The organism is Paraburkholderia sp. GW821-FHT02A12 (assembly GCF_059422005.1).
The window spans coordinates 1,028,041-1,084,620 of the sequence record NZ_JBWKWA010000002.1 but is presented as its reverse complement, the minus strand read 5'-3'; the positions used below and the strand labels follow the sequence as shown (position 1 = coordinate 1,084,620).

The 56,580-nt window shown below is 62.4% G+C and carries 53 protein-coding genes and 4 pseudogenes (1 of these 57 only partly in view); 35 read left to right on the top strand and 22 right to left on the bottom strand.

The window, feature by feature from the left end:
* Positions 1-2: 2 nt before the first annotated feature.
* On the top strand, positions 3-980 hold the full coding sequence (locus tag AC07WT_RS26250; RefSeq protein WP_494949179.1) for a DNA-binding protein: 978 nt from the start codon (positions 3-5) through the stop codon (positions 978-980).
* Positions 977-2,593, top strand: a complete 1,617-nt coding sequence (locus AC07WT_RS26245) for a tyrosine-type recombinase/integrase (RefSeq protein WP_494949178.1) — start codon at positions 977-979, stop codon at positions 2,591-2,593. The genes AC07WT_RS26250 and AC07WT_RS26245 overlap by 4 nt, the downstream gene beginning before the upstream one ends.
* Before the next feature lie 77 nt (positions 2,594-2,670).
* Here AC07WT_RS26245 and AC07WT_RS26240 read toward each other — a convergent pair whose 3' ends face one another.
* Positions 2,671-3,768 carry a hypothetical protein gene (locus tag AC07WT_RS26240; RefSeq protein ID WP_494949177.1) on the bottom strand — a complete coding sequence of 366 codons (1,098 nt, stop codon included), beginning with the start codon at positions 3,766-3,768 and terminating at the stop codon, positions 2,671-2,673.
* An 809-nt stretch (positions 3,769-4,577) separates the two neighbouring features.
* Here AC07WT_RS26240 and AC07WT_RS26235 point away from each other — a divergent pair.
* The 9 genes from AC07WT_RS26235 (at position 4,578) to AC07WT_RS26195 (ending at position 16,878) form a co-directional block, all read left to right on the top strand.
* The gene (locus AC07WT_RS26235; protein WP_494949176.1) at positions 4,578-5,201 is read left to right on the top strand and encodes a hypothetical protein; all 624 of its coding nucleotides are present in this window, start codon (positions 4,578-4,580) and stop codon (positions 5,199-5,201) included.
* A gap of 55 nt (positions 5,202-5,256) precedes the next feature.
* The gene (locus tag AC07WT_RS26230) at positions 5,257-6,141 is read left to right on the top strand and encodes a PDDEXK family nuclease (RefSeq protein ID WP_494949175.1); all 885 of its coding nucleotides are present in this window, start codon (positions 5,257-5,259) and stop codon (positions 6,139-6,141) included.
* A gap of 2 nt (positions 6,142-6,143) precedes the next feature.
* On the top strand, positions 6,144-8,483 hold the full coding sequence (locus AC07WT_RS26225) for a TnsB C-terminal domain-containing protein (protein ID WP_494949174.1): 2,340 nt from the start codon (positions 6,144-6,146) through the stop codon (positions 8,481-8,483).
* Complete coding sequence (locus tag AC07WT_RS26220; protein WP_494949173.1) at positions 8,480-10,003, top strand: AAA family ATPase; 1,524 nt, start codon at positions 8,480-8,482, stop codon at positions 10,001-10,003. Before AC07WT_RS26225 ends, AC07WT_RS26220 begins: the two co-directional genes overlap by 4 nt.
* Before the next feature lie 87 nt (positions 10,004-10,090).
* Positions 10,091-11,764, top strand: coding sequence for a TniQ family protein (locus tag AC07WT_RS26215; RefSeq protein ID WP_494949172.1), 1,674 nt, complete (start codon positions 10,091-10,093; stop codon positions 11,762-11,764).
* A 172-nt stretch (positions 11,765-11,936) separates the two neighbouring features.
* Complete coding sequence (locus AC07WT_RS26210; protein ID WP_494949171.1) at positions 11,937-12,797, top strand: LysR family transcriptional regulator; 861 nt, start codon at positions 11,937-11,939, stop codon at positions 12,795-12,797.
* 376 nt (positions 12,798-13,173) lie between these two features.
* Positions 13,174-15,423, top strand: a complete 2,250-nt coding sequence (locus tag AC07WT_RS26205) for a TonB-dependent receptor (RefSeq protein WP_494949170.1) — start codon at positions 13,174-13,176, stop codon at positions 15,421-15,423.
* Between the two features lie 10 nt (positions 15,424-15,433).
* Complete coding sequence (locus AC07WT_RS26200; protein WP_494949169.1) at positions 15,434-16,198, top strand: tetratricopeptide repeat protein; 765 nt, start codon at positions 15,434-15,436, stop codon at positions 16,196-16,198.
* Entirely contained in the window at positions 16,195-16,878 is a 684-nt protein-coding gene (locus AC07WT_RS26195; protein WP_494949168.1) for a Fe2+-dependent dioxygenase, read from the top strand. Before AC07WT_RS26200 ends, AC07WT_RS26195 begins: the two co-directional genes overlap by 4 nt.
* Positions 16,879-16,901: 23 nt before the next feature.
* Here AC07WT_RS26195 and AC07WT_RS26190 read toward each other — a convergent pair whose 3' ends face one another.
* Entirely contained in the window at positions 16,902-17,126 is a 225-nt protein-coding gene (locus tag AC07WT_RS26190; protein WP_494949167.1) for a hypothetical protein, read from the bottom strand.
* Between the two features lie 141 nt (positions 17,127-17,267).
* Here AC07WT_RS26190 and AC07WT_RS26185 point away from each other — a divergent pair, with 141 nt between their 5' ends.
* From AC07WT_RS26185 to AC07WT_RS26165, 5 genes and pseudogenes are all read left to right on the top strand, one after another.
* Positions 17,268-18,032, top strand: coding sequence for a (2Fe-2S)-binding protein (locus tag AC07WT_RS26185; protein ID WP_494951046.1), 765 nt, complete (start codon positions 17,268-17,270; stop codon positions 18,030-18,032).
* 13 nt (positions 18,033-18,045) lie between these two features.
* Positions 18,046-19,047 carry an FAD binding domain-containing protein gene (locus tag AC07WT_RS26180; protein WP_494949166.1) on the top strand — a complete coding sequence of 334 codons (1,002 nt, stop codon included), beginning with the start codon at positions 18,046-18,048 and terminating at the stop codon, positions 19,045-19,047.
* Positions 19,044-21,266, top strand: coding sequence for a xanthine dehydrogenase family protein molybdopterin-binding subunit (locus tag AC07WT_RS26175; protein ID WP_494949165.1), 2,223 nt, complete (start codon positions 19,044-19,046; stop codon positions 21,264-21,266). Before AC07WT_RS26180 ends, AC07WT_RS26175 begins: the two co-directional genes overlap by 4 nt.
* Positions 21,267-21,656: 390 nt before the next feature.
* Positions 21,657-22,706 (top strand): IS110 family RNA-guided transposase, encoded by a 1,050-nt coding sequence (locus AC07WT_RS26170; protein WP_494949164.1) that lies wholly within the window; start codon positions 21,657-21,659, stop codon positions 22,704-22,706.
* A gap of 12 nt (positions 22,707-22,718) precedes the next feature.
* Positions 22,719-22,937 (top strand): annotated as a pseudogene (locus tag AC07WT_RS26165) (IS3 family transposase); the annotation flags it as partial.
* A gap of 64 nt (positions 22,938-23,001) precedes the next feature.
* Here the strand turns inward: AC07WT_RS26165 and AC07WT_RS26160 are convergent.
* A complete protein-coding gene (locus AC07WT_RS26160) occupies positions 23,002-23,571 on the bottom strand; it encodes a cysteine hydrolase family protein (RefSeq protein ID WP_494949163.1) in 570 nt (189 codons plus the stop codon).
* Positions 23,572-23,721: 150 nt separating this feature from the next.
* Here AC07WT_RS26160 and AC07WT_RS26155 point away from each other — a divergent pair, with 150 nt between their 5' ends.
* The 4 genes from AC07WT_RS26155 (at position 23,722) to AC07WT_RS26140 (ending at position 27,408) form a co-directional block, all read left to right on the top strand.
* Positions 23,722-24,309, top strand: coding sequence for a nucleotidyltransferase family protein (locus tag AC07WT_RS26155; protein ID WP_494949162.1), 588 nt, complete (start codon positions 23,722-23,724; stop codon positions 24,307-24,309).
* A gap of 132 nt (positions 24,310-24,441) precedes the next feature.
* On the top strand, positions 24,442-25,980 hold the full coding sequence (locus AC07WT_RS26150) for a UdgX family uracil-DNA binding protein (RefSeq protein ID WP_494949161.1): 1,539 nt from the start codon (positions 24,442-24,444) through the stop codon (positions 25,978-25,980).
* A gap of 467 nt (positions 25,981-26,447) precedes the next feature.
* Entirely contained in the window at positions 26,448-27,152 is a 705-nt protein-coding gene (locus tag AC07WT_RS26145; protein WP_492591497.1) for a PIG-L deacetylase family protein, read from the top strand.
* A 115-nt stretch (positions 27,153-27,267) separates the two neighbouring features.
* A complete protein-coding gene (locus AC07WT_RS26140; protein ID WP_492591522.1) occupies positions 27,268-27,408 on the top strand; it encodes a hypothetical protein in 141 nt (46 codons plus the stop codon).
* A 55-nt stretch (positions 27,409-27,463) separates the two neighbouring features.
* Here the strand turns inward: AC07WT_RS26140 and AC07WT_RS26135 are convergent.
* Positions 27,464-27,697, bottom strand: a pseudogene (locus tag AC07WT_RS26135) (2-aminoethylphosphonate aminotransferase); the annotation flags it as partial.
* Between the two features lie 144 nt (positions 27,698-27,841).
* Between AC07WT_RS26135 and AC07WT_RS26130 the strand changes: the two are divergent.
* The 4 genes and pseudogenes from AC07WT_RS26130 to AC07WT_RS26115 all read left to right on the top strand — a co-directional run.
* Positions 27,842-29,383 carry a methyl-accepting chemotaxis protein gene (locus tag AC07WT_RS26130; protein WP_494949160.1) on the top strand — a complete coding sequence of 514 codons (1,542 nt, stop codon included), beginning with the start codon at positions 27,842-27,844 and terminating at the stop codon, positions 29,381-29,383.
* 275 nt (positions 29,384-29,658) lie between these two features.
* Positions 29,659-30,129 carry a trimeric intracellular cation channel family protein gene (locus AC07WT_RS26125; RefSeq protein WP_494949159.1) on the top strand — a complete coding sequence of 157 codons (471 nt, stop codon included), beginning with the start codon at positions 29,659-29,661 and terminating at the stop codon, positions 30,127-30,129.
* 23 nt (positions 30,130-30,152) lie between these two features.
* Entirely contained in the window at positions 30,153-31,949 is a 1,797-nt protein-coding gene (locus tag AC07WT_RS26120; protein WP_494949158.1) for a peptidoglycan D,D-transpeptidase FtsI family protein, read from the top strand.
* Positions 31,946-32,038 (top strand): annotated as a pseudogene (locus AC07WT_RS26115) (catalase); the annotation flags it as partial. The gene AC07WT_RS26120 and the pseudogene AC07WT_RS26115, both read left to right, overlap by 4 nt.
* Before the next feature lie 46 nt (positions 32,039-32,084).
* On the opposite strand, the gene AC07WT_RS26110 reads toward AC07WT_RS26115, so the two are convergent.
* Positions 32,085-33,203, bottom strand: coding sequence for a GGDEF domain-containing protein (locus AC07WT_RS26110; protein ID WP_494949157.1), 1,119 nt, complete (start codon positions 33,201-33,203; stop codon positions 32,085-32,087).
* Positions 33,204-33,471: 268 nt separating this feature from the next.
* On the opposite strand from AC07WT_RS26110, the gene AC07WT_RS26105 reads away from it, so the two are divergent.
* The gene (locus AC07WT_RS26105; protein WP_115105644.1) at positions 33,472-33,729 is read left to right on the top strand and encodes a DUF2866 domain-containing protein; all 258 of its coding nucleotides are present in this window, start codon (positions 33,472-33,474) and stop codon (positions 33,727-33,729) included.
* 9 nt (positions 33,730-33,738) lie between these two features.
* On the opposite strand, the gene AC07WT_RS26100 is transcribed toward AC07WT_RS26105, so the two are convergent.
* A complete protein-coding gene (locus tag AC07WT_RS26100; protein WP_494949156.1) occupies positions 33,739-34,377 on the bottom strand; it encodes a glutathione binding-like protein in 639 nt (212 codons plus the stop codon).
* A gap of 67 nt (positions 34,378-34,444) precedes the next feature.
* Here AC07WT_RS26100 and AC07WT_RS26095 point away from each other — a divergent pair, with 67 nt between their 5' ends.
* Complete coding sequence (locus AC07WT_RS26095) at positions 34,445-35,122, top strand: TetR/AcrR family transcriptional regulator (protein WP_494949155.1); 678 nt, start codon at positions 34,445-34,447, stop codon at positions 35,120-35,122.
* Positions 35,123-35,175: 53 nt separating this feature from the next.
* On the opposite strand, the gene AC07WT_RS26090 is transcribed toward AC07WT_RS26095, so the two are convergent.
* Entirely contained in the window at positions 35,176-35,814 is a 639-nt protein-coding gene (locus AC07WT_RS26090) for a 2-hydroxychromene-2-carboxylate isomerase (RefSeq protein WP_494949154.1), read from the bottom strand.
* Positions 35,815-35,899: 85 nt separating this feature from the next.
* Positions 35,900-36,061 (bottom strand): annotated as a pseudogene (locus AC07WT_RS26085) (LysE family translocator); the annotation flags it as partial.
* A gap of 134 nt (positions 36,062-36,195) precedes the next feature.
* On the opposite strand from AC07WT_RS26085, the gene AC07WT_RS26080 reads away from it, so the two are divergent.
* Entirely contained in the window at positions 36,196-36,324 is a 129-nt protein-coding gene (locus tag AC07WT_RS26080) for a hypothetical protein (RefSeq protein ID WP_494949153.1), read from the top strand.
* Positions 36,325-36,435: 111 nt separating this feature from the next.
* Here AC07WT_RS26080 and AC07WT_RS26075 read toward each other — a convergent pair whose 3' ends face one another.
* On the bottom strand, positions 36,436-36,816 hold the full coding sequence (locus AC07WT_RS26075) for a hypothetical protein (protein ID WP_494949152.1): 381 nt from the start codon (positions 36,814-36,816) through the stop codon (positions 36,436-36,438).
* A gap of 45 nt (positions 36,817-36,861) precedes the next feature.
* Positions 36,862-37,488 carry a LysE family translocator gene (locus tag AC07WT_RS26070; RefSeq protein WP_494949151.1) on the bottom strand — a complete coding sequence of 209 codons (627 nt, stop codon included), beginning with the start codon at positions 37,486-37,488 and terminating at the stop codon, positions 36,862-36,864.
* A gap of 467 nt (positions 37,489-37,955) precedes the next feature.
* Here AC07WT_RS26070 and AC07WT_RS26065 point away from each other — a divergent pair, with 467 nt between their 5' ends.
* The 3 genes from AC07WT_RS26065 (at position 37,956) to AC07WT_RS26055 (ending at position 40,334) form a co-directional block, all read left to right on the top strand.
* Positions 37,956-38,540 carry an IMPACT family protein gene (locus tag AC07WT_RS26065; protein ID WP_492591521.1) on the top strand — a complete coding sequence of 195 codons (585 nt, stop codon included), beginning with the start codon at positions 37,956-37,958 and terminating at the stop codon, positions 38,538-38,540.
* Between the two features lie 544 nt (positions 38,541-39,084).
* Positions 39,085-39,588, top strand: a complete 504-nt coding sequence (locus tag AC07WT_RS26060; protein ID WP_494949150.1) for a hypothetical protein — start codon at positions 39,085-39,087, stop codon at positions 39,586-39,588.
* A 125-nt stretch (positions 39,589-39,713) separates the two neighbouring features.
* Complete coding sequence (locus AC07WT_RS26055; protein ID WP_492593049.1) at positions 39,714-40,334, top strand: LysE family translocator; 621 nt, start codon at positions 39,714-39,716, stop codon at positions 40,332-40,334.
* On the opposite strand, the gene AC07WT_RS26050 is transcribed toward AC07WT_RS26055, so the two are convergent.
* Positions 40,321-41,055 carry a hypothetical protein gene (locus AC07WT_RS26050; protein ID WP_494949149.1) on the bottom strand — a complete coding sequence of 245 codons (735 nt, stop codon included), beginning with the start codon at positions 41,053-41,055 and terminating at the stop codon, positions 40,321-40,323. The genes AC07WT_RS26055 and AC07WT_RS26050 overlap by 14 nt on opposite strands.
* 418 nt (positions 41,056-41,473) lie before the next feature.
* Here AC07WT_RS26050 and AC07WT_RS26045 point away from each other — a divergent pair, with 418 nt between their 5' ends.
* Positions 41,474-42,451, top strand: coding sequence for a 2-dehydropantoate 2-reductase (locus tag AC07WT_RS26045; RefSeq protein WP_494949148.1), 978 nt, complete (start codon positions 41,474-41,476; stop codon positions 42,449-42,451).
* Positions 42,452-42,586: 135 nt separating this feature from the next.
* Here AC07WT_RS26045 and AC07WT_RS26040 read toward each other — a convergent pair whose 3' ends face one another.
* The 3 genes from AC07WT_RS26040 to oxlT form a co-directional block, all read right to left on the bottom strand.
* The gene (locus tag AC07WT_RS26040) at positions 42,587-44,038 is read right to left on the bottom strand and encodes an aldehyde dehydrogenase family protein (protein WP_494951045.1); all 1,452 of its coding nucleotides are present in this window, start codon (positions 44,036-44,038) and stop codon (positions 42,587-42,589) included.
* Positions 44,039-44,109: 71 nt separating this feature from the next.
* A complete protein-coding gene (locus AC07WT_RS26035) occupies positions 44,110-45,093 on the bottom strand; it encodes a LysR family transcriptional regulator (RefSeq protein WP_494949147.1) in 984 nt (327 codons plus the stop codon).
* A 30-nt stretch (positions 45,094-45,123) separates the two neighbouring features.
* Complete coding sequence (gene oxlT / locus AC07WT_RS26030) at positions 45,124-46,464, bottom strand: oxalate/formate MFS antiporter (RefSeq protein WP_494949146.1); 1,341 nt, start codon at positions 46,462-46,464, stop codon at positions 45,124-45,126.
* Positions 46,465-46,834: 370 nt separating this feature from the next.
* Here oxlT and AC07WT_RS26025 point away from each other — a divergent pair, with 370 nt between their 5' ends.
* The gene (locus tag AC07WT_RS26025; RefSeq protein ID WP_492593044.1) at positions 46,835-47,782 is read left to right on the top strand and encodes a LysR family transcriptional regulator; all 948 of its coding nucleotides are present in this window, start codon (positions 46,835-46,837) and stop codon (positions 47,780-47,782) included.
* A gap of 132 nt (positions 47,783-47,914) precedes the next feature.
* Positions 47,915-48,229, top strand: a complete 315-nt coding sequence (locus AC07WT_RS26020; protein WP_492593043.1) for an HAD family hydrolase — start codon at positions 47,915-47,917, stop codon at positions 48,227-48,229.
* 41 nt (positions 48,230-48,270) lie between these two features.
* On the opposite strand, the gene AC07WT_RS26015 is transcribed toward AC07WT_RS26020, so the two are convergent.
* The 6 genes from AC07WT_RS26015 to AC07WT_RS25990 all read right to left on the bottom strand — a co-directional run bounded on the left by AC07WT_RS26015 (position 48,271) and on the right by AC07WT_RS25990 (position 53,967).
* Complete coding sequence (locus AC07WT_RS26015; RefSeq protein WP_494949145.1) at positions 48,271-49,215, bottom strand: NAD(P)(+) transhydrogenase (Re/Si-specific) subunit beta; 945 nt, start codon at positions 49,213-49,215, stop codon at positions 48,271-48,273.
* Between the two features lie 57 nt (positions 49,216-49,272).
* Positions 49,273-50,091 carry a fumarylacetoacetate hydrolase family protein gene (locus AC07WT_RS26010; protein WP_494949144.1) on the bottom strand — a complete coding sequence of 273 codons (819 nt, stop codon included), beginning with the start codon at positions 50,089-50,091 and terminating at the stop codon, positions 49,273-49,275.
* 98 nt (positions 50,092-50,189) lie between these two features.
* Positions 50,190-51,437: a formyl-CoA transferase gene (gene frc / locus AC07WT_RS26005; protein WP_492593040.1), complete on the bottom strand. Its 1,248-nt coding sequence runs from the start codon at positions 51,435-51,437 to the stop codon at positions 50,190-50,192.
* A 24-nt stretch (positions 51,438-51,461) separates the two neighbouring features.
* On the bottom strand, positions 51,462-51,602 hold the full coding sequence (locus AC07WT_RS26000; protein WP_494951151.1) for a hypothetical protein: 141 nt from the start codon (positions 51,600-51,602) through the stop codon (positions 51,462-51,464).
* 443 nt (positions 51,603-52,045) lie between these two features.
* Positions 52,046-52,570, bottom strand: coding sequence for a DUF8737 domain-containing protein (locus AC07WT_RS25995; RefSeq protein ID WP_494949143.1), 525 nt, complete (start codon positions 52,568-52,570; stop codon positions 52,046-52,048).
* Between the two features lie 281 nt (positions 52,571-52,851).
* Entirely contained in the window at positions 52,852-53,967 is a 1,116-nt protein-coding gene (locus AC07WT_RS25990) for an alpha/beta fold hydrolase (protein ID WP_494949142.1), read from the bottom strand.
* Positions 53,968-54,107: 140 nt separating this feature from the next.
* Here AC07WT_RS25990 and AC07WT_RS25985 point away from each other — a divergent pair, with 140 nt between their 5' ends.
* On the top strand, positions 54,108-55,034 hold the full coding sequence (locus AC07WT_RS25985; RefSeq protein ID WP_492593037.1) for a LysR family transcriptional regulator: 927 nt from the start codon (positions 54,108-54,110) through the stop codon (positions 55,032-55,034).
* An 83-nt stretch (positions 55,035-55,117) separates the two neighbouring features.
* Here AC07WT_RS25985 and AC07WT_RS25980 read toward each other — a convergent pair whose 3' ends face one another.
* Both AC07WT_RS25980 and AC07WT_RS25975 read right to left on the bottom strand, forming a co-directional pair.
* Entirely contained in the window at positions 55,118-55,837 is a 720-nt protein-coding gene (locus AC07WT_RS25980; protein ID WP_492593036.1) for a GntR family transcriptional regulator, read from the bottom strand.
* Positions 55,815-56,039 (bottom strand): hypothetical protein, encoded by a 225-nt coding sequence (locus AC07WT_RS25975; protein WP_492593035.1) that lies wholly within the window; start codon positions 56,037-56,039, stop codon positions 55,815-55,817. The genes AC07WT_RS25980 and AC07WT_RS25975 overlap by 23 nt, the downstream gene beginning before the upstream one ends.
* Before the next feature lie 365 nt (positions 56,040-56,404).
* Between AC07WT_RS25975 and shiA the strand changes: the two genes are divergently transcribed.
* A protein-coding gene (gene shiA, locus AC07WT_RS25970) for a shikimate transporter (protein ID WP_492593034.1) crosses the window boundary here: on the top strand, positions 56,405-56,580 show its 5' portion. It continues 1,144 nt past the right edge of the window; 176 of the gene's 1,320 nt are visible here — the first part of the coding sequence; it begins with the start codon at positions 56,405-56,407; its stop codon lies off the right edge, out of view.

The following is a 56,580-nucleotide window of genomic DNA, read 5'->3' as shown; positions in this document are numbered from 1 at the left end:
CCATGTCCCGCCCCGCCGCCATCTCCCCCGACCAGATCCGCACCGCCGTCCTGGCGATGCTCGCCGAGGCGGAGATGGACCCCGCCCACCCGCCGCCCACCCCTGAGCGCTTCCGCAAGGTGGTCTCGGTCCGCAAACTGCGCGCGCGGCTCGGTGCGGGCGACCCGACGATGCTGTCGCGCGTGCTGAACACGATCGAAGCCGAAGTGGTGCGCGCCGGTCTCGCGCAGGTCGCGATGCCCGGGCTGCCCGACGCGATCGCCGAACAGATGCGCGCACTCTGGCAGGCAGCGGTGACCGTCCAGCTCGGCGAGGTGGTGCAGATGAAGGCAGAGGCTGCACAGGCCGCAGAAGCGGCCGACACGGCGCGGCGGGACGCCGACCTCCGCGTCGAACTGCTGCGGGTGGAACTGGCCGACCTGCGTGACCAGCTCTCGGCGCGCGACACGGCCCTCGCCACCGTGCGGGCGGAATTCCGTGCCGCCTCTGACAAGATGACCGAATCCGAAACGACGGCCGCGGACCTGCGCGCCGCGCTGGTATCCGCGAACGCTGAGCTCGCGACGGCGAATGCTGAACACGCAGTGGCGGTTGACGCGATTCACACCCGTTACGAAGGGCTGTCGCGGCAATTGCTGCAGGAAACCGAACACCAGCGGCATGCGCTGCAGGTGGAGCGCGAGCGGCTGTCCGGCCAGATCGCGCAGGCCCAGGAGCGGGTGGCCGCACTTGAGGGGTTACGCGACCGGCTGCTGGCCGAACTCACCAGCGAGCGCAACGCGCACCAGCATGCCGCCGCCGAAGCCGCGGCACTGGCCACGGTCGCCGCTGAGCACCGCGCCCTGCTGCAGGCCGTGCACGCCACTACCCGCCACCCGGCGAAGCCTGCACCCGTCCGGCACCGCAGGACCCCGGCCGCGTCGACACCGGCGGCGACGCCCTCCCCGGCCGCCCCCTCAGCGCGGAGCAAGACGCGATGAACCCGGCCCGGTGGATCGATACCGCGGCGTCGCCGCCGCAGCCGCTGCCGGATTCGATCGAGGCAGCGCTCGACTACCTCGCCGGCGCGACCGGCCACCCGGTCTACACCCGCTGGACGCTGTCGCGGCTCAAGCGCGGCTGTCCGTCGCTCGCCGACGCGAAACGCGAGCACCCCGCCGTGTTCGCGCTGCTGCTCGAGCACGAGGCCGCCGTCGAGTACTGGGACCGCGGGCGCCTGCGGATTGTCACGGCGGACAATGCGCCTGCGCCCGAAACCATTCTGGAACGCGTGCTGCACCAGCACCGGCGCCGTTTCCACGAGGTCGCTGACAGCACCGCGCTGGTGCCTGCGCGCGCCGCAGTGCCGCCCGCCGCCACGGCCGTCTGGCTCGCGGCGCTCGAACCGCCTCACACCGTCGCCGCGCGTGTCGACCATGTCTCCAGCGCCACCGCCAGTGGATGGCTCGCGCGGGCGGGCCGCTTCGTCAATCCGTCGGTGGTCACGAACACCCTCGGCGTCGCCGACGATGCCCAAGCGGTGATCCTCTTCCTGCGCGATCGCGCCAGCCGTTCGCCAAACACGCGGCGCGCATACCTCGCTGACCTGAAGCGCCTGATTGCCTGGTGCGAGCGCGAGCAGCTCGGGCCCCTGTCGGACCTCACGCGTCACGACCTGCTCGCCTACCGCCGCGAGGTCGAACTCCAGCCCGCGCACGGCCCCGCCACCGGTGAAGCAACGCTCCCCGGCAGCCGCCAGCCGGCCCGTCGCGGCCATCGGGTTGCCACGGGCATCACACGCCAGCACTCCGCGGCGGTACCGGCCCGTGCGCTCGCGGTGGTGTCGAGCCTGTTCCGCTACTGGCTCAAGACCGGCTACCTGATCGCGAATCCGGCCGCCGATCTGTCAGGGGGCGGTGCCGCCCGCGCGGCCTGGACGCCCACCCGCATCATCCCGGCCCGCGTGGTCGCGCTGTGCGACGCGGTCGTCGCCGGTGCGGCCCCCGCGGACCAGGCACCGCTCCTAAGGGCGCGCCGGTGCGCGATCTGGTCGCTGTACCGCTACGGCGGGGTCCGGCTCGCGGAACTGGTGTGGTCCGAATCCCGGGGGCTGCCGCGGCTGGATGTGGACGCCGACACAGACACTGACAGCCACTGGACCCTGCACGTCCTCGGTAAGGGCGGCAAGCTGCGGGCCATTCCCCTCCCGGCCGTCTGTGTGCCGCCACTACGTGCATACCGGCTCGCCCGGGGCCTCACGCCCGAACCCGGCGCGTTCGAACGGCTGCCGCCCATTCACAGCGAGAAGCGCGACGCGCTCGGGTCGAGCGGCCTCTATGACGAGGTCAAGGCGGTCTTTCATGCGGCGGAAGAGCGCGTCGCGCCCGGTGACGGCGTGACGCTCGCGATGCTGCGCGCGGCGTCCACCCACTGGCTCCGGCACGGCTACGCGCACACGCTGGTGGTCGACCACGCGGTGCCGCTGCCGGTCGCGCAGCAGCTGCTCGGGCACGCGTCCGTGCAGACAACCGCGGCGTATGCGAAGAGCGATCTCGCGCAGGCGCGTGCGTTTGTGGAGGGGAGTTTTCCTGCTTCCAATTACACCCATTCTTAGATCCAAAGAATATCGATCGATGTGGATGTAGTAGAACAATTGCGACTCTCGACTCAAAACGACTCATGAAACGCTCGCTAGCAGCTTTGGCCGGATTTTTCCGCAATTACCGATAGAGTCGGCGCATCAAATCTAAAACTGATCACGCGATATCGCATAGGTACTGTCCAAGGCTTGCGGCCCGGCTGCGGTGCTAAAAAGCAGGAGCGTCGATTGGTCACTCGACATAGTCGATACCTAATTCCCCAGCGATGGGCGCGAGTGTTTTGTTCACCGAATATCATCCACAAATCGCTACGCATCAGGACCCGTGGTAGGGCCATGCCACGTCGCAGGGTCCCGTTTGCAATCACCTGCCAGCTCACCTCGACAGTTTGATCCTTCAGAAAATCAGCAAGATACTTGATCTCGTGTTCCGAAACACATGTCACCCTGACGCGCGAATGCCAAAGGCGCACGAACCGGACGAACATTTCCCAAAAGTCGCGGACTATCAGGGTTAGGACGTCGGTACCCTTCGCCATCTGGCTTTCGTGTGCGTGAGAAATCATCGCGTCATAGGCCACGCCGTACTGCACCAAATCGCCAACCGCCTGTGCGCGCGCAAGGCAAAAGACGGTCAGGTTTGCTGCAGTCCAAATTGTTGGCGCGCCGTGCACACCGGATTGGCAAAGCTCAAAGTAGTAGCAGCAGGTACCGAATTCGGTCGTTGGATCGTCCGGTACCGAAACGCCCATCGACTCGACCCTCTTCCGAAGCATCTCCAGTTCCTTGAGAGACCAATGATCGCCTTTTGCAATCTCCCAGATAGGCGCATCGAATAGCGTGGCGATGAGGTCAGTGTGTTTCGCGAGATGCTCGAGACAAGCCGAGACAATGCCGTTCTTACGTTTTTCGGAGTCGCTGAACGATGACGCGTAGTCCCGCAGGCGCGCGTACCGTTGCTTGACGGTATTGAACGACTCGCCATTTCCGCAGAATCTACGGGCGATGGCGCCTGGGGTCGCCTTACCTGCCAAGCGGGCGGCGAGGCAATACAGGAGTCGCGCCCTGATATGGTCAAGGTAGATATCCCTGCTCATTTGACACAACAGCGTGGGCCCGAGCCACTCAAAATACAAGTAATGCCCATCTTCCGTTAAGTCAAGAGCCGCCGGTTCGAAATGACATGCCATCGCTCAATCCCCATCGGCGATACAAATTCACCGCCAAATTTGTAGCGTGCACTTCTCGCCCAAAATTACTAGGCTACTGAACGGTACATCAAGCGACAAGCAGCGACTTCAACTGCAAAGAGATTTAAGTATGAAACGCAGCGAATGTCAGGACCACAGCTTCGAATCGTTCATCCGGACGCAGGGCCCACTGCTTGGCGGCGCGAAATTATGGCAGACGCTGGGTTACTCAAGTTCCCGCGCCTTCTGCAAGGCAGTGGAGCGCAATACAGTTCCCGTCCCGACATTCAGCATCCCTCATCGCCGGGGCCGTTTCGCTCGCACGCACGATGTTGTGTGTTGGCTCGTCGCGATATCCGGGAATGTGGCGGAGTAGCGCTGGACAGCGCGCCAGCGGCGATCACCGATCCATCGCGCGAAAAACCCTGATTACTTAAATTCGGAGAAAACCATGCCCTGACACACTCGCTGGCTGCGCACAAAACGAAAGCGCCCGGATGTTTTCGCGGACATCCGGGCGCCATCACACTACATAGTCAGGTTCTTGCGGAACGACTGCTTTTAGTGTGGTCCACCTGCCCCTGGATGTCAACCAGGTTCTCTGCTCGCGCGCCAGTGCGACCGCAGGGACGGTGCCTCCCCTGCCTTGTTCAGGGGAGCGTTGGCGCACGCCTAACTCTTCACCTCCGCCTAGCAACGCGCCCGCTCGCTCGCGCTGATCCAGCTGTCATGTCGGACGGGTCACGATCCCACCGCACAGAGCACGACGCCCCCTGCGCTTCACCGTCCGGTGACCAAGGAGTGAAGCAATGAAAGCAGCCAACAGGCCCTTGAGACAGCAATCATCGCGCGCACCCACGGATCAATCCGGTCCGAACCATATGGGCATCGCGCAACGCACCCACGTGCCCGACGACACCACAACCCGGAGCCGTCCGATACGTTTGCTGTCCGCAACACGCCCGATCACGGATACCCTGGACCATGACTGGCTCATGGAACAGATCGATGGGCGTATTGGCAAGGAGCATCTTGCCGGGCATGTACCGGCAACGCAGGAGATTCACTGCAATTCGACCCGCATTTGCACCGGAAGGAGGGGGCCGATTGGCGACAATCGCGAGTCCAACAGGTTCTGTCCACAGGCCCATCATCGAGCCGTGCCGCCAGCTCAAAGGATCGGCGCGCTGCATGTGCCTGAAGACTCTCCACTTTCGCCGTTTTTCAATCGCTGCGGGCTTGCGGTTTGGTCGCATGACACCGGCGCAGCACGCGTTCGCCCTTGGCTCGCTGGTCTCACAGAGGACCAGGGCGAGCGAAGCAATCTGCGTCTAGAGGGTGCAAGAGGCATGCCTTCCACGACTCTCGTCCAGGACGACGTCTGCCGACTGGCAGTATCCTGGATCTCGGTCACTCGACGCAACTTAGGATAACGAATTGCCTTAGTACTCGCTCCACAGGATGACGCCGTTTCCATAGGAGAACAGGATGGCCAAAGATAGTCTTCTCACGCTGATCCGCAACCGGGTTGGACAAGGACACCGCGACGACTACATTCCACTTGTGCGGCTGTCACGCGGCAACATTTCGAAGTGCGCCTTCCAGTCTACCGGACCACTGCCGGGCTACCGGCGGGCCGCCCATCTCCTGACCAACGGCATACGGGTCCTCGCCCTCCTCATGCTATGGCTCGATGCACTGGACGTGCGGGAAAGCTTTCCATTGTGGCCTTTCGATCACCCACACCCACTGGCCGACTGGCCCTACGGAAAAGCCGTTGAACTGACATGCATCGGGATGAACGGGGTCCGGCACGCCCTCGATGAGGCGGCCGGAAAGCGGCGAAGCAGTGGCTCTGGTTTGCTGGCAGTTGACCTGATGGTTACGAAGGGTGAACGCGAACGCCCCGGCTGCCTCCTCATCGAATGCGCACAAACCGGGCACATCGAAGCCTGCGACCAGCCATTGCCAACCGCCAGACGGGTAGACCGGAGCCGGCAATATGCGTTGCTAAACGGTATGTCACATCACGTGATTGATCCCGACAGTCTGGATGAGACTTTCATCGCGAACCTGGACTCTCTGGCAGATGCGCCAAACACCGTACGAAGAGAGGTAAGTGAATACGACCTTTCAGTGATACATGAACACCTGGCTCGCTACCTCGACGGCGATTCGATATGCGGAGCGGTCTGGCACACCGCCTCCGCGCTCGGAAAAAACGAACAGCAGGTGTGGAACGTCTTTGACGCCCTGGCCTGGTACCAGAAGGTAGACATTGACCTCGCCACACCCGTCTACCGTACCGAGCCAATGGTGACCGGTGGCCAACAGCTGAAGGCCCATATGCGCCATCTGATCTTCGGAGACTAGTGATGACGGAGCTAGAGGTCGACCTCATTCTCAACAGTACGCCCGAGGATCCCGCCTTCGATAACCCGATGCGAATTCTTCTGGTCGCGGACGGATACGTGTGGATGATACCGGTCGCCGTCGGGAAGAACCGCGGCTACGCGCGAGGCCCTCTCCGATTTCTCGAGGACCTCGTGAGATCGTGGGTCAAACAGGGACGGCTGCATCTCTCAGAATTCACGCCTCCCGCGCATTGGGCGATGCCGGACGCGGAGCTCAATCGTCTTTACAGTGGAGACGTGGATGTGCGTTGCCCCGCAATCATTCGACGTGACGATTCATGGAGCACGATTGAACCTTACGTCCGTGCCTACGAGGTCGCCGAAGCCATCCAGTCGATGAGCTACCGGACATGGATTCCGGAACGGTGCAGCGAACTGAGTACCAACGAACGTCGCTACTGGCCCCCCCAGCTGTACCATAGCCTGCATCTGTACTGGGCGGCCGGCAAAACGCGACAGGTCCTGCTCGGCAACACCGTGTACTGCGGCGCTCGTGGAGCCGTTCGCGAGCAAACGAAGAAACTTGGCAGAACGAACGCGGAAATGGCCGGCCGTGACACTTGCGCAAGGAGCGAAGATCCCGATCTTTCCGGCTTCGTCATGACGCCGGAGGCAGCCGCGAGGATTCAGTTTGGCTGGCAATACTTCAATCTGGACAGATCCGTTGCACAGCGATATCTTGAGACCATGGGGACCTTCTGGCGCGAATCCGTTGAGATGGTCAACGGTTTGCCGACGGCCATCCTGCTACCGTGCCATTTGCGCCCCACGAAAAGGCAGTTCCAGTACTGGGGAGAACGCGCAGACAGGAACCGGTCTGCCACAGAAACATCGGCCGCCGAATGTGACACTCCGCAAGCGCCTCGGCCTTTACCCAGCTATGCGAACCGGAACATCCTCAAAATCGGCCAGATTGTATGGGCCGACTCCAGCCCTGGAGACGTTGAACTCACCTCGATTTCATCGCGCCTGATCCATGTCGGCACCGCAACATACCTCGAACTCATCGATGCCCGTAGCGAAGTGATTTGCGGCGTGTATATCGGATTCGAGCGCCCGTCCGCACGCATCGCGCTGCTGGCGGCAGCCCATGCCGCCATGTCCAAGACCGACTGGTGCGCCCGATTTGGATTCCCTGGTATTACGGACGATCAGATTCCGCGCATCCGGTCGGACAGAATATTGACGGACAACGGAGAGTTTCGCAACGCTCTAAGCATGGAGGTGTCCCTCGATGCGTGGGAAGGCTCAATTACGTATGCGCCTGCTGGAATGCCTGAAGCAAAGGGGACGGTTGAAGGTGATCATCACGCCCGGCACAGCGAAACGGATCATCGGCTGGCTGGAACTACGCATGGCAGACGACGGGAGTATGGCGAACCCCACCCTATAGTTGAGGCAGCATGGAACATGTACGAATATACCCATCTCCACATCGCGCGGATTCTGCGCCACAACACCGGAGTGCCCGCCCCCCATCTCCTCACGGGCGAGATGCGGCAGGATCTGACAGTCGCGGCCACCCGGATGCAGATCTTCCTGTGGCTGAAAAAACACGGTTACTTCAACGGTGCCCCTCCCAGCCCGGACCTGATCCGTGCGCGCATGCTCCCCACATTCGACGCCACCTTGACCTCGCGTGGCATCTTCTTGCATCGGCCCGATCGCGGCAGAAAGAAGGAATTCCTGCTTGGCTGCCACTTTGTCGGCGACTATCTCGCGCGCTCAGGCATGCTTGCCAACGCACAAAACCATGTCCTCCCTGTCCGCATCAACATGGATCCCAACGACCTGACTGTTGCCTGGCTACCAACACGCGATGGCCTGCAGCGCCTGGACAACCTGCACCGCAATGATCTGCTGGTTGCGCGTGGGTCGATTGAAGAAGTATGCGTCATCCAGGACAGTGACGCGCGTGTTCAACTGAAAGAACGGACAGAACAGGACCAGCGCGACTCTGACTTCATCAGCGCGCGGGAGAACACTAACCGGTCTGCGATAGAGCAGCGTGATAAGGAACGGGCCGCCGTGAAATTGGGCCTTCTGCCGCAGCCAGCTGCCAGCCTCAACAATGACAGCCCGCACGTGCGGCGGCAGGCAGAGATCAGCAGACTTGAAGAGCAAGGCATGGCCAGCCCAATTGACACTGAACCGTTGGATACCGCACCAGTAGCGACCCGGCCACAGACTGCAGATCCCGCAGCTGAAAACACACAAAAAGAAAACATCCGCGCACCGTCAATCAACGACGACGTCCGTGCAGCGCTACTTGCTTACAAACAAAGGAAAGTCACGCCATGAGAACCGATACAACCACCTTAACTGTGGACGAAGCGCTTGCCGTCGCCTACGGCCCCAATTCGCTGCTCGAGACGCTCGGACCGAACATATCGGTCGATGATCTGCCCGCGAGGCTTTCGCACTGCTCACTTGCCGCAATCCCATGGCAATCCGTCCCGACGCCCCAGCGATATGACTTTGTCAAACTGCTCAGAAGCCATTTTGTCCCGACGCCCACAGCTCTCGAGATCGCGCAATCAATCCAGCGCACCCTGAGAATGGGGTACGTTGAGCGTAATCCATTAAACCGTCAGCACCGTCGAAAGCTGCACAAGATAACCGGCCTGCGGGGGCTCGGTGTCGCCGAAGCTCCATGGTTTCCGACCTATGCCTCGGGTACGGTGATCAAAGGGATCACCGGCCTTGGAAAAAGCACCATTGTGCAACGTATCTTCAGCCTCTATCCGCAGGTCAAGGAACATGGTGAGAACGAGGAGGCAGGATGGCTTCAATTGAAACAGATTGTTCATCTGACCGTTTCGATGAGTGCTGACCCCTCGCGGCGTGGGTTCCTCTTCAACATCCTTGCAGCCATTGATGAGGTAGTAGGCGACACGACCTATCACGAGGAGTATTTCAATTCAAGAATTACCGTGGAAAACCTGATGGTGGTGGTAGGAATCATCCTCGCGAATCACCGTTGCGGTTTTCTGATCATCGAAGAAATCCAGAAGCGCAATTTTTTCCCTGGCGAATCACGCGCCCTTGTACTGCTATTCTTTCTCCGGCTGCTGAATATGGGAATTCCCATTCTCCTGATTGGCAACCCGGAAGGTTTTTTGGGATTTTCAGAATTTACCCAGGACGTGCGGCGCCTATATAGCGGCGGATACTTTGAAATGTGGCCAGCTGATTCTGCGGACGATGAGGAGTGGTTTGATCATTATATTGATGGCAAGCTCGATTTCAATCTCCTCGATAATCCGTTTACTCTTACTCCCGAGACACGCGCAGAAATCCTTCGCTGTACGGGGGGCGTCCACGGGTATTTCGACTCGCTTTACGAAATCATGCTCGACAACGCAATCAGGAAAAAACAGTCGCACTGCGATGCTTCCGAAATCGGACAGGCATATGGCAGCCACCACATGAATCCCTTCCGTCCGGTCATCGATGCGCTTGCGTCTCAGAACCCATTCAAACTTCTTGCCTGCGAAGATATCTCCGCCCTGGATTTCGCGGTTCACTGGGGGATGGATCCAAAAGATTTTCTGGCCCAGGTAACTGCATCCGACCTGGAGAAGGCTGCGTCCCGCCATGCGTCTCGCCAAACCAAACCATCTCGCCAGCCCAAGCCCAGACCGAATTTCGCTGAGATGGAGCAGAAATACAAAAGAAAGGCCGCCGGGAAATCGGGAACAACAAAGCCTGACGGCAAGTCCCCCGGTCCACAGGAGCCCTCGACAGATGAAATAGCATCTGCCCTCAAAGAGGAATCTGATGCATTAAAAGGAATGGTAACCCATCGCAAACAGATCTAGGCCGCCTCCACCGCACCCGCTCGGGATTTAAAGCAATGGCTATCTCACCTCCGCCTATCGTAAATCCGCGATTCGGGAACGAAGAACATGCTAAGTAATATTCCATGGTGCCCACGCGGAGCAGCGCTTCCTTCAATCGTCCGGCTGGTATATAACCTCAATGCCCACGGGTCATTCGATACGACGCAAAGACGACTGTTCGGGCATCGCATGCACGGCATGTCCCTCTTTTTTGGCGCCAATGCGGGATCTTGCTCTCAGGCTCTGCAGAAAGGGACATTTGCCAGTGCTGAAAGCATTCTTTCCAATCATTCACCTTGGGCATTTTTTGCACACGCCTTGCCGACGACCATGCGGGAGGCATGGCGCGACGCGCTAACGTCAACTGAACGATACCCTTCACGGCGCTTCATTTCTCAGAAAAAGGTTAGTCTACTTTTCAAGGCACGATGGCATGGCTGCACCAGATGCGTTGAAGGTGACCTCGAGAAGTTTGGTGTCGCGTTCTGGCGCGTAGACCATCAACTTCGTGGTGTCGCTCACTGCCCAAGGCATCGTATCTCATTGTTTTCCGACTGCAATCGATGCGGAACCTTCGGCCCATCCATTTTGCACGCAACCTTGCCGACCGGAAGATGCAACTGTTGTGGTGCGCGGTTGCACAGCCAGCAAAAAGAGACAATGCCGCTGGCGTACTGGCGCCTGCTGGAACTCCTACAATATGCATTTGAAGGCCATTGGCACATTGTCAGCCCGGCCCGGCGCGATTCTTTTTTTGTAACGCGACTGCAGGGGATCGGACAATGGCCACCAACCCAGGAATTCGCAGCGACGCTCACTGATCGGATTCTGGCCGGGTGGGGACAAACTGAGTCGGAATCGCTTTCCGAACAATTTTCAACAGACTTTTCAGCCCAGTCCGTGTTGAGCGCCCTAAACCGAACGCTTGCTACTACCGATCCATTCCTTCATCTGCTAATCATCCAGTACCTCGCCAAAGACCACGCTGGACTTGCCGAATTCTGTGTACCTGCAACTCTTCCGTCCAATGAAGGGGGGGCCGGGGAAGATCGCAAGGAATTTTCCGTTTCATCATGGCAAACGATTAGCAGTCAGCCCTTTGCGTTGCCGGAGTGCAAATATATGGAGCTTACTTCCACCTTGACGGGCTTCCGATTCCCAATCGCCATCGCAGACGATCTAGCCTCTGGAAAATCGTGGAGTTCGTCCATTTCAACTCGCATGGGTCACCGCAGAAACCTAGCTGCAGCGTTCCGCGCTGTGCCTTGGCTAAGGGCCTACACGCGAGCCATTTATCGGACGGCCTCGCTCTCTGGGTCATACAGGGAAAAGGTTGCCAGGTTTGAATCGCAACGCGAACGGTTTCGAGGATTGTGTCTTGAGTACATCGCATCGGAAAGCGCGCCAACCCGCGCAATGTTTCGGGAAACACGTAAAACTGCTTATACCTGGCTACAGAGACATGACACGTGCTGGTTTAAGGTGCATCTCCCCCCTCGACGCCACATTGATTACGCTACCCCGAAGACGCGGGAGGAATCTAGGGCGGAGATTTTGGCGCTCATTGCCGCACATCCGCATGCCAGCCGATCCGAGCTCTGGCGAAGGGCGCTTACCGTCGTCACGTGGGCAAATGCCCACGATTTTGACTGGGTGCAAACAGTATTCCCGCCTCGTCGGCTCGCGCGATCAGCGAAATCGAAGGGCGTCCTGCAGATTATTGAAGCGCCACCGCATTAACAATTAAGAACGCAACAAACCTTGCCAGCCGCTTTCAATCGGCAATATTTGCAGTTTTGGAATTGTTCCGTAAGCAGATAAATGCAGTCTGTCGAACTCAGACTCGCTCATATTATAGGGTAGCCCCTGGTTTTTCTTATTTTTCTCTTTATTGTTTCGGAACATCGACGCGTTGCTCGCCGAGTCGAATGTCACGCGCGCGGCCGAGCGGCTGCATCTGACGCAACCGGCCGTCTCCACGCAGCTCGCGCGTTTGCGGCAGATTTTCGGCGATCCGCTGCTGCTTCCGGCTGAAACCGGCCGCGGCATGACACGCAGCGCACGGGCGCTCGAGTTGATGGAGCCGCTGCACGCGGCGCTGAAGAATCTCGAAGCGGTGGTGCGCCATCAACCCGCCTTCGATCCGCGCACCGATACGCGACGCTTTGTGATTTCCGCGCACGACAACGCCACCGCCGTGCTCGGCATGCGCCTGATGGAGCGCTTGCCGGCGTTGGCCGGGCCCGGCGTGCGGATTGCGTTTGTGATCGGCGAACAGCCGGTGGCCGCGGCACGGCTCGAAAGCGGCGAGGTCGACCTGCTGCTCGGTTCCGAGCGGATGATTCCGCCGTCGATGAAAGCCCGCAAGCTGTTCGACGAGCACTTCCTGTTCGTGCAGCGCAAGGGTCACCCGCGCGGCACCGCGCCGCTCGATCTCGACACTTACTGCGCGCTCGATCACGTGCTGGTGTCGACCAGCGGCGGCAGCTTCCACGGTTTCATGGACGAGCATCTCGACGCGCTCGGCCGCGAACGGCGCGTCGCGCTATCGGTTCAGCATTTCACGCTGGTGCCCGAGTTGCTGTCGAAAACCGACTACGTGTCGACGCTGCCGTCGCGCTTCGCCGCGCGTTATCTCGACCGGCTCGACGCTTTTGCGCTGCCGTTCGAAGCGCGCGGCTTCACGCTGTATGCGGGTTGGCACCCGCGCAATCAGGCGGATCCGGCGCTCGTGTGGTTGCGCGACACGCTGGCGGAGTTGGCCGAACTGTAAGGAATCGGCGAGAGGCCGACGAGAAGCCGACGAGACGACGAGAAGCCGGCAGCCCGCGGTTCAGGCTTTTAGCGGAAAACTCACGCCCAAAACCTCGTAAAGGGTCCCGCTAGCCGGGATCGAAAGACACTCGCCGCAATCCGACTCAGTCGTCAAAGTCGCTCTTTATCCTGATAAGTTCGGCGATTTATCGGAAATTTCACCCCAAAGCCTCGTAAAACTCCCGTTCCGCCTTAGACCCTCTTATTGAGAACGCTTCTCAATTACACTAGGATTGCATAGAATGCACGCCGCAAACACTTTGTAATACACATGAAATATCCGGGTAAGGATTGCACTGTCCGCCCGGTCATCAAATTCACGACGAGGGATAAAGATGAAGTTGCGATCCGACGAACCCAGGTTCGGCAAAATCAGCACCACGCTGTGCAGCATGTTGGCTGCCGGCCCCGCCCTCGCCCAGGGCACCGCCGGCACGCCGCCACCCGACAAGGAGGGCCAGCTGGCGCCGATCGCCGTGCAAGGCCAGGCCGATGACGGCTTCAAGACCGACCATTCGGCGTCGGTCAAATTCACCGCGCCGCTGGTCGATACGCCGAAATCGGTGACCGTGATTCCGCAGGAGTTGATCCAGAGCACCGGCGCCTCGACGCTGACCGAAGCGCTGCGCACCGTACCGGGCATTACCTTCGGCGCCGGTGAAGGCGGCAATCCGCTCGGCGACCGGCCGTTCATCCGCGGCTACGACGCGCAGGGCAGCACCTTCGTCGACGGCCTGCGCGACATCGGCGCGACCACCCGCGAGGTGTTCAACATCGAAAGCGTCGAGGTGACCAAGGGTTCCGACGGTGCATACGGCGGCCGCGGCGGCGCGGGCGGCAGCATCAACCTGATCAGCAAGACGCCGCATCTGGGCAACTCCGCCGCCGGCAGCGCGGGCCTCGGCACCGACCGTTACCGCCGCTTCACCGCCGACGGCAACTGGCAAATGGCCGATCACGCGGCCTTCCGCCTGAACGTGATGAGCCACAACAACGACGTGGCCGGCCGCGACGCGCTCAACAACGAGCGCTGGGGCATCGCGCCGTCGTTCACGTACGGCCTCGGCACGCCGACTCGCGTGACGGCCAGCTACTACCACCTGTCGACCGACGACTTGCCCGACAGCGGCATTCCGTATTTCTACACGACCCCCAACAAGCCGGCCAACGTCGGCACGATCTATCCGGCCAACGTGGACCGTCACAACTTCTACGGCCTGATCGACCGCGACTTCCGCAAGACGGCCTCGGACGTGGGCACGGTGCGCATCGAGCACGACATCAACAGCAACCTGACGATTCGCAATACCACGCGCTATACGAAATCGACACAGGACTACATCTGGACCCAGCCGGACGACAGCCAGGGCAACGTGGTCAACGGCATGGTGTGGCGCCGCGCGAATACGCGGGCGAGCGACGTCTACAGTCTGGCGAACCAGACCGAACTGTTTGGCGAGTTCAAGACCGGCTTCCTGAAGCACAGCTTCACCACCGGGCTGGAGCTGTCGCGCGAAACCAGCGTGAACGATACGTACAACGTGGCCGCCGCGACCGGCGCGATCTGCAAGACCAAGGGCATCGGCCCGGCATCGGGCTACAACTGCACAAGCTTGTGGTCGCCGAATCCCAACGACCCGTGGGCCGGTTCGGTTAGCCAGGCGAACGATCCGGGCGAGCAGCGCACCGTCACCAAATCGCTGTACGCGTTCGACACGATCGAGTTCACCAGGCGCTGGCAAGCCAACGTCGGCCTGCGCGTCGACGATTACTCGACGGACTTCCGCAACACGGTGGCCAACGGCGGCAAGCGCGTCTCGCGCGACGACACGCTGTTCAACTACCAGTTCGGCCTCGTCTTCAAACCGGCTTCGAACGGCAGCATCTATGCGTCGATCGCGACCTCGTCGACGCCGGCCGGATCGCTCCTCGGTCAAGGCAGCGAAACCCAGTCGCTGACGCCGGGCCGTGGCGGCGTCGGCGCCAATGCCGATCAGCTCGCGCCGGAAAAGAACCGCAGCTATGAAATCGGCACCAAATGGAATGTACTGAACGACCACCTGTCGCTGACGGGCGCCCTGTTCCAGATCGACACGACCAACGCGCGCGTCACGCTGCCGAACAACGAATACGCGATGGTCGGCAACAAGCGCGTGCAGGGTTTCGAATTCGGCGTGGCCGGCCAGTTGACCAGCAAGTGGCAAGTGTTCGGCGGCTATACCTATATGAAGAGCGAGTTGCGCGACAACGGTAAGACCACCTCGGACAACGGCCACCAGTTCCCGAACACGCCGAAGAACAGCATCAGCCTGTGGACCCACTACGACGTGCTGCCGAAGTTCACGCTCGGCGCCGGCGCGTTCTACATGTCGCAGGTGTACGGCGACACGGCGAATCTGCGCGCGGTGCCGTCGTACTGGCGCTTCGACGGCATGGCGACGTACCGGATCAACAAGAAGCTCGATCTGCAACTGAACGTGCAGAACATCTTCGACCGCGCGTATTACGACCAGGCGTATCCGGCGCATTACGCGTCGATCGCGCCGGGACGTTCCGCGTTCCTGACGCTCAACGCGCACTACTGAGCACGGCGCGATGGAACACGTAAGCGTGAAAGCGCTGGCGAGCGTGTCGCATGACGAACTCGCCGCGATTCTTGCCGGTCCGCCCGCCCAAGCCGCCGCATGGGTGGCGGCGGCTGCGCATCACGGCATCGTCGAAGCGCAGGCGGTGTACGGTCAGTATCTGCTCGACGGCCACGGTGTCGAACGCGATGCAGCAGAGGCGTTGACATGGTTCAGGCATGCGGCTCGACGGGATCATCCGATGGCGATGAACATGCTGGGCCGTTGCTACGAACACGGCTGGGGTACTGCCGCATGCGCGCCGGTGGCGGTCTACTGGTATCGGCTCGCGGCGCAAACCGGGCTCGATTGGGGCATGTACAACTATGCGTCGGCGCTGGCGCTCGGCAACGGCATCGAGTGCGATCGCGCAGAGGCGCTGCAATGGTTTCGGCGCGCCGCCGATCTGGGTCACGTGAAGTCGATCAATTTCATTGGCAGCTTCTACGAGGACGGCTGGGAAGTCGATGCAAATGCAAACATCGCACTCGACTATTACCGGCGTGCGGCGCAAGGCGGCGATTTTCGCGGTCAATTCAACTATGCGCGCCTGCTCGCCGAGCGCGGCGAGATCGAGGCCGCGCTCGGATGGTTGCGGCGCGTGCCGCATACGGCGACCACGGCCTTCGTCGCGAAGATGCAGGCGTGGCTCGCCGCGTCGCCGGTTAGTGCGTTTCGCGCGCTGGCTGACGATATCGGCTCGGCCATAACCCCGGCGCAGGAGTCGCGCGCATGATGCTGCATCTGCAGGGCGTGCTCAGCAAACAGCAGGTCGCGCAATGCCGTGAAGTCCTCGACGCGGCGCAATGGATCGACGGCAATGCGACCTCCGGCGAACAGTCGGCGCAGGCCAAGCGCAACCAGCAGTTGCCCGAAGGATCGCCCGCCGCGCGCGCGGTGGGCGACGCGATCCAGGACGCGCTGGGCCGCAATCCTCGCTTCTTTTCCGCGGCGTTGCCGCTCAAGGTGTTTCCGCCGCTCGTTAACCGCTACGCAGGCGGCGACGGCTTCGGCACCCATGTCGACAACGCGATCCGTCAGTTGCGCGGCACCGATTTTCGCATTCGCAGCGATCTGTCGGCCACGCTGTTTCTCGCCGAGCCGGACACCTACGACGGCGGCGAGCTTTGCATCGAAGACACCTACGGCGTGCATCGCGCGAAACTGCCGGCCGGCGACATGGTGCTCTACCCCGCTTCGAGTCTGCATCACGTGAGTCCGGTGACGCGCGGCGTGCGGATCGCGTCGTTCTTCTGGATTCAGAGCATGGTGCGCGACGACGGCGAGCGCGCGCTGCTGTTCCAACTCGACAACGACGTGCAGCGCCTTGCCGCGGAGAAAGGTTCAAACGATGCAACGGTGGTCAGTCTCACCGGCATTTATCACAATCTGCTGCGCCGCTGGGCTGATGCGTGAAGTGAGCTGAAACGGCGGACTCCTCATCCCGCGCAAAACAGTCTTTCTTTTCGCAGCCAGAAAGAAGGCGCTTCAGCGTCTTTACTTTCCAGGTCGTTAAGCGCAATTTCCGTAGTCGGCGCGCGTCGTCGCGGAATGGGTTGCGCTCTCCACGATTCGAACTGACTCACTTCCAATTCACGGTGAATTGACGCGCCGCGTTCAAATGCCGTTGCGTTTGCCGCGGCATCGAAATTGCTGAGCGTCATTGTCATTCGCTGGATCGCACCGCTTCGGATACCGACGCATCGGGTACCCGCACGTCGGATACCCGCATGTCGGATACCCGCACGTCGGATACCCGCACGTCGGATACCCGCACGTCGGATACCCGCATGTCGCCAGCCTGCATGAACCTTTCATGGAGCAAGCAGAACGTCACGTCAACGAATAACGATCGTCAGGGCTCAGGCGACGGGACCGCCGCCACTCCACGCCGCCCATCGCGCCGCCGCTTTCTGCAATCGGCCGCTGCCGCGGCCACCGTCGGCGCGGCACCGCATCTGCGAGCGCAGACTCAAACGCAGACGCAAGCGCCGCTTCAAACACCCTCCGCGCCGCCCGCCGAAGTTCATGTACCGGTGCCGCCGCGTCCGGTCACGTTGACCGTCAATGGCCGCGCTTATACGCTGCAACTCGAGCCGCGTGTGACCTTGCTCGATGCGCTGCGTGAATACGCAGGCTTGATGGGCACCAAGAAAGGCTGCGACCGCGGGCAATGCGGCGCGTGCACGGTGCTGATCGATGGCCGCCGTATCAACTCGTGTCTGACGCTCGCCGTGATGCATGAAGACGAGTCGATCACCACGGTCGAAAGACTCGCCGGCAACGGCACGCTGAGTCCGATACAGCGCGCCTTCATCGAACACGACGCGTTCCAGTGCGGCTACTGTACGCCCGGGCAGTTGTGTGCCGCGACCGCCCTGTTGAGCGAGTTTCGCAATGGTGCGGCCAGCACAGTAACCGCCGATGTCCGCAGCCGCCCGCCACAACTTTCCGACGCCGAGATCCGCGAGCGCATGAGCGGCAATATTTGCCGCTGCGGCGCATACGCGAACATCGTCGCTGCCGTGCGCGCGGTACATGAAGGCAGCGGCAACAACGGCAACGCCTGACGGAGCGACCGGCATGGATGCGATTTCTTACGAACGCGCCGGCGATATTGCCGGCGCACTGCGCGCCGCGCAGCAACCCGGCGCCGTGTTCATCGGCGGCGGCACCAATCTGCTCGATCTGATGAAGGGCGGCATAGCGCGGCCAATGCGGCTGATCGATATCACGCACATCGGCGGACTCGATACGGTCACGACGCTACCCGACGGCGGCGTGCGCATCGGCGCCTTGGTGCGCAATAGCGATGCGGCCAATCACGCGCTCGTGCGCGAGCCATACCCGTTGTTGTCGCAAGCATTGTTGTCAGGCGCGTCGGCGCAGTTGCGCAATATGGCGACCGTCGGCGGCAATCTGTTGCAGCGTACCCGTTGCGGTTACTTTTACGATACCGCCTTCACGCAATGCAACAAGCGCCTGCCCGGCAGCGGCTGCGCGGCGCTCGACGGCCACAACCGCACGCACGCGATTCTCGGCGCGAGTCCGCAGTGCATCGCCGTCAATCCGTCGGACATGAGCGTGGCGCTGGCGGCGCTCGATGCCATCGTGCGCGTGAACGGCCCCGGCGGCGAGCGGACGGTTCCGTTCGCGGAGTTTCATCGCTTGGCCGGCGATCGGCCCGACGTCGATACCACCTTGCAGCCCGGCGAGCTGATTACCGCCGTCGATCTGCCGCCGCCGCTATTCAGCGCGCATTCTCACTATCTGAAGGTGCGTGACCGCGCCAGTTACGCATTCGCGTTGGTGTCGGTCGCCGCCGCCTTGCAACTCGACGGCGAGCGCGTGAAGACGGCACGCATCGCGCTAGGCGGCGTCGCGCACAAACCGTGGCGCGCGAGCGTTGCGGAGCAGATGCTCGAGGGCCGGCCGCTCACGCACGCGACGCTGCAAAGCGCCGCCGCGGCTGCGTTAAGCGATGCGCGGCCGCAGCACGACAACCGCTTCAAGGTGCAGCTCGCGCAACGCGCGATCGTGCGCGCCGTCAACCTGGCCGCGGGCCGCGCGGGAGATGTCGCATGAATCTGATCGGTCAACCGTTCGACCGCACCGACGGTCTGCTGAAAGTCACTGGTGAAGCCCGTTATGCCGCCGAATTTCCCGAAGCGCGGCTCGCGCACGCGGTGCTCGTCACCAGCACGATTGCGCGCGGCACCATCGCGTCGATCGATGCGGCCCGCGCGCAGGCGCTGCCCGGCGTGCTGCTGGTGATGACGTATCAGAACGCGCCGCGCCTGCCGAATGGCGGCCAGCCCGCTGTGGCGTCGCCGGCCGGCCGCCGTTTGTCGCTGTTGCAGGACAACCAGATCCACTACAGCAACGAACCGGTCGCGGTGGTGGTCGCCGATACGCTGGAACATGCCACCGACGCAGCGCGACAACTGCGCATCACCTATCAAAGCACGGCCGCAACGCTGGATTTCGCGCAGGCCAAGCCGAACGGACATGCGCCGGACAGACCGCAAGGCCGGCAAACCGACACGCAGCGCGGCCGCTTCGAAGACGGCGTGCGCAGCGGCGCGGTGCACGTCGACGCCACTTACACGACGCCAATGGAGCACCACAATCCGCTGGAGCCGCACGCGACGATGGCGCACTGGGACGGTCCGCAACTGACGCTCTACGACTCGACGCAAGGTGTCAGCAGCGCGGCGCAGGCCGTCGCCAGAACGCTCGGCATCTCACCCGGCGACGTGCGCGTGATTTCGCCGTTCGTAGGCGGCGGTTTTGGTTGCAAGGGCTCGTCGTGGTCGCATGTGTCGTTGTGCGCGATGGCGGCGAAACAGACCGGACGTCCGGTGCGGCTCGTATTGGAACGGCCGCAGATGTTCGGCCCGGTCGGCGGACGTCCGCTCACCGAGCAGCATCTCGTACTCGCGGCGCGCCGCGACGGCACGTTGACCGCGATCCGCCACGACAGCATCTCGAACACGTCGATGATCGAAGACTGGACCGAGACCTGCTGCATGGTCACGCGCATGCTGTACGCAGTGCCGAATCAAGCGACCACGCATCGGATCGTGCCGCTCAATGTCGGCACGCCGACCTTCATGCGCGCGCCCGGCGAAGTGACCGGCTCGTTCGCGCTCGAATCGGCGATGGACGAACTCGCGGCCGCGTTGAAGATGGATCCGCTCGCGCTGCGTATGAAGAATTACGCCGACGCCGATCCGCAGGACAACAAGCCGTGGTCGAACAAGGCCTTGCGCGAGTGCTATCAGATCGGCGCCGAAAAATTCGGCTGGGCGCGGCGCACGAGCGCGCCGCGTTCGATGCGCAGCGGCAACACCTTGATCGGCATGGGCATGGCGAGCGCGACCTATCCGGCCAATCGCAGCGAAGCCGCGGCCATCGCGCGGATTCTGCCGGACGGTACCGCGCTGGTCGCCTCCGGCACGCAGGATATCGGCACCGGCACGTACACCGTGATGACCCAGGTCGCCGCCGATGCGCTCGGCTTCGCGCCGGAAAACATCCACTTCGCGCTCGGCGATTCGTCGCTGCCGAGGGCGCCGGTGTCGGGCGGCTCGCAATCGGCGGCCAGCGTCGCGCCGGCCGTGCGCGATGCCGCGACGCAAGCGCGCAATCAGCTGATCGCGCTGGCGCTCGCCGATAGCGCGTCGCCCGTGCACGGCATCGCGCCCGACGACATCAGCGTCGAAAACGGCTGGGTCATGAGCCGCTCGCAACCGGCACGGCGCGATCCGGCGGCGGCGATCATCGCGCGCGCGGGAGGCAAGCCGATCGAAGCCAGCGCGAGCGTCAAGCCAGGCGACGAGAAGCAGAAGTACTCGTTCCACTCGTTCGGCGCGGTGTTCGTCGAGGTCCACGTCGATGCGGAACTCGGCACGATCCGCGTGCCGCGCGTGGTCGGCGTGTATGACGTGGGGCGCGTGCTGAATCAGAAAACCGCGCGCAGTCAGTTGATGGGCGGCATCGTATGGGGCGTGGGCGCGGCGTTGCAGGAAGAAACCTCGCTCGATGTGCGCTTTGGGCGCTTCACCAACGCGAATCTCGCTGAATATCACGTGCCGGTGAATGCCGATATCGGCTCGCTCGATATCACCTTCCTCGATCAGCCCGATCCGCATATCAACTCGCTCGGCGTACGCGGCATCGGCGAGATCGGCATCACCGGCGTGCCGGCGGCGATTGCGAACGCGGTGTATCACGCGACCGGCGTGCGCGTACGCGATCTGCCGATAACGCTCGATAAGGTGATGGACGCGGTGCGGGTTTGAGACGGGCGCGCTGGTGCGGGCCGCTTGTGGGTGCGCTTGTGGGTGCGCTTGTGGGTGCGCTGTGTGGGTGCGCTGTGTGGGTGCGCTGTGTGGGTGCGCTGTGTGGGCCTCTGTCTGGCTGCGCGTGTGGGTGTGATTGTGATGGTCTAATTTCCTCGGACAGGTCGATAGGAGGACACTCAGTCTAAGATCGCTTCTGAACGTCGGACCGATCTGACCCGTGCTGGGATTGGCCGAGCTGCCTTGGAATTGACCTGTCGATCGGGTTCCGGCGTTCCCCGAGCGTTGCCGGGCCCAGCGTCTGTGACCTAATAGGAGCTTTGTTCTGCACCGTGAGTGTCCTGTCCTGCGATTGGGGTTGGCGATGCGCCCACTACAACGGATACACGCATGGAACAAAACGAAGTGATTCTGGGGGTTGACACGCATCTGGATACGCATGTCGGGGCTGTGATCAGCGACACAGGCAGGCTTCTCGGAACGCGATCGGTATCGACCGACACGGCAGGATATCTCGATCTGCTGACATGGGCGAATTCGTTCGGCCATTTGCGTCGCGCCGGAGTTGAAGGGACCGGCACCTACGGAGCGGGATTGGCCCGCGTGCTACGCGATCATGAGATCGAGGTGCTTGAAGTCAATCGTCCCGATCGCGCGATGCGCCGATCCAAAGGGAAGTCCGATCCCACTGATGCGGAAAACGCCGCGCGTGCGGTCCTCTCCGGAAGGGCTACGGCTATTCCAAAGGAACAGTCCGGTGCCGCCGAGGCGATGCGCGCCGTCTCCGTTGCCAGGCGCAGTGCAGTCAAAGCAAAGACGCAGGCTATCAACCAGTTACGGGCTTTGCTCGTCAGCGCACCGCAGGAAATCCGTGATCGTCTTCTGAAAGCGAAGACGGCAGAATGCGTTGAGAGTTGTGCCCGTGTCCGCTCGCTGGGCAAAACGCCAATGCTGCAAACGCTGACGGCGACGCTGCGACTGCTGGCGAAGCGTTGGCTGACGCTGGCGGAGGAGCTCAAAGCACTAGACACCATGCTCGACAGCCTTACCATCCAGCACGCTAGGCGACTTCGCGAACGATTCGGCGTTGGGCCGCAGACTGCTGCAGTGCTAGTTGCTGTGGCGGGTGACAATCCCGAACGCCTGAAAAGTGAAGCTGCGCTGGCGGCACTTTGTGGCACAAGTCCATTACAGGCCTCGTCCGGCAAGACGGTCCGGCATCGGTTGAACAGGGGCGGTGACAGGTCTGCAAACAATGCCCTTTGGACCATTGCCATGGTTCGGATGCGCAGCGATCCGCGCACCCGCGCCTATGTCGAACGCCGGACGAAGGAAGGCATGTCCAATAAGGAAATCCACCGCTGCCTGAAGCGCTATATCGTCCGGGAGTTGTACCCGCTCATTCTGGCCGATCTGGCCGATTCGACGGCCTCTGCTTGACATAGGAGCGTCAATTCGGTGATGGAACGGTTCTTCCTGAACCTGAAGATGGAACGCGTGTGGCAGCGTCGGTACGCCAACCACGACGAGGCCCGGCGCGACATCAACCAGTACATTGTCGGTTTCTACAACGCCGTACGATTGCACTCAACATTGGGCTATCTGTCGCCCGCTGCCTACGAGGCGAAACCGACAGTGAAAGAACCTATCTGCCTGTCCGAAATAACTTGACCACTACAGGGTGCGCGTGTGGGCCGCTGTGTGGGCCGCTCTGTGTGGGCCGGTTAGTGGGCCGTTAAGCGCCGGCAGCGCGGCTCACGATCTCGACCGTGGTGACGATCTCCGCGTAATCCGCCGCGAGATTGGCAAGCGAAAGCGCATGCACGTCTTCGGCCGCCCACATGCGGCCGTTCAGGTCGTGCATGTCGAACGTGAAGGCCGCGTCGCTTGCCACTAGCGTCTTGAAGCCCAGGTTGCCAGCCGTGCGCGCGGTCGATTCAACCGAGTTGTTCGTGATGACACCCGCAATCACCACTTCGGCGATCTGCCGCACCCGCAGCCAACGTTCGAGGGCGGTCGCGATGAACGCATCCGGCACGTTCTTTTCGACAACATGCTCGTGGCCGCCCGGCGCGAACGCCGCCTGAAACCCGACTCCGCTCTGCCCCGGCCAGAACACCGATTCCGGCTCGCGGGAAATGTGGCGCACGTGGACGATCGGCCGCGCGGTCTTGCGCCAATGTGCGAGCAAGGCCGCGAGATTACGTTCGGCGTCCGGGTTGTTGCGGCGGCCGAGCTTCGGATGCTGAATGCCTTTTTGCAGATCGATCAGGATCAGCGCGGCGTTGTCGTCGAGGCGCTTCATGGCGAGGAAGGTCCGCTTTGATGTGAGGTAAGCGGCTCATTGTACGAGCACGGGCGCGCATCGCGGCACACCTTAGCCGATGCATTCGCGCTTGCCTGCAACTGCGTTGCATCGCACAATCGACCCCATCCTTCCTACCGGTGCCCGCCCATGGCCTACGCCTCGCTCGCCACAGGCGTGCTGCTCGCCGCCGGCTCAGGGTCGCGCTTCGACCCGGACGGCCTGCACAACAAACTGCTTGCGCGAATGCCCGACGGCACGCCGGTCGCCCACGAAGCCGCGCATCGGCTGCTGAGGGTCGTCTCGCGGGTGCTGGCCGTGGTGCGACCGGGCTCGGACGCACTCGCGCGCTTGCTGAACGACGCCGGTTGCGACGTGGTGTTCGCCGCCGAAGCGGAGCGCGGCATGGGCGCGAGCCTCGCCGCCGGCATCGAGGCCAGCGAGGACGCCGAAGGCTGGGTCGTCGCGCTCGCCGACATGCCGCGCATCGCCGTCACGACGATCGAAGCCGTGGCTCGCGCGCTCGATGGCGGCGCTTCGCTGGTCGCACCGTTTTATCAGGGACAGCGCGGCCATCCTGTTGGCTTCGGCGTCGAACATCGCGAAGCGTTGATGACGCTCGACGGCGACACCGGCGCGCGCTCGCTGCTGATGTCGCAGCATGTGACACGGCTGGATGTCGACGACCCGGGGATTCTGCGCGACGTGGATACACCGGAGGACTTGCGTCATGTCTAGCGCGGTCGACGCGGGCTCCCGGGCGGCACGCTTGCTCCAGGCGTACGTTTAGGCGCACACTGTACATCCATACAGTATTTTGGCCGTATGGATCGGCGCATAACGCGGTGCGCACATCCACGGCGCATCAGCATGAAACGCATTCCGATCGAACCGTCTTTTGCCGCGTGGCGGCGCGCCGCACGAACGCTGTTGCGGCAAGGTGTCGAGCCTGGGCAGATCGAGTGGATCGAATCTGACGGCGCGGCGGCGCCCGAACAGAACACTTCGGGCACCGCCACCACTGCCGCGGCCGTCCCCGCGATTCCTCGCGAACTGCTCGCCTGGCTGAAAACGGCTGGCTGCTTTCGGGCGCCGGACCGCTGGGCGCTGCTGTATCGCGTCCTGTGGCGTTGGACGCACGGCGAGCGCAACGTCCTCGATCTCAACGACGCCGACGGCGCGCTGCTCGATCAGCGCATCCGGGCCATCGAGCACGAAACGGACGATCTGCTCACGCTTACGCTGTTCAGACGGCGCGATCCGTCGATGGGTCCGCCTGAGTTCGTCGGCTGGTACGAGCCGCATCACGATTTGCTGGAGCGCGCCGCCGCGCGGTTCGCCCCCCGCATGGGCGCTTCCACGTGGACGCTGGTCACCCCGCACGGCGCGGCATTCTGGAATGGAATGCTGCTGCGCATCGGGCGGCCGCTCCCAGACGAGGCCGAATACGCCGCCCCGGCGTCAGATCAGATGTCTGCTCCGGCGTCTGCTCAGGCGTCTGCTCAGGCGTCTGCTCAGGCGTCTGCTCAGGCGTCTGCTCAGGCGTCTGCTCCGGTGTCAGATCAGGCCCCCGCTCAGGCGTCGGCCGCGAGCGCCATGACCGGCGAAGCCATCACCAGCGAGCCCACTGAAGCGCTCTGGCTCGCGTATTACGCAAGCGCTTTCAATGCGGCGCCATCCCCGGTGCCGCTGCGCTACTGGCGAACGCCGCCGGCTGGTCCGCCGTTACCCGCGCATCTCGCACGGGCGCGCAGCCGTCTTGGCGCACAAAGCGCCCCTATTACGGTACCGGACGCGCCGCCGGTCGAGTATTCGGCGCTGACGCCGCCGTTGCTCGAGCCTCGCGGGCCGCTCGCCGCCTGCAGGCGGTGCGCTTTATGGCGCAATGCGACGCACGCGGTTGCGGGCGCCGGGGCGGCGGATGCGGCAATCATGGTGGTCGGTGAACAGCCCGGCGAGCACGAAGACCGGCAAGGCGAACCCTTCACCGGACCGGCCGGCCAGCTGCTGGACACCGTGCTCGCGCGCGCGGGCGTCGAACGCGCGACGCTGTATCTGACCTATGCCGTCAAGCATTACAAGTGGGAATTGATCGACCAGCAGCGCGTCCACCGTACGCCTGCGCGGCGCGAGGTCGAAGCTTGCCAGTATTGGCTCGAAAGAGAACTTACGCGGATCGCGCCGCGCGTCGTCGTCACGCTTGGCGCGACCGCGCTGAAGGCGCTGACGGGCGCGCACGTCAATCTGTCCGAATACCTCGGTCAGACGATCTTCCACGGCGGGCGCCTGGTCGTGCCGACCTATCACCCGGCGTATGCGCTGCGAACCGCCGACGCCCGCTTGCGCGCCGACATCGAGGCGACGATCGTGACGGCTTTCAGCCGCGCGGCGAAACTGGCGGACGGCTGAGAGCACCGCGCCCAAACCCGCCCGAAGCCACATGAACCGCGCGAACGAACCTGCGCGCCACGCGCCCGCCAACCCGGAATGGCGAGCCCCGCGTAAAAGAGCCGCGTAAAAGCTTCTTTAGCCCGCGCTAACGACCAACCGGCCAGCCAAACAACGAACAGGCGGAACGAACAGCCAGAACGAACAGCCAGCGAACCCAGCGAACCCGACAGCGTTGCGTCCCAGGCAACAATTTGCCGAACGCCGTACGCCGCTCGAAGGTGAGGAAGTTCGGGAGACCTCAAAACCGCAACGGCGAGCGTCTGCGGGAGGCAAGTGCCGGATCGCCGCGGCCGGGCATGCCGCTTGCGCGCCAAGACTGTCACGCAAGCCGTTCCGATTCCGCCTAAGCTGATGTGAAACCGCGATTTCGAGCGCAACGCCCAAGCGTCGAATGCAGCCTGCGCGCCCACCCCACCACACTATCCATGAGCGAAACCAGCCCGCGCCTTTTCATCGTCTCGCCCCATTTCGACGACGCCGTGTTCAGTTGCGGCGCACTACTCGCCGCGCATCCCGATGCCGCGGTCTGCACGGTATTCGCCGCCCCGCCCGAGCAGGCAATGCATACCGAATGGGATGAAAAGTCGGGGTTCAAGGACGCCCATCAGGCAGTCCACGCACGCACGCTCGAAGACAACCGCGCACTCGAGGTGCTCGACGCAATTCCGCTGCGCATGCCGTTTCGCGACGGCCAGTACCTCGACTCGCCGTCGATCGCCACGCTGGCGGCGGCGCTCGAAGAAATCATTTACCGCTCGACCGCCAACACGCTGCTGATGCCGCTCGGCCTGAATCACGCCGACCACGAGCGGGTGTACGAAGCCTGCTGCGAAATCCTGCCGCGCCTGTCGCATCTCAAGTGGTTCGGTTACGAGGAAGCGATCCGCCGGCGCACGCCCGGCGTCGTGCAAGCGCGGCTCGCCGATCTGGCGCGGCGCGGCATCGTCGCGACGCCGGCGCATCCGGGCGCGCATCACACGATCGATCCGGAGCGCCAGGCGCTGCTCAAACGCGAAGCCGTCAATGCGTACGAAAGCCAGCTGCGCGCCTTCGGCGCGGGCAACTACGAGGACGTTTTCGCCGCCGAACGTTACTGGCAACTCAGCGTCTGCCGCCGGCCGAAAAAGTAGCCGCCCGGCGCGTGTCGAATCGCCTACGCTTGAAAAGAACGGCAGGCACGTACTCAACCGCCGCCCGCAGTATTGGCCCACTTCTCTACTTCAAGGTGATGCAATGAGCTACGACATGCATACCAGTCCGATTCCCGATCCGCACGCCGACCCGACCCGCGACCCGGAAGGCGATCCGCTGGTGCCGCCGTCGCCCGGTCATCACACCGAGGAACCGCAGCGGCCGGAGGGACCGCCGGACAAGGATCCGGTGTGAGACCGCGCGTTCATGAGCATTGTCATGAACACCGTCATGAACGCCGGTCCGACGATCAGCGCGTGAGTTCGGTCAAGCCTTGCAGAAGGCGGTCGATATCGGCCGCGTGAATGTCGCCCATTGTCGAGATACGGAACAGTTCGGCCGACAGGCAGCCCTGACCGGCATAGATGACGAAACCGCGCGCCTTCAATGCGTCGTGCAACTGCGGATACGACACGCCGTCCCGAGATCCAGGTAATACGTGCGCCTCGCCGCTTGCGCGAGCGCCGAGCGCCGCGCGCCGCGCAGGCAAAAAATCAGACAAATACACAAGGGTTTCCCCGCCCTCTACCCATCGCGCATCAAAGCCGTAAACACAGTCATCGACAGGCCCGTTGCTGCAAGCGAATCACAAAGTCTCAGACCGACCACCTGGAACAAATCCCCGCCTATGACTCTGAACAAAAAACTGGCCTCAATGATCGCCGTCCTCTGGACCGGCCTGATCCTGATCGGCGGCTTCGGCGCGTGGCAAAACCGCGCCGCGATGATCTCCGACCGCCGCGATCAACTTACTTCACTGATCGACCAGGCGAACCACATCGTCAACCGCTACTACACCCTCGCGCAGCAACACACGATCACCGAAGACGAAGCCAAAAAGCAGGCGCTGGAAACATTAGCCGCCATGCGCTATGGCAAAGACGGCTACATCTCCGTCAACGACTCGCAGCCCGTCATGCTGATGCATCCGATCAAGAAGGAAATCGTCGGCAAAAACCTGGCGCAGTTCGTTGACCCGGCAGGCAACCACCTGTTCGTCGACATCGTCAACGCAGGCAATCGCGACGGCGGCGGTTTCGTCGACTATCTGTGGGCCAAGCCAGGCAGCGACCAGCCCGTCGCGAAGACCAGCTACGCGCTCCACTTCGCGCCGTGGGACTGGTATATGGTCACCGGCATGTACATGGACGACGTGCAGCGCGCGTTCTACGCCAGCCTGCTGCGCTGGCTCGTCATCACCGTGACGCTCGGCGCAATCGCCACGGCCGTCATGCTGCTGGTTCTGCGCAGCGTCCGCCGCTCGCTCGGCGGCGATCTTGAAGCGGCCGTCGACGCAGCCCAACACATGGCGCGCGGCAACCTCGCTATGCGCGTGCCGGTTCGCCCCGAAGACACCGGCAGCCTGCTGCACGCGCTCCGCACCATGCAGGCCGGGCTCGTCGATACGGTTTCGCGCGTGCGTCAGGGCACCGAGAACATCAATGTCGGCGCGACCGAAATCGCCGCCGGCAACACCGATCTCTCGCAACGCACCGAAGAACAGGCGGCGGCGCTCGTCGAAACCGCGTCGAGCATGGACCAGATGACGGTCAACGTAAAACAGAACGCGGACAGCGCGCAGCACGCGGCGCAACTCGCCGGCCAGGCCGCGGATGTCGCCACGCGCGGCAGCCGCGTGGTCGACGACGTGGTCCGCACGATGGGTGAAATCACCAGCAGCTCGCGGCAGATCGGCGACATCATCGGCGTGATCGACGGCATCGCGTTCCAGACCAATATCCTCGCGCTCAACGCAGCCGTCGAAGCGGCCCGCGCGGGCGAACAGGGACGCGGCTTCGCTGTCGTCGCGGCGGAAGTGCGCAGCCTCGCGCAACGCTCGGCCACGGCCGCCAAGGAAATCAAGGCGCTGATCGAGACCTCCACCGGCACCGTCGAAGCAGGCGCCGCGCTGGTCGCCAACGCCGGTTCGACGATGGGCGAAATCGTGCAATCGGTGCGCCGCGTCAATGAAATCCTCGAGGAAATCAGCAACGCATCGCGCGAACAAAGCGCGGGCATCGAGCAGGTGAATCGCGCAGTCGGCGAAATGGATCAGGTCACGCAGCAGAATGCGGCGCTCGTCGAGCAAGCCGCCGCCGCGGCACATTCGCTGAAAGATCAGGTGGGCGTGCTGCGCGAGGCGATTTCGAGCTTCGCTCTGCCGGCCTGAGGCTGCGTGTCCACTCCGCAGTGCAGCGCAAAAAAGAAGGCGCTCGACAGACAGGGAGCGCCTCTTAACACGCCGCGTCGGAGTTGACGCATTAATCGAACGAACCGGCCGCGCGGATTTTTCAAACCGCGCGGCTTTTTTGTTTTTCCCGGCCACTCCCGTCCGCACACTATCCGCCCCCCGCCCAAACAGCCGCTTTTCAGACGCGCGCCTCGCCACCGGACTCCCCCGGGGAGCGCCCCGCGAGCGCCGTCCCGGCAAGGCTCGCCGTCAGGTTGCTCCACCTCCTCCACCTGCTCGCGATCGTCGCCGAAGCAATGTCCGGCGCGCTGATGGGCATGCGCCGCTGCATGGATCGCTTCGGCCTGTGCGTCGTCGGCACCGTCACCGCGCTCGGCGGCGGCACGGTGCGCGATGTGCTGCTCGGTCACGATCCGCTTGCATGGGTCTCGCATCAAGATTACGTTCTGATTACAATCGGGGCGGCAACGGTTGCCGCGGCGGGCGCGAAGTGGCTGCGCGACCTGCTGTGCAACCCGATACCGCACGGGTCGCGCAAGGAGCTGTACGCCAGCATCGCGCTCGGCGCCGGTGCGCTGTACGTCGCCTTGCAAGCCTGCGACGTGGCGCCGGGGCCGGCCTCGCTCGCGGTGCTGGCGAGCGGCTTCGCAGTGCGCATGCGGGCCGTGCGGTTTCGTTGGCAACTCAAGGTATTTACCGCCGCCGATTCGGGCGGTGCAGGCTAATCCCGCTGTTCCTATCCGCACCCATGATCCAGAAGAAGAAATCGCAGTCGCATGATCCGTACGCGCCGGTCGCGAAGAACCCTTTGCTGAGCGCGCGCCTGCCGATGTGGCGCTCGAAATTCGTCGTCCTGCTGGTGTTCGGCGCCTTCGCGTCGCTGGCCGGCCGCGCGTTCTGGGTGCAGGTGGTGAATCAGGACTTCTACGTCGATCAGGGGCAAAAGCGCTATCAGCGCACCATCGAACTGGATGCGACGCGCGGGCGGATCGTCGATCGCAATGGCTCGATGCTCGCTGTGAGCCTCGCGACCTACGAGATCTGGGCCACGCCGAAGCTGCTCGACGAGGCCGCCTTCCCACCGCTTTCGAAGCTGCTCGATCTGCCGCTGGCGGAATTGCGCCGGCGGCTCACCGCCGACAAGGCCTTCGTGCTGCTCAAACGCCAGGTGGATGCGGATACCGCGGATCACGTCGGCAAACTGGGCCTCGCCGGCATCACGCACATTGCGGATTCGAAGCGCTTTTATCCGGAGGGCGAATCGGCGGCCCACGTGGTCGGCTTCACGGATATCGAGGACAACGGCCAGGAGGGCGTGGAACTCGCTGCCAACGAACGGCTGCTCGGCGTACCCGGCCAGCGCGAAGTGATCCGCGACCGGCTCGGCCGGGTGGTGTCCGAAACACGGCCGCTGGTGCCGCCGCAGAACGGCCAGACAATCCATTTGACGATCGACCGGCGGATTCAGCAGCTCGCCTATGCGCAGCTCAAGGAAGCGATTGCCAGGCATCACGCCGAAGCCGGCAGCGTGGTCGTGCTCGATGCGCGCAACGGCGAGATTCTGGCGCTCGCCAACTATCCGAGCTTCGATCCGAACGACCGCGCTCGCCTGACCGGGCGGCAACTGCGCAATCGCGCGGTGGTCGACACCTTCGAGCCCGGCTCGACGATCAAGCCGGTGGTGGTCGCGCTGTCGATCGATCAGGGCAAGGTGCGGCCGCAAAGCGTCATCGATACCGCGCCGGGCTGGTACAAAATCGGCCCGGCGGTGATTCACGACACGTCGAATCACGGCGCGATGACCGTTGCCGAAGCGGTGCAGAAGTCGAGCAACATCGCGCTCGCCAAGCTCGCGCTGAATCTGCCCGCCGAAACGATCTGGACCAAGTATCAGGAATACGGACTCGGGCTCAGACCCGAGCTGACCTTTCCGGGCGTCGCGTCGGGCAAGGTGCGCCCGTACAAGCGCTGGCGTCCGATCGAACAGGCGACCATGGCGTATGGCTACGGCCTGTCGACGTCGCTGCTGCAGATTGCCCAGGTCTACACGGCGTACGCCGGCGACGGCACGATGCATCACGTGAGTTTGTTGCGGGATCCGGCGAGCGGTACAAGCGGTGCAAGCGGTACAAGCGGCGCAAGCGGCGCAAGCGGTGCAAGCGCCGGCCGCGCCGCCGCCGATGCGCCGTTGGCCACGCGCAAGGGCCAGGCGGTCACGACGCCCGCCACCGCGCGCGCAATCCGCTCGATGCTGGAAATGGCCACCGGCCCCGGCGGCACCGGACGCGCCGCGGCGGTGGAAGGCTACCGGATCGGCGGCAAAACCGGCACGGCACGCAAACAGGTCGGCGCGAGCTACGCGAAAAACCGCTACCGCGCATTGTTTGTCGGCATGGCGCCGATGAGCGACCCACGGCTGATCGTCGCGGTGATGATCGACGATCCGGCCGGCAAGGCGTTCTATGGCGGGACGGTGGCCGGTCCGGTGTTCGGCGCGGTGACGGGCGGCGCGTTGCAGTTGCTGGGCGTGCCGCCGGATGCGTGACGGACGGGCAGCGCGGCCCGATCACGCTGCAGAACTTCTGGCTGATCGAAAAGCTCGCGCATTTCGACCGCGAAGTCATTCCCGAACGCCACGGGGCGTGCCCGTTCAGCGACACGTCCCGCGCCCGCCCGACAACTATCGACGTTGCGCGTGATCGCCGGCCGCTTGCACCATCGCTTCGATGCAATTGCGGCCATTGCGTTTGGCCTGGTACATCGCGCGATCGGCTTCATCCATCATCGCCCGGCCAAGCGTGGCTGTATCCGCCGGCGCGCCGGCAATCGTGCGCGCCGCCACGCCGATCGACACAGTCAACTCGATCCGTTCGCCGTGATCGTCCCGCAGATCCAGCTTTTCGACCGCCAGCCGCACACGCTCGGCGACCGTCAGCGCATCGCCCCGATCGCCTTGCAACAGCGCCGCGAACTCCTCGCCGCCGTAGCGCGCCACGGTATCGCCAAGACGCACCTGTTGCCGCACACAGGCCGCCACTGCCGCCAACGCGCGGTCGCCGGTCTGATGGCCGTAGGTGTCGTTGATGCGCTTGAAGGAGTCGATATCGATGAACAGGCAGGCGACCGGCGTCGCATAACGCGCGGCGCGCATGATCTCCTCGCGCAGCCGCTCGTCGAAGTAACGGCGATTTGCGAGGCCAGTCAGCGCGTCGGTCATGCCGAGTTGCTTGAGCCGCTCGCGATGCGCGACATTGTCGAGACTTGCTGTGACGATGCTCGCAAAGCGTTCCAGAATATCCGTGGCCATGCCTTCGCCGAAACGCGCGGGGTCATCGCTGCCGAGGCATAGATAGCCGCTGACGTTGTCGCCGGCGGCAAGCGGCAGCACGATCGCACTCGCCGGCAAGTCGTCTTCACCGAAAAATGCGCTGCAGGCGAGCTCGTCCAGTTCACGCGGCTGCCCCAGCCACGGCCAGCCCTCGTCGCACAGACGCTGCGCGGCGAGTCCTCCTTCGCGTGACGTCTTCAGATCGGTCTGGCCGAGGGCCTGCAACGCGCCCGGCTCGACCAGTTCGAGCAGCATCGGCGCGCGGTCGTCGAGCCATAGCCTGACGCTCGCCAGCGAGAATTCTTGCGGCAGATGGATGAACAGCGTGTCGAGAAAGGACCTGAAATCCTGCGAGCCGATCAACCGCAACTCGACGTTCTGAAAGCGCCGCAGCGTGCGCTCGTTGTGCTGCACGGTATCGACGAGCGTGCGCAGGCGATCGGAAAGCGGCGTTTGGGCGAGGTTTGTCACGTTATCAACGATGCGGCCCGGAGGCGAGGCGGGGCCGATGCCCCCAACCACCGTAATAACGGCCGATTCCGCCAGCTCTTGAGGGCAGGATCGCAGCGCGTGTAAGTGGAAGCGCTTTTACGCGCGATCTTAAGTTTGGCTTAATTCTTCCCTGTAACTATGGCGCTCAACATCCCCTGTTGAGCCGCCAAAACATCGGCGGCGCTTTTTTTCCGGGGTGTCGCCGACGCGCCGAAAGATTGCATGCCTGCGAAGAAGGAGTCAAACCATGGTTGAAGACACGGTATTCGAGCATCTGCGCGCCATGCCCGGCAACGAATGGGTACGCCAGATCCACTCGTGCAAGGTCTCGGACCCATTGCAACCCCCTTGGGGGCGCTCGTACAGGCTCGTCGAATGGACCATGAAACACACCCCCGAATCGAGCCGCCGCGTGGTGCCCGCGGAAAGCACGCCACTTGAAATCGCTCAGGCGGTCGTGTCGCACATTCCGGGGCGCCGGTTCTGCCAGCAAAGCGACGAGTAGCACCCGTACTCAGCTTTTCGCACGTTTGGCCACTTCCTCGCGATACAGCGCGAACTCTTCCGCCGCCGCCCTCGCAACGCTCGGACGTTGCATCAACCGCTTGTAGTAATCAGCAACCGCCGGCCATTGCGACAAGTCGATGCCGCCATACGACGCCCAGTTCAGCACCGTGACCAGATAAGCGTCGCCGACACTGAAAGCGTCGAGCAGGTACTCGTTTTGCGCCAGATGTTTTTGCAGGACACTTAGCCGCAATCCGGCCTTCTCGCGCGCATAGCGCTTCACATCTTCCGGCGCGCGCGCATCGAGCAGCGGAACGAACACCGCCTTGTGCAATTCCGTACCAATAAAACCCAGCCATTGTTGCAGCCGCGCGCGCTGCGGCGTGCCCACAACCGGCACAAGCCGTGCGGCCGGATAACGGTCGGCCACGTACGGCAGGATCGCCGTGTTTTCGCTCAACAGCCAGCCTTCGTCCGTGCGCAGCACCGGCACCTGCCCGAGCGGGCTGATCGGATAAAAGTCGGAACCGTCGGACAGCTGCTTCGATTGCGTATCCACCTGAATGTATCCGGCTTGCGCGCCCGCCTCGTACAAGGAAATGCGGGTGGCCATCGAGCACGCAAGCGGAGAGAAGTACAGATCCATGAGACAACTCCCTGTCGTTGATGTTTTTGTACTATATTGCATATAAATCATTTTTTCCATAATTTTTATGCCGACCAGTACAAAAAAAGAAGTGCGTCCACGTGGACGCCCGCGCGCCTACGATTCCGACCAGGCGCTCGCCGATGCGAGAGACGTGTTCTGGCGCAGCGGCTACGCCGGCACCTCTCTGGATCAATTGAGCGCCGCGACCGGCATGAACCGGCCGAGTCTGTACGGCGCATTCGGCGACAAGCATGCGTTGTATCTGACGACGCTCGAGCGTTACATCGAGGCCGGCCGCCTCGCGATGGTTCAGGCGCTCGGTGAAGACCTGCCGTTGCCGCAAGCGCTGCTGCGTGTGTATGACGAGGCGCTCGCGTGGTACTTGCCGGCAGACGGCGCTCAGCTCGGCTGCTTCATGATCGGCACGGCCGCAGTCGAAGCGGTGGATGACGCCGAGGTGCGCGCTGCGCTCGCAGAAGGACTGCGGACCTACGACAAGACCTTCGAGAAGCGTTTCAGGCTCGCCCAGGCCAAAGGCGAACTGCAAGCGGATGCTGAACCCGCGCTGCTCGCGAAGATCGCCTCCGCGATTCTGCACAGCCTCGCGCTGCGCGCCCGCGCGGGCGATTCGCGCGCGTCGCTGCGGGCCACCGCGACCGCGGGTGTGGCGTTGATATGCGGCAGTGCGGGAGAGTTGGCAGGACCGGCGAGCAAAGCCGCAACGAAGAGACGTGTCCGGTAATCGTCGCGTCTGACAATACAGACAACTGACGAAAAAACGGATGCGTTAAAAACTCAACCGGGCGTTGCGGTCGAATCACACAACGCCAATGCGTCGTCCAGACGATCGTTGCCCCAAAACATTTCATCGCCGACAAAAAACGTCGGCGCACCGAAGATGCCCTTGGCCGCGGCCACCGCCGTCTGTTCACGCAGGCGCAGCTTGTTGGCATCGCTTTGCGCGTCGGCGATGATCTGCTGCGCGGGCAAACCCAGTTCGCCGAGCGCCTCGCTCACCACGTCGATCGAGCCAATGTCCCGATCGAATGCGAAGTTCAGTTGCATGATGCGGCGGCAGTAAGCGGCGATCCAGCTCTGCTCCGCGCCCAGCAGCGCCACGCGCGTCGCCAGCAAGGCGGTACGCGGGAAGGTTGTTGGGCGCGCCCATGCGAGACCGTATTTGCGGCATTGCCGCTCCATGTCTTTCCACATGTAGGCGCCCTTCTCCTTCTGCAGCACGAACGGCGAGTTGTCGAAACCGAGGGCGCGAAAGATCGGCCCCAACAGGAAGGGCCGCCAGTGGATCGCCACGCCCCGTTGCATGGCCTGCGCTTCGATACGCATGACGCTCAAATAGCTGTAATTGCTGCCGAAGTCGAACCAGAACTCGATTTCGGACACTCCGGCGTTCACGGAAGACACAGCGTCATTCATTTTTTCCTCTCCCCCGATTCATACGCAGCGAGATATCGCAGTCGATAGTTCGGCATGCTTTGCATTAAATACCGCGGTGCGCCGCCTATGCGCTGTGACGCCGGTACAGCGCGAGCGAACCTGCCAATGCCACCAGCATGCCGCCGCATATGCGCTCGAGCCACATGGCACCGGAACGCTTGAGCACACGGATCGCCCGCGCGCCAAGCAATGCGTAAGCGACTACCGCAAAGAGAAGCAACGTGGTTTCGCGCATGACGACTCTCCGTTCGATGAAAGCTTGGTGATGCTGTGAAGTGACGCGGTGTGGTTTGGCGGCCGCTGTTGCAACGCGCGTTTGCAATCCGCCTTTGCAATCATTAACAGTCGCAGGAAATTGTCATGCCTATGATCGCCTATCCATCCGCCACGTTTAGGGGTCACGACATGAACTATCCGTATGACATCCTGACTGCCGTGTGTCTTTTCATCATCGTCATCTCCACGACGATCATGCTCGCGCTCTCCTGAACCCCTGCCGCGCTCCGTCCTTTCCGGGGCATTGCAAGCGCTCGAACACGACCTGCGCGATTCCATAACAAGACGGGATATACTGTACATATATACAGGCTTTTCGTCTGACTAATGCGCCTTCCCCCCTTCGAACCCCCGACGCTCGCCGAACTGCGCGCCTGGTGGCGCACCCGCGACGAGCAGGCCGTGCAGCGGCTGATCCTCGAGATCCAGCGTCAACGGCTCACGCTGCTGGAGTTGCGCAACCTGATCGACGCCGGCGTCCAGCAGGCACGCGCAACGGATCGCTCGTTGGTCGAACGCGGCGAACCGCTGATGACGCTGCGCATAAGGATCGCGCAGGAAGCGCTGCGCGTCGGCGAGATCGACGATACGCGGCAGATGAGCCGTGCCGGGCAGGAACGGCTGGCTGTCCGCACCGAGGGCCAGATGGAGTACGCACGAGAAAGCCGCTTGAGACGGCAGCGCCGAAACATCTAGCCGCAGCATGGGCACGCTCGCTATGCGCGCAAACCAACCTCTCGCCCTGCTGAATCAGCGCGTTTGCGTCGCTACGCGCAGCCCGAGCGAAATGAACAGCACGCCAATGATCTTGTTCTGCCAGCGGCTGAGCCACGTCAAGCGTTTGACGAGCTTGCCCAACGGACGGATGGTCAACACGATGAGCGTCGTATAAAGCGCGCTCATGCCAACGAAGATCAATCCGAGCGTCGCGAACTGCAGGAACGAAGAACCGTGCTCGGGATGGACGAACTGCGGCAGGAACGCGAGGAAAAACAGCGCTGTCTTGGGGTTCAGCACCTCAGCGGGAATCGCCTGAAAAAAGGCTTTGGAAGCCGACACGGACGCGACAGCCGGCATATGCGTGCTCGCCTGCTTTTCGCGCAATGCGCGAATGCCCAGATAAACGAGGTAGGCGGCGCCGACGAATTTGACGGCATTGAAGGCGAGCGCCGAAGTCATCAGCAACGCCGACAGGCCGACCGACGCGCCTAGCGTATGAATAAAATCGCCGACTGCAACGCCGAGGCCGGTGAGAATGCCCGCCTTTCGACCGCCATGCACGGTGCGCGTCAAAACCAGCAGCACTGCTGGACCGGGAATCAGAAACAGCCCTAGTACAACGGCAACGAACGTCCCTAGCGTTGAAAGATCAAGCATGTCGTCTCCTTGGCGACGCGCTGCCTCCAGAAAGTAAGCGGCCGCGCGTTCAGCCAATGATTGTAGACGAACACATGGGATCTGGATCTGCGCGGTGCGCGAGCGCGCTGAGAGGTCTTTTGCGAATATGCGTAGAGGCGCGTGGAGATACGGCGAGGAAAGCATCACGCGCGACGGTGTGTGCGCAATGCGAAAAAAGCGAGAGGAAAGCGTGACGAATCGCCAGACGAGGAATCTGGCTTCGCCCCAGCCGGGAGCTAGATTCGCCACGTCCATGATTATGCTGCACGCAGTGTCTTACGTCATTGCGTCACTTCGCAAGGGAGCGTTACCGAATCGGCGAGAATCGCGGCGAGGCGGTTGTGGGTTGTGTATGGGCGATTTGCCGGCCATGCATGGCCTATCCGTTACCATTGCGAACATGGAAGCGCGTGCGTCCTGTTTTTTCATCTACCGAAGTTCTTGCCTTGCCTACCTATACATTGCCTGCGGCGCTGACCGCGGAACTCGAGATTCGCAAGAGTCGTTTTATAGCGCATGCGATACCGGTCGCCGACCGCGACGCCGCGATGGCCGAATTGCGTCGCCTGCGCGAGGCGCATCCTGCCGCGACGCATGTGTGCTGGGCGTTGCTGGCGGGCGGCCAGTCGGGCATGTCCGACGATGGCGAGCCGTCCGGCACGGCAGGCAGGCCGATTCTCGAGGTATTGCGGCACCATGATCTGGACGGCGTGCTGGCAGCTGTCGTGAGGTACTACGGCGGGGTGAAACTGGGCGCCGGCGGCTTGGTGCGGGCTTATACCGATGCGATTGCCTCGGCGTTGCTCGATGCACCAAGGGTCGAGCGGATTGCTCAGGTTTTGCTGACCGTCGAGGTGGGCTATGCCGATGAGGCGAAGATACGTCGATGGATCGAGGCTCAGGAGTATGCGTTGGTGGAAAGCGCTTATGGGATGTTGGTGCGGATGACCGTCCGGTTGCCGGTCAATGCCGTTGATGACGCCCAGCGGCAGTTGGTGGATATGACTCAGGGGAAAGCCGGGTTTTTTTGATTTTTTGCCTGAGCGGCGCTGGTTGTCTGTTCGCCTGCGGCGGTGGCCTCTCTCTTCTTATCGGCTTACTAGCGTTGCCCCTGTGCGGGGCGGCACCTACTTTTCGTTGCCCCCAAGAGGACTTCCTTCGGGGCGCCCGCCGCCAAGAAAAGTGGGCTCGTTATGATGGGTGAACTCAAGCAGGAAATGTTGAAAATCGTTGGCCTTAAACCACGCCAGAAAATGCATGGGATCGTCTCACTGTTACCATGCTGTTCTGTACCGGGACGACGCATGACCGTATGGATTCGCGAACGCGCCGGGGAGGCTTCGTGAACCCGGCTGGCAAACGGTTCTCGTGCATGATCTTGTCTTACGACTGGCCGCCGTTTTCGAATATGTTTCAATTTAGAAGGCACCTCCTCTGACATCGACCGCCGCTTTTTCCCGCACAGCGTCTGAGCCGCAGCAACAGAGTCTGTCTCTGCTGCAATCGCTCAGCCGCCCTCGTCCGGCCCTGAGATACACCGTCCTCAAGGGTTGCGGCGCCGTCGCGTTGCCGTTGATGCTGTCCGCTTGTTCATGGTCGTGGTTCGGCCTGAATAGTTCGCCACGCGCGGCGGCCCAGCCAACGGGCTGGCTCAGCGTCGCTCCGGCCCATGACTTCGTTTATATGCCGGCGCGCAGCGGGCGCGTGTCGCCGAACCGGATCGAAAACACGGCAATGACCGGCATCGTGCTAAAAAGCGATATCAGCGAAGCGGTGCGCAACGGCATCGTGAGCCGCTTGCAGATCGCCGGCTTCCACCTCGACGAAGGCAAGAGAATCCTGAGCGGCAGCATCGAGAATTTCACGGTGGACGATGCACGTTCGCCGGCGTTCTGGACGCTGAAAATGCGTTATGTCATCACCGATGCCGCTACCCAGAAGGTTGTATTTTCAACCACCAGGACCGTCCGGCAAAAGTCGCCCAAATTCACCAGCAATACCATCGCTATCGAGGACACGGTCAAGCTGAGCGTCGAAGCGCTGATCGGCGATCCATGTTTCATCAAATCGGTGAATTGAGCGGACGAGCCGGATCAGTACGGCTGCGGCGGCAGCGTTTCGCTACAATCGGAGAAACGTGCGCTGGGCACCTGCCGCCACGCACGTTCGGTCGTGTCAACCGTCCCTCTTTTGTGCGAGCCGTCATGTCAATCACCGCCTGGCTTTTCTTTCTGCCGGCCTGCTTCGCGATCAATCTCGCGCCCGGCCCGAACAATCTTCTCTCGATCAATGTTGCTGCGCGACACGGGTTCATGACGGCATTTGTCGGCGGCACCGGCCGGCTCGTCGCGTTCGCGCTGATGCTGGTGCTGGCCGCGACCGGCCTCGCTGTCGTGCTGCACGCATCCGAGTGGTTCTTTCTCGCGATCAAACTGGCCGGCGCGGCGTATCTGATCTGGCTGGCGATCCAGTTGTGGCGCAGCGACGCCCCTGCCATCCATACGATGCAGCAGGACGACGCGTCGCTATGGCGTATCGCGCGGCAGGAGTGCCTGGTGGCCGCGGGTAATCCCAAGGCGATTCTGGTCTTCACCGCATTTTTGCCGCAGTTCGTCGATATCGCCAAACCGATACTGCCGCAGTTCGCGGTGCTGGGCGCGAGCTTTCTGGTGCTCGAATGGGTGGCAATCGCGCTTTACTCGTGGGCTGGGATGTACCTTGGGAAGTGGCTGGTTCGCGCGAAGGTCCGGCGCTGGTTCAACCGCTGCTGCGGGGCGTTTCTGGCGGCGGTTGGGGTGAGTTTTTTGCTGGTCAAAAGAGGATGAGACGGTGCTTTGCCCGCGGTGATGAAGAGCAAGAACGACTGAAAAAGGTCAATACACTGCGCACCCAGTTCGCAAATTCGCACAGGTGTCCGAACGACGGCAAACCCGGCAAATCGGACTCGACGCCCGGTTGCGTATTGAACGTGGCAACCGCCCGAAAGCCCGCGCTTGGCGAACCCAGAATGTCGGCGATCACCTTGTCGTGATGCGCACCCGCGCCCACCACGGCAACCAGGCGCAAATTGCGTCCCGCGCGCCTCAGCCGCCCGAGCGCCGCATGCACCAGCACGCGCGACGCGAGGAGCCCCAGAGCGGTGAGCGCGGTCCAACTCACGCACCAGAGCCGCGACACCGACGCGGTGCGGTGGAGCAGGAACATCAATGCAAGACCGCAGCCCTGCACAACGATCCAGCCGATCACGATGTTGATGCTCAAACGCCACTTTGAGCGGCCTCGCCACGAGCGGTATACCCCGAACCATGGCAGCAGCAGAATCGCGAACGACATATCGAACGCCACGAAAGCGCCTTCGATAATCGAATACCCCGTGTCCGCCATGAACAGGAGCGAAGCCAGAGCCGCGCCGAGCGCGATCAGCATGACGTCGAGCAGGCGCGCGAGCACGCTCTCGATATCCGTGGAATTCGCGCCGACGGTTTGACGCATCACCGTGTGCATAGCGCTGAGCCTGGTGTCGGACCACGCCGAAGCGTCGAACATCCACCCACAACGCCACGTTGCTCGCGCGCCGGAGCAACCCGCAAACACACGACGCGATCGTTCAAATCGACCTTCGACTTCATGGCATCACTCCCAATAATCCGTTCGCAATGCCTGTCAAATGCATTACTTCAGCGAAGGCGCATTCGCCTCTTGGTCACGTCGTTCTCGATTGACAAATTTCCTATTCGATCGGCGGATTCGTCCGACCAACCGCCCTGCTTTCCGATTGAATCCGCTTTCTCACGAACCACGTTCAGCGGCATTTTTTCCATAACCAATCCCTAATGCATCGTCCGAGAAACTTTAACTATCTGCAATCGACCCGCGCCCGTATGCTCGAACAGTGACCCGCCGCCATCGCACGGCCATGCGCGGCAACGGGCAAACGGCTTCTCATAGTCACAGGGGCGACATCATGAAAATCTGTATCTTCGGAGCGGGAGCGATTGGCGGTTTGATGGGTGTGCAGTTGGCACGCGCGGGTGCGGACGTGAGTTTTATCGCGCGCGGCGCGCATCTCGCGGCGATGCGCGAACACGGCGCGCGCTTGCAAATGGACGGCGAGACGTTCAGCGCGCCGGTGCGCTGCACGTCCGACCCCCGCGAACTCGGCGTGCAGGACTTCGTGATCGTCACGCTGAAAGCGCACTCGCTGCCCGGCGTGGTCGATGCAATGCAGCCGCTGCTCGGCAAACATACGGCTATCGTCACGGGCGTCAACGGCATTCCTTACTGGTACTTCTATCAGCATGGCGGCAAATTCGCCGGCACCCGGCTTGCCAGCATCGATCCGGACGGCAGCCAATGGACGAAGCTCGGCCCCGAACGCGCGATCGGCTGCGTGCTCTATCCCGCCGCGGAGATCGTCGAACCCGGCGTCATCAAGCATGTGTACGGCAAGAAATTCCCGATCGGTGAACCGGGCGGCGAGCGCACGCCGCGCATTCAACAGTTGCACGAGATCATGCAGGCGGCTGGTTTCGATGCACCGATCCGCGACAATATCCGCGACGAAATCTGGCTCAAGCTGTGGGGCAACCTCTGCTTCAACCCGATCAGCGCGTTGACGCACGCCACGCTCGACGTCCTCACCAGCGACCCCGGCACGCGCGCGGTATCACGCACGATGATGCTGGAGGCCAAGCGCATCGCGGATCAATTCGGCGTGCACTTTCGCGTCGACGTGGAAAAACGGATCGACGGCGCGGGCGCGGTCGGCGCGCACAAGACTTCGACGCTGGTCGATCTGGAGAACCGCCGTCCGATGGAGATCGACCCGTTGCTGACAGTGGTGCAGGAAATGGGCCGCATTGTCGCCGAACCGACGCCGACCATCGACGTCGTGCTCGCTTTGGTGAAGCTGCGCGAGCGGATGGCATTGCAGGGCGATTGAGAGCCCGTGCTGCTTTTCGACGCGCGGGATAAGTCAACCGAGGTCACCCGAGGAAAACCGAGGCAAACCGAGCCGACGGAACGAGGATCGAACGCCAGGCGTTCGATCCTTTTTTAACGTCGCTATTGATCGATTCTATTGATCGATCGCGAGCCAGACCGCCTTCGGCTCGGTGAAGTTTTCAATTGCGACGTCGCCGTGCTCGCGGCCGAAACCCGAGTCGCCGGAGCCGCCCCACGGCAAGCGCACGTCGGTATAGCCGTAGGTGTTGATCCACACCGTCCCCGCCCGCAAATCGCGCGCGACACGATGCACACGGCCGATATCCGCGCTCCATACGCCCGCCGCGAGGCTGTACAGCGTACCGTTGGCGATTCGCACCGCGTCGGCTTCGTCGTTGAAGCGGATCACGCTTGCCACCGGCCCGAAGATCTCCTCCTGCGAAATGCGCATTTCATGCTCGACGTTGGCGAACACAGTCGGCTCGACGAAGAAGCCGCGCTTGCCCACCCGCGCGCCGCCGGTCACGAGCGACGCCCCTTCGGCCCGGCCCGTTTCGACATAGCCGAGCACGGTCTTCATCTGCGCGGCGGAGATGAGCGGCCCCATCGCCGTCTCGCGCGCTGCCGGATCGCCGACCTTGATCGACTTCGCGCGTGCCGCCAGGCGCTCGACCACTTCGTCGTAGACGTCGCGATGCGCGAGAATGCGCGAGCCCGCCGAACACACCTGCCCGGTGTTGAAGAAAATCCCCGACGACGCCGCCCGGACCGCATTGTCGAGATTCGCATCCGGAAAGATCAGGTTGGCCGACTTGCCGCCGAGTTCCAGCGTCACGCGCTTGAAGTTGCCGGCCGCACCTTGCAGAATGCCGCGCCCCACCGACGGCGAACCGGTAAACGTCACCTTGTCGACGCCCGGATGCGCGACCAGCGCATCGCCGACCACGCGCCCCTTGCCTGTGACGATATTCAGTACTCCCGGCGGCAAGCCCGCTTCCAGCGCGAGTTCGCCGATACGCAGCGCGGTGAGCGGCGTGATCTCCGCGGGTTTGACGATCAGCGTGCAGCCGCACGCGAGCGCGGGTGCGATCTTCCACATGCCGATCATCAGCGGGAAATTCCACGGCACGATCGCCGCGACCACGCCGACCGGTTCGCGCAGCGTGTAGGTCAGCGCATCGGAGCGCACCGGTATCACCTGGCCGTTGATCTTGTCGCACCAGCCTGCGTAGTATTCGAGCGTATCGATCGCCGCCGGAATGTCCTGGCGCATCACCGCGGAGATCGGCTTGCCGGCGTCGAGGCTTTCGAGCGCGGCGAGTTCATCCAGATTCGCGCGCATCAGACCGGCCAGGCGGCCGAGAATTCGGCCGCGTTCGGCTGCGCGTAGCGCGTTCCATACTTTCAGCGCGGCGCGCGCTGCATGCACCGCGGTATCGACATCGGCAACGCTGCCTTGCGCGACCAATGCGATAGGCTCTTCGGTGGCCGGGTTGATGTCGACGGAATATTCGCCGGTGCCGGGCGGCAAGCGCTTGCCGTCGATCAGCAAATCGTGGCGCCTGAGGTCGGTTTCAGTTTCCATCATGAAGCTCCTTGCGTGAGAGGTAGCGTGGACTGACTGGCAGCAGATCCGCTGGGGCCAGAGCTAGGGGCTTAAGGCTCATGCAGTACCGTGCCGCCAGCCGACGCGACAGGCCACGCGGATCCGTGCATAGCGGACGGCGCGGCGCCGGCGGCATTCGAAGGAGCGCCCGCGGGCATCGCGAACTGCGCCCAGGCCGCAGCGGCATTGGGTCTGAGAGAGCGGTGACGACGATGCACCAGCATCGTCGTCAAATTCATTTCGGGAACCAGTGGCCGGCTAACCAGCGGCGCGTGAAGCGCGGGCCAATGGGCGTCGATCGGCAAAACGCCGACGCCGAGACCCAGTTCGATCATGCGCGACACGGCCGCCACATGGCCGAGTTCCTGCACCGGCCGCCGTTTCAGGCCATGCACGCCGAACGCCAGACCGAGCGCGGCGCGCACGCCCGCGTCGGCGTTCAAGGTGACGAGCTCCCACTCCTGCAATGCGCTCCAGGCGACGCTGGCGTGCCGCGCAAGCGGATGCGTGTGCGGCATGACCGCATGCAGCGGGGTCGTGAAAACCGCTTGCGCGTGCAACAGATCGCTGGCCAGCGGTTCGGCCACCGATACCACGCCGAAGTCGACTTCGCCTTGCTCGACGCTCGCGAGCACGCCGCTTTGCGGTTGATCCTTGACGGACACGATCAGCTCGGGAAAAGCCGCTGCACAACGCGCAAGACCGTCCGCCACCCAACCCGACGACAACACCGGATTGCTCGCCAGCACCACTACGCCCGTGTGTCCGTCGTACGCGGCGCGCTCCTCGCCCAGCGTCAGCTCGATTTCGTCCAGCAAGCGGCCGATGCGCCGTTCCAGACTCGCGCCCGCATTAGTCAGTTCTACCTGGCGCGTGGTGCGGTCGAACAGTTTCAACTCGACAGCGTCTTCGAGTTCGCGCACGCAGCGGCTCACCGCCGATTGCGTCAGATCGAATTCGCGGGCCGCGCGCGTAAAGCTCCGCTCGCGCGCGACGGCGACGAACACCTTGAGCTGCTGCAACGAAACGTTCATGAAGTAGCTGGCGGGTGCGGATTGTTCGCCCTATTCACCCGTCTGCCCGGGCCAATGACTGAGCTGCGAACTCTTGCTGCCGGCAGCGGCCAGCGCGCCTTGAGGCTGGTTGTGCGATTCGATCCAGCGCGAGCGCATTGGTGCGAGAATGAACTTCGCCGAGATGCCCGCGGCAATCGTCACGACCGCAGCGACGATAAAGACGAGATTCCAGCCGCCGGTGGCCGACAGCACCGAAGCGATCGGCACCAGCAGCGAAGCCGTGCCCTTCGCGGTGTACAAGGTGCCTGCATTGGCCGCCGCATATTTGCTGCCAAACGTATCGGCGCAGATCGCGGGAAAGATCGAGAAAATTTCCCCCCAGAACAGGAAGATCAGCGCGGCGAAGGTCATGAACGCATACGGGTTGGTGCCGTACCGCATCAGTCCGAGCAATGCGAGGCCCTCGCCGATGAAGATCACGAACATCGTGTTTTCGCGGCCGAGCTTGTCGGAGATGAAGCCGCACAGCGGACGTGTAAAGCCGTTGCAGACATTGTCGATCGAGAGGGTTGCGGTGAGCAGCGGCAAGGTCATGCCGAAGATCGTCATCGGAATGCGCGCGAGTCCCCAGTCTTTCGCGATCGGGCCGATTTGCGCGGTCGCCATCAAGCCGCCCGCCGCCACCGCGACGAACGACACGTAGATCACCCAGAACACCGGCGTCCTGATCATCTGGCCCGGCGTGTAATCGACCTTGGTCACCGCGAATTTCCTCATGGGCGCAGCGGCCTGATGCAAATTCGGCTTCTTCAGCATCAGCGCAAGCAGGAGAATGGATACGCCTTGCAGGATGCCGAAAAAGAAGAACGTGTGCTCGTAGCCCGAGCGCGTGATCATGTTGGCGATTGGAATGACCGTCACTGCCGCACCGGCGCCGAAGCCCGCGGCAGTCAGACCCGCGGCAAGACCGCGGCGATCGGGAAACCACTTCAGCGCATTGCCGACACACGTGCCGTACACACCGCCCGCGCCGATCCCCGCGATGACCGCGGACACATACAGCATCGGCAAGGTCGTCGCATACGAATTGATGACCCATGCGAGACCGGCACATACCGCCCCGCCGGCGACGACCGGACGCGGCCCGAACTTGTCGACCAGCCAGCCTTCGACCGGCACGAGCCACGTTTCAGTCAGGATGAAGATAGCGAAGGCGAGTTGAATCGATGCTTCGCCCCAGTGATGCCGCGCGTTCATCGGCGTGACGAACAACGTCCATGCGTATTGCAGATTGGCCACCAACGCCATGCACATCATGCCGATGACGAGTTGCCACCAACGGTTCGCCCAGAATACGCGGGCCATAGTCTGCTGATTGATATCGTCCATGAGCCTTGTCTCCGCTATCTATTTAGTGCAGCCAGCCAAAACGCCACGCTGTATGCATTCCACCTTATGGTTATGACCCGAAAAGCCTTGCCGTCCGGGCATATTTAATATTCGTGAATTTAATTCTTTTCTTTAAAAAAGACTTGCCAGATTCACAATTTTCTCAGCCATTTATTTAATCCGATCAATTACGAATCGGCGTCACATCCGCAACCGGCCGCCCGCTCCGCCACGCCTTTAAACTAGGCGTTAACCCGAATCCGAAACCCTCAATTCCGCTTTCTTATAAGACTCATGCTAGGGTCAATGCTGAATTACTAATAATTAAAGTTTGTTATTATGTCGATTCACGTTTGCTTATACATCGACCATGACGATGCGCAATGCGACCCTGCGGCAACTGAAGGTTTTCGAAACGGTGGCGCGCCATCTGAGCTTCTCGCGCGCGGCGGAAGAATTGCATCTGACGCAGCCCGCCGTCTCCACCCAGGTCCGGCAACTCGAGGAACACGCGGGGCTGCCGCTGTTCGAACAGTTGGGCAAAAAAATCTATCTGACGCCGGCCGGCACCGAGATGCTCCACTACAGCCGCGCGATCATGCAGCAGTTCCACGAAGTCGACGAAGCGATGGGTCAGCTCAAGGGCGTCTCCGGCGGCAAGCTGAACGTCGCGGTGATCAGCGCCGGCGACTACTTCTTTCCGCGCCTGCTGGCCGAATTCACACGACGCTATTCGGGCGTGGTGCTGAATCTTGCGGTGCACAATCGCGAGGAATTGCTGCATCAACTCGCCACCAATCAGACGGACCTCGCGGTGATGGTGCGCCCGCCGCACGAGACCGACGCGACCAACGAACCGTTCGCGCCGCACCCTTATGTGATCGTAGCGGCGCCCAAGCATCCGCTCGCGAACAAGCGCAACATCAAGATGAGCCAGTTGGCCAGCGAGGCCTTTATCGTGCGCGAACGCGGCTCGGACACGTGGAATTCGATGGAAGAGGGCTTCGCCGGCCGGCTCACCAATCTGAACATCGCGATGGAGATCAAGAGCACGGAGACGATCAAGCAGGCCGTGATCGCCGGCATGGGCATCGCGTTCCTGTCCGCGCATACCATCAGCCTCGAATTGCAGCTCGGCCATCTCGTCGTGCTCGACGTCGAGGGTTTTCCCGTCATGCTCAACTGGTATGTCGTGCATCGGAAGAACAAGCGCCTGCCGCCGGTTGCAGTCGCCTTCAAACGCTTCCTGATGGAGGAAGGCGCGAACCTGATCGAGCAGATCACACGCGTAAGGGAATTGAGCGTTTATAAGCAGTAGGCTATGGAAATCCAATAAAATTTTGACTATTGCAAATTGATCGGCACTTCTATTCTGCAAGTGAGTTCGCCACTCAGTTCTCACCCCAGCTCTCACTTCAGCTCTCACACTTGTTAGCCCAGGAGGCCGATCATGGATCACGCTTCGGTTGTGTCCCATGCCAGCACGCGCACTGCACGCGTTGCCGCGGACAATCCCGACGATGCGCATCTGAGCGCTTACAACGCCGCGTTCAGCGACCTTGGTTTGCGGTTCCGCTGGGACCGCGACACGCTCGACGTCCTCAAGGAATTCAACAGTGAAGCTGCGCGCATCACCGCGTATATCGAGCGGTTCCATGCACATCTTCACCGGGCATACGATGCCGACTTTCTCGCGCAACTGATCCTGCAAAAGAAAGTCCAGTACTACAACCAGTTCGTTCCGGCTGGCGGCGAACTGCTCTGACTCGCCATCCGCTCCGCTTGCAGTTCGACGCGTCGGGACATTCATGCTTGACCACGCGTCACGCGCTGAGTCGAGCGGTAGCGTGCACAGGTGCGCGGATATCCGTGTTGATGACTGCCGTTACGCCAGCTACGGCCGTGCCGGTATGCGCCCGTGCGCACCATGCCCCGCGATGTCTCGCGCAGCGTCCACATTTGCTCGTCGCCACCATGCCATTCGATGCGCGCGAGCAGGCCTCGCCGCGCCAGTACTAATCCGTGGCAACGTCCTGCGAATACATGAGCGACATGAGGAGCGTCGGCGCCATGACCGTTGGAATATTCCCGGCTCAGCATCAGATGCGCGCCTAACGCTGCGGCCAGCGCGCTCATCGCGAGCAGCGAGGCGAGTCCGAACGGCTGCGCCTGTTCAGTGACAAAGCCGTAGCCGAGCCATCCGCACAACAGCAGCGCCAGCAGATTGACGAGGTTGTGGCCTGGACGCGATGGCGCGCCCGCGTCCTTCGTCTCCAGTAGCCCGGCCAGTTTGCAAAAGACGATCGCCGACGTCGCGAAGATCAGTGCGCCGATGAATATCGCCGCATACAGTTCGACGCGCTCGACATTGGCCAGCGCCGAGGATGACGGCACCGACGTCTCCGCCGACGTCACATAACGCGCAAACCCACCGGCCATCGCGGCGAACCCCGCGCTGCAGCCGAGCAGGGCAACGAGCCGGGGCCGCCGCGTCAGATCGCGCCGCCGCACGAGCCACGCGCCGAGCGCGGCGCCCGCCAGCCCAGCCGTCACCACACCGCTGCTCGCGCCGACGCCTGCCGCGAGCGGCCCGGCAAGCGCGGCAGCCAATGCCCCCGCGTGCCAATACGGCCGACAGTGAGTACGCCGTGCAAGCGGCAATTGCCCGATAGCGGCAAGCACGGCCGCCAGGCCGGCAGCCAGCAAGAAACCGGCTCCCATCCACACGGTACTGTCGGACGCTTGCAGCATGCGTGCTCCTCCGTGTTGCGATGCAATCGCATCAGGCCGAACCAGATTCGGTTCTATTCAGACGGGGGTTGCAGTGACCAACGTCACGGCCGACGCCGCCACCTCGCGCGCGGCGGTCAATGTATTGCTGAGCGTGCCGATCCCGTCGATCGTGATCGTCACCGTCGAGCCATCCTTGATCGAGCCGACGCCAACCGAGGTGCCGCATGCGATCACATCGCCGGGTTCGAGCGTCAGGTCCTGCGAAATCAGACTGACCTGCTCGGCCGGCGAAAAAACCATATCGGCGAGCGGATAGTTCTGCCGCTCCACACCGTCGAGCATCGTCACGAGATGCGCTTTGCGCCAGTCGAAACCCGAGACGATCGAGGGTCCGATACAACAGAACGTATCGAAGCCCTTCGCGCGGCACCATTGCGGAAAGTGTGGATTCTCGTTCAGCAGATCGGCCGCGGTTACATCGTTGACGAGCGTGTAGCCGAAGATCGCTTCGGCGGCCTGTTCGACGCTCGCATCGCGGGAGCGCCGCCCGATTACGATGCCGAGTTCGCCCTCGTAGGCGATCTTGCCCGCGTAGCTGAGCGGGCGCCGGATCGGTTCGCCCGAGCCGATCACCGAACCTGCCGGCTTCAGCAAGAACAGCGGATGCGCCGGCACCGGTTTGTCGAGCTTCGCGGCCAACGCGTGAAAGTTGTTCCAGAGCGCGACGATCTTGCCAGGCGCGCAAGGCGCAAGCGGCGTCAGCGCGCGGGTCGACAGCACCGCGCCGGTCGGCACGGGCCGATCGAGGCTCTCGTACTCATGCAGATAGCCGCCCTCGACCCGGCCGAACACAATGCCACCGTCGCTCGACATGAACCGCATCCACGTATCCATACTTCGCTCCTTGAACGCTTTGGCGCGATCTTCTTTGCGTTCGAGTGCTGCCCAGAAAATCGCGCCGTCACCTGCTTGATGTTTCAAATCAGGCGCGACTAAATCGCGCCGGCGGTGCGCAATGCGCTGATCTGTTCGGGCGTATAGCCGAGCTCGGCCATGACCTCGTCGGTGTGTTCGCCGAGCAGAGGCGAACGCTTGACTTCGGTTGGGCTATCGGACAGTTTGATAGGATTACCAACCGTCAGATATTTGCCGCGCAACGGATGATCGACTTCGACGATCGTGCCGGTCTTGCGCAGCGACGGCTCTTCGGCGATCTCCTTCATCGACAGAATCGGGCCGCACGGAATGTCGTACTTGTTGAGGATGCCCATGGCCTCGAACTTGGTCTTGGTCATGGTCCAGCGCTCGATCTCCGCGAAGATATCCTTCAAACGCGGCAAACGTGCGGCGGGCGTCGCGTAGTCGGGATCAGTGGCCCACTCCTCCTTACCGATCACGTTGCAGATTTTCGCCCACACCGGCGCCTGGGTGATGAAGTAGATATACGCGTTCGGGTCCGTTTCCCAGCCCTTGCACTTCAGAATCCAGCCCGGCTGACCGCCACCCGATGCGTTGCCCGCGCGCGGCACGGCTTCACCGAACTTCCCGTTCGGATATTGCGGGTATTCCTTCATCACGCCGGTGCGTTCGAGCCGTTGCTGATCGCGCAGCTTCACGCGGCACAGGTTGAGCACGCCGTCCTGCATGGCGGCAAGTACGCGCTGGCCGCGACCGGTGGTTGTACGCTGATATAACGCCGTGACGATGCCGAGCGCCAGATGCAAGCCGGTGCCGCTGTCGCCGATCTGCGCGCCGCTCACCACCGGCGGGCCGTCGTCGAAGCCGGTGGTCGAAGCCGCGCCGCCCGCGCATTGCGCGACGTTCTCATAGACCTTGCAGTCTTCGTAGGGACCTGGACCGAAGCCCTTCACCGATGCGACGATCATCCGCGGATTCAACTCCTGAATCCGCTCCCACGTGAAACCCATCCGGTCCAGCGCGCCCGGTGCGAAATTCTCCACCAGCACGTCGCATGTCTGGATCAGCGCTTCGAGCACCTGTTTGCCTTCCGGGTTTTTCGTATCGATCGTGACCGAGCGCTTGTTGTGATTGAGCATCGTGAAGTACAGGCTGTCCACGTCGGGGATATCGCGCAGTTGCTCACGCGTGATATCGCCCGCGCCGGCCCGCTCCACCTTGATCACGTCCGCGCCGAACCACGCGAGCAACTGCGTGCAGGTCGGCCCCGATTGCACATGCGTGAAATCGAGAATGCGCACACCGTCGAGTGCTTTGCCCATGTCGTGTCTCCTGAAGTGTGCGTGTTACCTGTACATGGTCTGGTTCTTCGTGCCCGGCGCATGTTCGCGCGGATCGGCCCAGATGCTCACCACCGCCGGGCGGCCCGTGTCCTCGGCCGTCGTGCTGCCCGCGTCGGAGCTCAGGGATGAAACAACTGCAGACATGGTCGTCTCCTGGTCAATCGGTTGTGCGACGGTTATCGACAGACACGCCCGTGTCGATGGCACCCGCCGCTGCGGGAGTCTGACCGACTTTTTTACATACAGTATGTGATATATCATATTCAATCAAGGTCGATTTCAAGATGCGTTTGCGTCTGGATTTCTGCTTTAAACCTGCTTTAGGCCTTATCCCGCCTACGTCGCAGCTGAAAACCGCCTTTCGTCTGCCTCTAAACTGAGGGAAAACACCAACTCACACTCTGCCTCGAATCATTTTGATATATCACATACCATATTTTATAGACCGTCAAGTACGGTTTATCCCGCACCGCACGGTGCGCCACCCGACCCAGCGAGGAGACAGTGAACATTCACGAACATCAGGCGAAGGCGTTGTTACGGGACTACGGCGTGGCGACGACGGACGTCTGCGATGACAGAGAAATCTAAGATACGGCCGCATCGCCGACGAGGGCCCGAGCCGCCTTGGACTGAGGACGTACCAGAAAATAGAATGCGACGATGTGCGTAATCATCAGCAGCGGTACGTAGATGATCGGGATCGCGTAGGTGGCGCCCAACTCCTCAGCGTGCGCAGGAAGGTCGACCTGGATGGCGTGGTAATAGTCGACGATGAGGTCGACCGTCCCCACGAGATTGAAGGCGACGACGAACAGCCAGAAGAACGGGCGTACCCTCACCGTGAGAAGCGCCAGCATGGCCAGCACCCCGGTTGCGAAGTCGCCGTAGGCGGCGAACACGGCGAAGTCGGCGGGCAGATTGGGGCTTACGACACCCGGAAGGATAAAGACGAGCCCGAAGAAGCGGAAGCTGTGCAGAGTAGCGATGGCGCGCTGCGCTGCGACGCGGTCCATCGACCTGAGCCACGGCAGACCGTATGCGCCGAAGCAAAGCAGCCACGCGACATAGCCTAGAACAAGATGTGTTTGGAACAGGATTTCCGTGGACATTTGGCCTCCTATCAGCCGTTGGTTCACGCGGCCTCGAACACCGCGGTCAGGATGCCGGAGGACGGGGTGACGCTTGCGGCAACCGTCACACACCAGAGCGGCAATAATCCCATAGCGATGATCCCCGCCCGCCATGCTTTGGCGGTGCGACGCCGTCGCTGCAACGCGGCCCAAAGCCCGAGGATCGCCAGCGTGACGACGCCTTAGCGAACGAAGAAACCGTTGACACCCAGGACGGCAACCACCTTGTCGTTCCCCGATGTCTGCGTTCTCGTCTTCGCCTACAAGCGCCGAAGGAAGTCGATCATGGCAGCGCTGACCTCCGGCGCACGTTCTTGCTCGGTCCAATGACCACAGCCCGCCAGCATCACCGCCGGCCGGAGCTTGGGAACCATTGCCGACTGCCTGGCAACAAACTGGGAATTGGCGGCGACGACAAAATCCCGGTCGCCCGCGATGTACAGTGCCGGAATGGTCACCGCCGCTCCGGCAAAGGGAGCCAGCAGCTCCCAGCTGCGATCGACGTTGCGGTACCAGGCGAGGGGACCGCGGAATCCGCTCCGCGTGAATTCCGCGACATAAACATCGATGTCGGACTCCGTGACCCAAGCCGGCAAGGACGCCGGAGCGGCTAAGGAATCACCCTTCCGGGGCACCATCCCGCCAGCAAACCCTCCGCCCGCGGACGGCGGCCTGTCGCCCGAGAGCGAGTAGAGCTGCGAGCGAAATGTGCGACGCAAGTCGCGCCCGAGCGCCGCCTCCGCCTCGGGGGTCTGGAGGAAGAGCTGGTAGAACACTGCATTCTCGTTCCGCGGCATGAGCGTCGTCGGCGGCACCGAGCCGCCAAACGCCCGCGGCCGGAACGGCACGCTGAGCGCAATAACAGCACGGAAACGGTCGGGGCGCAGAAGCGCCGCTTGCCATGCTATCGTGGCGCCGACGTCGTGGCCGGCGATCACTGCCTGTTGGGCACCCAAAGCGTCGACGAGACCCACGATGTCGCCGATGTCATGGAGAATCGTATAGTTCTCCACCTCCTCCGGACGGTCGCTTCGCCCATACCCACGCAGGTCGGGTGCCACCGCACGGAACCCAGCCTCCGCCAGCGCCCGGAGCTGATGCCGCCACGAATACCAGCACTCGGGAAAGCCGTGGCAGAGGACGATGAGCGGACCTCGACCCTGCTCGGCCACGTGCAAGCGGATGCCGTTCGTCACGATCATGCGATGCGTCACCTCTGGCATCGCCGAATCCACCCAGGATGTCGGCTCAGGACCAGCCCCACCTGGCTCGGAGGCAGCGACCTTGGGCGGCTCCGCGAAAGCAGCGCCGACGGCGACGGTGAGCGCGCCCGCCGCCCTGAGCAAGTCGCGTCTGGAAAACGTTGTGTCTCGCATTGCGTTGCTCCCTTGACTGTCGCGCATCTGGGGCCTCGACATCACGCGTGACTCCTGAATTTGCGACGTGACTCCGGCTTTGCAAGCTAAATGTACAACCGCTTCCCGCGCTCGACTATTCGCGATAATATCAATGAGTTATGAAGCAGAACTTCACAGTCAGGCAAGGCGCGCTCGACGGCGTAGAGGCGTTCCTGAGCGTTGCCCAGCACCGCAGTTTTCGCAAAGCGGCCGCGGAACTCGGCGTGACTCCATCGGCCATGAGCCAGACGGTACGCGCACTTGAGGCGCGCGTCGGCGCAGCGCTCTTCATACGCACAACGCGCAGTGTCGGCCTGACCGAGGCCGGCCAACGCTTCCTCGAACGCGCAAAGCCCGCCTTCGAGGAGCTCGTCGCCGCAGGCGCGGTTGCGCATGACCTTGGACAGAGGCCGACAGGACTATTGCGTTTATCGGTGCCGCGCGCGGTGGTGCCGATCCTGCTGGAGCCGCTGGTCGGATCCTTCTGCCAGGCCTATCCCGAGGTCGAGGTGGAGATCGTCGCAAGCGAGGAGCTGATCGACCTCGCGGCTGACGGGTTTGACGCCGGCATCCGGCTGGGCCAGTTCATCGCCGCCGACATGGTCGCGATACGGTTGACGCCGCCGTTCCCGTTCGTGGTCGTCAGCAGCCCAGATTATCTACGCCGGCGGAAGCGGCCGGAGCGCATCGACGATCTGCGTCAGCACGCCTGCCTACGCATGCGCCGCTCGAACGGGTCGATCGCGCCCTGGTCCTTTGTCGACGGCAACAAGACAGTCGAGGCCATCGTCTCGGGGCCGCTGATCGCCAACGACTTTCCCACCGTGCTTGGTGCGGCCATCGAAGGCATCGGTCTTGCGCAAGTGCCTGAGCCGATCGCGGCTGGACCGACAAAAGCGGGAAAACTCGTACACGTCCTGAAGCCGTTCGCGCCAATGGCGCCAGGTGTATTTCTCTACTATCCCGGCCGCCATCAAATGATGCCGAAGCTGCGAGCCTTCATCGATCACATGAAGAGCCGCTCGGACACTGCGGACAAAACCTGAATTCACATTGGTGATATCTGACGGGCGAGAAGCCGGTATCGGCCGAACTGGTCGAGTCGGTTTCAGCAACGCTCAGGCAGGCGTCAATCCAGAAAATCGCAATTCGCTTCGACAAACGCAGCGAGATCGAGCGAGTGCTGACGCACGAGCCGCTCGGCCAGTTCGGTATCGCGCTGCTCCAGCGCCTCGATGATGCGCAGGTGATCGACGATGGAACGCGACGCGCGGTCGCTCTGCGAAATGGTCATGCGGCGAATCGCCCGCACGTGGATAAAGATGTTCTTGATCGTGTCGAGGATGATCTGCGACTTCGACAACTCGACGATCGCCTGGTGAAACGCAATGTTGGCGTCCGAATATTCGGCGATGTGCTCGGCCGGCGTTGCGTCGCGGAAATTGTCGAACATGTGGCGCAGCCGGGCGATTTCCTCGTCCGTAGCGTGCAGCGTAGCGAGACGCGCCGCCATGCTTTCGAGCGCGGCCCACATCTGGATCATCTCGACGATTTCGCGTTTGCTCTTGCGCACGATATAGATACCGCGGCGCGGCACCATGCGCAAAAAACCTTCCTGCTCGAGCAGCGTCATCGCCTCGCGCACCGGCGTGCGGCTCACGCCGAGCGACTCGCTCAGCACGCGTTCGTCAAGGCGAATCTCTTCGCGAGTCTGGTAGATATCCGCGTCGGCAATGGCCTGGCGGAGCATCGCATACGCCTGATCGCGCAAGCTCGCGCTTGCGCCGATCGGCTGCAGTGACAACGTCAACGGTATGGCCACTGCTTCAGTTTGAAGTTCTGACGACATTCATCGCCTCTTGTTGAACATGCGCACGGTACGGCGCCGCCGCTGCAAACCCACCACCTTGTTCGCCGAGGCCGATGAACCGGCCATGTTGCGCTGCAAGCTGCGCAACCGGCTGCGGAATCCAACGAGTCAGCAGAACCGTGGCGGCGGAGCCAAGACCAACGACAGCAACGGCAAGCAGCGAGAGAGGAACAAGTTCCATTTGTAACTCCGGATGATTGAGTGACGAGATGACTCAATCATATGCTGCAACGCCGCATAAATCAATATTCTGTATGTAGTATATCAATCACTGTTGTTTTCAGGATTGCATCCTTACGGTAGCACGGGCGAGCCGCGGACGGTTCACTGCTTATCAAGATGGGTGGAGGCTTGGTGTAAACGCGCAAAACGCGCGCTATTCGCGCAGACGCGATCGCTGATCGCGCAAATTGCATCGAATGAGGATTGTGAGATCAGCAACGCATCATTAACCTTCGGAAATCCTGCAACGGGTCGTAGAATCCGGCGCTCAGCGTCAGCCGCACCGCCCAGACAGCAGTCAGAGAGTCCGAAGGAGACACCGTCATGACTATTGCAATCCCAACCACGGCATTGGCCGACAACCGCACGGCGCGTAGCCGGGCACGCAAAGCGGCGCTCGGCAGCTTTGTCGGCGCGGTGGTCGACTGGTACGACTTTCTTCTGTACGGCATTGTTGCCGCGCTTGTCTTCAATTCCGAGTTCTTCCCGAAGGTCAGCCC

Excerpts from the sequence above, each read along its gene's own strand:
- AC07WT_RS26250 (WP_494949179.1), top strand. The coding sequence starts at position 3 with ATGTCCCGCCCCGCCGCCATCTCCCCCGACCAGATCCGCACCGCCGTC.
- AC07WT_RS26245 (WP_494949178.1), top strand. The coding sequence starts at position 977 with ATGAACCCGGCCCGGTGGATCGATACCGCGGCGTCGCCGCCGCAGCCG.
- AC07WT_RS26240 (WP_494949177.1), bottom strand. The coding sequence starts at position 3,768 with ATGGCATGTCATTTCGAACCGGCGGCTCTTGACTTAACGGAAGATGGG.
- AC07WT_RS26235 (WP_494949176.1), top strand. The coding sequence starts at position 4,578 with ATGAAAGCAGCCAACAGGCCCTTGAGACAGCAATCATCGCGCGCACCC.
- AC07WT_RS26230 (WP_494949175.1), top strand. The coding sequence starts at position 5,257 with ATGGCCAAAGATAGTCTTCTCACGCTGATCCGCAACCGGGTTGGACAA.
- AC07WT_RS26225 (WP_494949174.1), top strand. The coding sequence starts at position 6,144 with ATGACGGAGCTAGAGGTCGACCTCATTCTCAACAGTACGCCCGAGGAT.
- AC07WT_RS26220 (WP_494949173.1), top strand. The coding sequence starts at position 8,480 with ATGAGAACCGATACAACCACCTTAACTGTGGACGAAGCGCTTGCCGTC.
- AC07WT_RS26215 (WP_494949172.1), top strand. The coding sequence starts at position 10,091 with ATGCTAAGTAATATTCCATGGTGCCCACGCGGAGCAGCGCTTCCTTCA.
- AC07WT_RS26205 (WP_494949170.1), top strand. The coding sequence starts at position 13,174 with ATGAAGTTGCGATCCGACGAACCCAGGTTCGGCAAAATCAGCACCACG.
- AC07WT_RS26200 (WP_494949169.1), top strand. The coding sequence starts at position 15,434 with ATGGAACACGTAAGCGTGAAAGCGCTGGCGAGCGTGTCGCATGACGAA.
- AC07WT_RS26195 (WP_494949168.1), top strand. The coding sequence starts at position 16,195 with ATGATGCTGCATCTGCAGGGCGTGCTCAGCAAACAGCAGGTCGCGCAA.
- AC07WT_RS26190 (WP_494949167.1), bottom strand. The coding sequence starts at position 17,126 with ATGACGCTCAGCAATTTCGATGCCGCGGCAAACGCAACGGCATTTGAA.
- AC07WT_RS26185 (WP_494951046.1), top strand. The coding sequence starts at position 17,268 with ATGAACCTTTCATGGAGCAAGCAGAACGTCACGTCAACGAATAACGAT.
- AC07WT_RS26180 (WP_494949166.1), top strand. The coding sequence starts at position 18,046 with ATGGATGCGATTTCTTACGAACGCGCCGGCGATATTGCCGGCGCACTG.
- AC07WT_RS26175 (WP_494949165.1), top strand. The coding sequence starts at position 19,044 with ATGAATCTGATCGGTCAACCGTTCGACCGCACCGACGGTCTGCTGAAA.
- AC07WT_RS26170 (WP_494949164.1), top strand. The coding sequence starts at position 21,657 with ATGGAACAAAACGAAGTGATTCTGGGGGTTGACACGCATCTGGATACG.
- AC07WT_RS26160 (WP_494949163.1), bottom strand. The coding sequence starts at position 23,571 with ATGAAGCGCCTCGACGACAACGCCGCGCTGATCCTGATCGATCTGCAA.
- AC07WT_RS26155 (WP_494949162.1), top strand. The coding sequence starts at position 23,722 with ATGGCCTACGCCTCGCTCGCCACAGGCGTGCTGCTCGCCGCCGGCTCA.
- AC07WT_RS26150 (WP_494949161.1), top strand. The coding sequence starts at position 24,442 with ATGAAACGCATTCCGATCGAACCGTCTTTTGCCGCGTGGCGGCGCGCC.
- AC07WT_RS26145 (WP_492591497.1), top strand. The coding sequence starts at position 26,448 with ATGAGCGAAACCAGCCCGCGCCTTTTCATCGTCTCGCCCCATTTCGAC.
- AC07WT_RS26140 (WP_492591522.1), top strand. The coding sequence starts at position 27,268 with ATGCATACCAGTCCGATTCCCGATCCGCACGCCGACCCGACCCGCGAC.
- AC07WT_RS26130 (WP_494949160.1), top strand. The coding sequence starts at position 27,842 with ATGACTCTGAACAAAAAACTGGCCTCAATGATCGCCGTCCTCTGGACC.
- AC07WT_RS26120 (WP_494949158.1), top strand. The coding sequence starts at position 30,153 with ATGATCCAGAAGAAGAAATCGCAGTCGCATGATCCGTACGCGCCGGTC.
- AC07WT_RS26105 (WP_115105644.1), top strand. The coding sequence starts at position 33,472 with ATGGTTGAAGACACGGTATTCGAGCATCTGCGCGCCATGCCCGGCAAC.
- AC07WT_RS26100 (WP_494949156.1), bottom strand. The coding sequence starts at position 34,377 with ATGGATCTGTACTTCTCTCCGCTTGCGTGCTCGATGGCCACCCGCATT.
- AC07WT_RS26095 (WP_494949155.1), top strand. The coding sequence starts at position 34,445 with ATGCCGACCAGTACAAAAAAAGAAGTGCGTCCACGTGGACGCCCGCGC.
- AC07WT_RS26090 (WP_494949154.1), bottom strand. The coding sequence starts at position 35,814 with ATGAATGACGCTGTGTCTTCCGTGAACGCCGGAGTGTCCGAAATCGAG.
- AC07WT_RS26080 (WP_494949153.1), top strand. The coding sequence starts at position 36,196 with ATGCCTATGATCGCCTATCCATCCGCCACGTTTAGGGGTCACGACATG.
- AC07WT_RS26075 (WP_494949152.1), bottom strand. The coding sequence starts at position 36,816 with ATGCTGCGGCTAGATGTTTCGGCGCTGCCGTCTCAAGCGGCTTTCTCG.
- AC07WT_RS26070 (WP_494949151.1), bottom strand. The coding sequence starts at position 37,488 with ATGCTTGATCTTTCAACGCTAGGGACGTTCGTTGCCGTTGTACTAGGG.
- AC07WT_RS26060 (WP_494949150.1), top strand. The coding sequence starts at position 39,085 with ATGCTGTCCGCTTGTTCATGGTCGTGGTTCGGCCTGAATAGTTCGCCA.
- AC07WT_RS26055 (WP_492593049.1), top strand. The coding sequence starts at position 39,714 with ATGTCAATCACCGCCTGGCTTTTCTTTCTGCCGGCCTGCTTCGCGATC.
- AC07WT_RS26050 (WP_494949149.1), bottom strand. The coding sequence starts at position 41,055 with ATGTTCGACGCTTCGGCGTGGTCCGACACCAGGCTCAGCGCTATGCAC.
- AC07WT_RS26045 (WP_494949148.1), top strand. The coding sequence starts at position 41,474 with ATGAAAATCTGTATCTTCGGAGCGGGAGCGATTGGCGGTTTGATGGGT.
- AC07WT_RS26040 (WP_494951045.1), bottom strand. The coding sequence starts at position 44,038 with ATGGAAACTGAAACCGACCTCAGGCGCCACGATTTGCTGATCGACGGC.
- AC07WT_RS26035 (WP_494949147.1), bottom strand. The coding sequence starts at position 45,093 with ATGAACGTTTCGTTGCAGCAGCTCAAGGTGTTCGTCGCCGTCGCGCGC.
- oxlT (WP_494949146.1), bottom strand. The coding sequence starts at position 46,464 with ATGGACGATATCAATCAGCAGACTATGGCCCGCGTATTCTGGGCGAAC.
- AC07WT_RS26025 (WP_492593044.1), top strand. The coding sequence starts at position 46,835 with ATGACGATGCGCAATGCGACCCTGCGGCAACTGAAGGTTTTCGAAACG.
- AC07WT_RS26020 (WP_492593043.1), top strand. The coding sequence starts at position 47,915 with ATGGATCACGCTTCGGTTGTGTCCCATGCCAGCACGCGCACTGCACGC.
- AC07WT_RS26015 (WP_494949145.1), bottom strand. The coding sequence starts at position 49,215 with ATGCTGCAAGCGTCCGACAGTACCGTGTGGATGGGAGCCGGTTTCTTG.
- AC07WT_RS26010 (WP_494949144.1), bottom strand. The coding sequence starts at position 50,091 with ATGGATACGTGGATGCGGTTCATGTCGAGCGACGGTGGCATTGTGTTC.
- frc (WP_492593040.1), bottom strand. The coding sequence starts at position 51,437 with ATGGGCAAAGCACTCGACGGTGTGCGCATTCTCGATTTCACGCATGTG.
- AC07WT_RS26000 (WP_494951151.1), bottom strand. The coding sequence starts at position 51,602 with ATGTCTGCAGTTGTTTCATCCCTGAGCTCCGACGCGGGCAGCACGACG.
- AC07WT_RS25995 (WP_494949143.1), bottom strand. The coding sequence starts at position 52,570 with ATGTCCACGGAAATCCTGTTCCAAACACATCTTGTTCTAGGCTATGTC.
- AC07WT_RS25990 (WP_494949142.1), bottom strand. The coding sequence starts at position 53,967 with ATGCGAGACACAACGTTTTCCAGACGCGACTTGCTCAGGGCGGCGGGC.
- AC07WT_RS25985 (WP_492593037.1), top strand. The coding sequence starts at position 54,108 with ATGAAGCAGAACTTCACAGTCAGGCAAGGCGCGCTCGACGGCGTAGAG.
- AC07WT_RS25980 (WP_492593036.1), bottom strand. The coding sequence starts at position 55,837 with ATGTCGTCAGAACTTCAAACTGAAGCAGTGGCCATACCGTTGACGTTG.
- AC07WT_RS25975 (WP_492593035.1), bottom strand. The coding sequence starts at position 56,039 with ATGGAACTTGTTCCTCTCTCGCTGCTTGCCGTTGCTGTCGTTGGTCTT.